Source organism: Dolichospermum sp. FACHB-1091, assembly GCF_014697585.1.
Lineage (GTDB): Bacteria > Cyanobacteriota > Cyanobacteriia > Cyanobacteriales > Nostocaceae > Dolichospermum.
In genome coordinates this window covers 57,672-115,342 of the sequence record NZ_JACJSB010000005.1, presented here as the reverse complement: position 1 = coordinate 115,342, position 57,671 = coordinate 57,672, and the positions used below count along the sequence as shown (strand labels likewise).

The following is a 57,671-nucleotide window of genomic DNA, read 5'->3' as shown; positions in this document are numbered from 1 at the left end:
CTGTTTTATCTCTAACTTGTAACCCTAGTTGCGATATATTTTCCATAATTAAGCCTAATAAATTAACTAGAATTAGGGCGTTATCTTGAATTAAATTCATCAAGATTTATTACTTACTGCTAAATAGCAATCTCAATAAATTGCTAAAAATATCTAACTGGTAATTTCCAGAGATTAGTGATTACAGAAATTGAGATAATCATCTTTGAGAAATTTAACAACAGAAAAGAGGTAGAAATAGGGATTTTTTAATGCTGAATATTAGCAAAAAATTTGCAATTTTAAAGTTAATTAGGTATTGACATTTTTGCTAACTAGTAAAACTCTCACTTTCCAATTAATACACAAGAGCAAGATGAATTTATATTATGAAACACCTGGCTGACAAAACTATAAATTTATCACCTATTTTGTCGCCAATTATTGTTGAATTTGCTCAATGTTATCAATGCTGGACAAGTTATCTGCATAATCAAAGATAGCTATGATTTATCATTGACACTTCCAAGAGATTACTCAGAAACTACTTGGAGAATTGTTCAATCTAACTATTTCCTCTATAATACCCTAAATATTGGCTATTTTCGTGCCAAATCGCCAGAAAATATCCACCAATTTTGTAATCTGCATGATAGCATTTACGGTCAAATAATGATTTAATAATGCCCATTATTTTTACTTTTGTTGCTTACATGATTTTCATCATAATTTAGGGTATCAATCGTTGCATTTACCCGCCATTAATTTGAAAATATTTAGGCGGTAATCATAGCTATATTTGCTACATTACAACCTAGATATAAACAAATTTTTCAACTTGCTCCTATAGTTAATAGGTAGTAAATGTAAAATTTTAATTGTCATTCTACTTACATCATTTATTAAAAGTCAAACCCCCTGGACTATAGGTGCTACATATTCCGTCTCTATCCGGAAAAAATTAGTTAGTAGCAAAATTATGAATAGAAAAAAATCCAATCACTTAGAATACTTTTCCGAGACAGTAGCAAGATTCACACTTAACTAATAAGTGCTAAAATAGTAAATTAGAATTATTAATGATACTCATTAATTTTTTAGCGCTAAGATTATTAAATATGGCATGACTGGAAAATAGAAATAATTAATTAATTCCAAAGTTTTTTGACGGTGAGGAGATTTCACGGTACGGTTATCAACATCAAAAATCCTCCTTAATTCGCCGCCTAACTAACATAACAAGCGTTAGATTAAGAGTAGTGCTATGGCTTGCACTGCTTTTCCCAGGGAAGCCAGCGTAAAAATACAGTTGTCGTCATCAATGAATTATGAATAAAAAATTACAAGGATTTCTCAAACCCCTATTTAAAACCGTCTTTATCCTTACCTTAGTCCTAACTTTAGCCTTTAGCCATGGCAGTGATGCCCTAGCAGCCCGTTCTGGTGGTAGAATTGGTGGTGGTTCTTTTAGAATGCCTTCTAGCCGTACCTATGCACCCCGTCCCAATATGCCTAGTAGTGGCGGTTACTACGCCCCCTATGGTGGTGGTTTTGGCTTTCCCTTTCTTTTACCCTTATGGGGTTTTGGAGGCGGTTTTGGTGGGTTGTTTGGGATTTTAATCTTTTTTGCTATGGCGAATTTTTTAGTCCAAACCTTCCGCCGTGTTACTGGTGGAGAAACGGAAGAAGTAAGTTACAATAGTAACCCTTCCGTGTCTGTAACTCGTTTACAAGTTGGGTTATTAGCTCAAGCCAGAGATTTACAAACCGAACTGAATCACATTGCGGAAACTGCTGATACTAATACCCCAGCAGGAAGAAGCGAAGTTTTACAAGAGGCTAGTTTAGCTTTACTGCGTCATCCTGAATACTGGGTATATGCGGGTGGTGGAACTCAACAAGCAAAGTTAAATGCCGCCGAATCCCAATTTAATCGTTTATCTTTAGCTGAACGCAGTAAGTTTAGCGAAGAAACCCTCTCTAATGTGAATAATCAACTAAAAGCTGTTTTGAGCAAAGAAGCTTTATCTGGGGAGGATAACCCCACCCGCTTAATTAGCCAAGGTCCTGGAGAATATATTATTGTCACCTTGTTAGCAGCGACTTTAGGTAAATGTCAAATTCCGGCTATTAATAGCGCTGATGATTTGCGTCAAGCTTTGCGTCAAATTGGTAGTCTTCCCAGTGAACAACTGTTAGCGATTGAAGTTTTGTGGACTCCCCAAGCACCAGGGGATACACTGACATCAGATGATTTGTTTGCGGAATATCCTGATTTGAAGTTGGTTTAATTAAGAGGGAACAGGGAACTCTTAACTGGGAACAGGGAACAGGTTTTGGGCAATTTTACTTTTCGTTACTTATGTCGGTTTTTTTCGTTCAGCTACTTATCTGTTCTGTTTTTATTCTTGTTTCCTTGTTTTTCATCAAGAATTTCCCCCCGTAACAGTTGGGGTACGGAATGTGGGTTTTAAGCTTTGGATTTGTAAATTAAATATTCACTAGCTTGCTATTTGCTGTATTTCCTTAAAGCTGTGATAATTTCCCCATTTGCTTCTGGAAAAGTGAAATCATCTAATTCATGCAAACTTACCCAGCGAATTTCATCACATTCTATGGTTTGGGGAATACCGGTTAAATATTGAGAATGATGTACTGTTAATGTCACCCGCAAATGACTATAGGTATGGTCAATAGTAATTAGGTGTTCTCCAACTGCAATTTCTATTCCCAACTCTTCCGAAATTTCTCGTTTAATACATTCTTGAATAGTTTCACCTATTTCCAGTTTTCCCCCCGGAAATTCCCATAAACCACCCATTTTACCTTGGGGAAGACGACGATCAATTAAAATCTGTTTTTGGTCATTCCAAATCACAGCAACACCAATAATTTTATGGGGAATAGAAGAAGAACTGATTTCATTCACATCTTTGGGTTAGAAACAATAGGGTAATTTTAACATACAGCAGATTGCAGGTAAATAAGGCAGAAATATTAATAGCAAAACTCTTGTGGGATGGGCATCTTGCCTCTAAAAGCTTACCTTTATAGTTTATTGTGAAATATGCTGTAGGTAGTCTAGAAGATTTAGGTAAATACAGGGGTTTCCGCTCGAGGTACATCCTAAGCACCCTCCTCGCACCCCCCTCAATCCCCCCTCAACCCCCCCGCAGCGGGGGGAAGAAAAGGATAAACTTTTGATATTGGAGGGGGTTGGGGGTGGGGTTCTTGTACCTCATAACATCGGTAAGTGCTGTAGTTTATTTGTTAATGTTTAATATCCCCTTTTCTCCGTCTAATGTTACCATCATTCCCACAGGTAAAGCAGCATTGGGGCTATCATGACCAAAGGGGAGATCAGAAACTATGGGAATACCCAAATCAGCCAAGCGTTCTTTCAAAACTTCCTCTATACCCAAACTGGGTACATTGGGTGGTGGGTCACATTTAGTAAAACCCCCTAAAGCAATACCGCGAACTTTAGACAGAATACCACTTAATCGCCATTGAGTCAACATTCTATCTATCCGATAAGGTGCTTCTGTCACATCTTCTAAGGCTAATATTACACCATCAAGGTTAGGAAAAATTGGTGTTGCTAAAAGATGAGTTGCTACCGTCAAATTACCAGGAAGCAAGATTCCCGTACTTGTACCACCACCCCAACCTTTACCCTTTAAGGGTGTAAGACAACGACCTTCTACTATGTCAAATAGCCTCTGTATTGACCATTCTGGCTCATTTGCTAGGGTGGTGAGGACGGGACCATGGACACTGACAATATCAGCGTTGTAGAGACTCCAAAGCAAGGCTGTGATGTCAGAAAAGCCGATTAACCATTTAGGTGGAATGATATTTTCTGGCCAATTCCAATCTTCTAAAATCCGGGTACAGCCAAAACCACCTCTCGCGCAGAGGATACCCCGACATTCTGGATCTTCCCATGCTGTGGCTAGTTGCTGACGACGGTGGATATCTGTACCAGCGAGATAACCATGTTTATCATCTATGTTAGACGGAATTTCAACGCGATAACCACGCGCTTTCCAAATTTCCACACTTTGATGAAACGCTTCCATTTCTCGTAATGCACCACTGGGAGCAATTACGCGCAGCAAATCACCTGGTTTGAGATATGGGGGTAAGATAGGGAGTGACATCAGTAGAAAATGTAAGTAATAGTTATATTTTTGTGATATTTTTGGTAGTTATCGGTGATTTAGCTCTGTTTAAGGGACTTTTTTCGGGGATAGTTCTAAAACTAATGATTCCTCTGTGGTATTTGTTTCTGTGATAGTAATTGTCTGATTTTTTACCCCAATATTTTCCCGCTGATTGATTAAATAAATACTGATTAATGTGAGAAAAACACCTAACCACTGGATAATGGTCAAGACCTCTGAGAGGAAAATATAACCGAATATTAAGGCAAAAACCGGTGTCAAAAAGGTGAGAGAACTTAAACTAGTGAGATTACCACTGGAAGCAAAATAGAAAAATAAACCATAAGCGATCGCACTACCAAATACAGTAGCATAACTTAATGCTATCCAATCTGATAGTACAATATTTTGCCATTGTTGACCTTCTAATACTGAAGAAATTCCCCACAAGGGCAAGCCTCCGATAATCATGTGCCATCCTGTAGCCATGACTGGATCTGCATATTGGCACACAAACCGAATCAACACCGTTCCCACAGCCATTGATAAAGCTGCCAGTAACATTAATAACTCACCACTATTAAATAAATCTTGCCAATTATCTGTGGTAATTGTCACTCCTGAATCAAGAAGATGAAAAATCCATTCTTCTGGTAAACCAATCAGACTAATTCCTGTGATTCCCAAACCTAACCCCAACCATCCCCATAAACCAATATGTTCTTTAAATAACCAGAGAGACAGTAAAGCTACTGCTAGAGGTTGGGAGTCTATCATTACCGAACCTAAACCAGCATTGGTTCTGACTAAACCTTCTGCTAAAAAGCCTTGAAATAAAGTACCATCAACTAAAGCAAATATAATAATCCATAACCATGCTAACCAACTTTTAGGTACAGGTTTACCCATGAATGCTGCTACCATGAGAATTAACACCCCAGCAGGTATTAATCTAACTCCAGCCATAAATAGGGGTGTGGTGTGAGAAATTACACCTTTCATGGCCACCATTGCTGTACCCCAAAGGAAAAAAGGAGCGATTAATAGTAGATACGCTAGGGGATTTTTAGATCCACTGAGTTGCACTTGCATGGGATGATCGTGGTTTTTAGTAAATAGATGAAAATATTACTTTACCTGATTTTGGGGTTTTTTGAATTGCCCGGATATTTCGCGGTTAGATATTCTTATAGAATGGGATTTTTCAAATCATGAACCGCGATGATCCTTGTATCAATTTACTATTAGGAGCATAAGATAAATGATCACAATTAAACCCAGGGTTGAAGATAGTTTTGGAATTACACTAGCACCATTGTCTGTAGAGGAAATCTATAGTAAGGTGGATAGTCCTGCTCATGGTGCGGTGGTAATCATGAGTGGGATGGTTCGTAATCAAACTGACGGTAAGTCTGTGGTGGCTTTGGAGTATCAAGCTTATGAACCAATGGCTTTACAGGTATTCTATCAAATTGCTGATCAGATTCGCCATCAATGGTCTGATGTCAGTCGAGTGGCAATATATCATCGCATTGGGAGATTGTCAATTGGGGAAATTAGTGTACTTGTAGCTATAGGTTGTCCACACCGTGGTCAGGCTTTTGCGGCTTGTGAATATGCTATTGATACGTTGAAACACAACGCACCTATTTGGAAAAAAGAACATTATTACAAGATTGAAGAAGATGGGTCTAAAATCGTAGATTCATCTTGGATTTCCATAAGCACTTGCAAGCATTAAAACTATTTAAAAAGATGAATGGTAAATTAATCGTATTTGAAGGCGTAGAAGGATGTGGTAAAACTACTCAGATGCACCTTTTTTCTCAGTGGTTAGAAAGTTTAAATATATCAGTGGTACTGACTCGTGAACCGGGGGGAACGGAGTTAGGAAAAGATTTGCGGAGGTTATTATTGTCAAAGTCACCAAGTAAGCCAATAGAGGAAATTACGGAACTGTTGTTGTATGCTGCGGATAGGGCGCAACATATTGAAGAGGAATTAAAACCAAATTTAGCTATGGGAAAATATATTTTATGCGATCGCTTTACTGATTCTACCATTGCTTATCAGGGTTATGGCAGGGGCTTAGATATGAGTCTAATTAATCATCTGAACCAGATTGCTACAGGGGGTTTAACAAGTGATATAACTATTTGGTTAGATGTAGATGTGGAGGTGGGTTTATCGCGTAAACGTGGACAAGCTAAATTAGATAGAATTGAACAGGAAACAATTGCTTTTCATCGTCGAGTACAAAGGGGATATACGGATTTATATGTATCCTATCCATCCCGAATTGTGCGAGTAGATGGCAGTCGCAGTCAAGAAAATGTGCAACAAACTATACAAAATATTTTACAGAAACGCCTGTTTTCATAATTATGTTTTCGTCATTAATAGGACAACAGCAAGCAGTAGAATTACTAACCCAGTCCGTTAAACAAAACCGAGTTGCACCTGCTTATATGTTTGTGGGTGCTGATGGTGTGGGTAGAAGTTTAGCAGCACGGTGTTTTATTGAATTACTTTTTTCTAGTTTTGTAAAACCTGATCAAATTCCGGTTTTACAACATCGAATTAAACAAAGAAATCATCCAGCTTTATTGTGGGTAGAACCAACTTATCAATATCAAGGACAAAGATTTACTCCACTCGAAGCAGCACAAAAGGGAGTTAAACGCAAAGCACCACCAGTAATTCGTTTAGAACAAATTCGAGAAATTACCCAATTTCTGGCTCGTCCACCCTTAGAAGCGGCGAGAAATGTGATAGTATTAGAACAAGCAGAAACAATGGCAGAATCTGCGGCCAATGCGTTATTAAAAACTTTAGAAGAACCGGGAAAAGCGACATTAATTTTAATTGCACCTTCCCCAGAATCTGTATTACCAACTTTAGTATCTCGTTGTCAGAAAATTCCTTTTTATCGTTTAGATAATGCTGCTATGAAACAGGTATTGACGCAAACAGGAAATACAGAGATTTTGCAACATCCAGAAGTTTTAAATATAGCCGCAGGTAGTCCAGGAAATGCGATTTCATCTTACCAGCAATTGCAAAATATTCCTAGCGAATTTATAGCACAGGTGAAAAAAAGACCAACATCTTATCGTCATGCTTTAGAATTAGGGAAGAAAATTGATCAGGAATTAGATACAGAAGCGCAATTATGGTTAATTGATTATTTACAACAATATTATTGGCAACAAATACATGAACCGAGAATTATTCAACAGCTAGAAAAAACCAGGAAAAACTTACTTTGTTATGCTCAACCTCGTTTAGTTTGGGAATGTACATTTTTAGCTTTTTTTCAGCTATCGCTAATGTAGTTAAGTGGTTGTTTTAAAAGTAATTAAATGTATAAATAAACCCCTCTAAACTTAAAATTACAATTACAATATAGGCTGTTCAAACAATAGTAACGCCAATATAAAATCCATAATAAAAATTGCCACCCAAGTAGTGACAACAGCCGTAGTTGCTGACTCTCCCACCTCCTTTGCTCCCCCTTGAGTTGTCAGTCCCCAACTACAGCCATTAACAGCAACTATAGCCCCAAAAATTAACCCTTTAAGTAAAATAATAAAAATATCTGATGGTACTAAAAACTCTCTCACTGATTCTAAAAATGTTTCGGGAACAACTTGATAAAACTGCATGGCCGCAAAAGTACCGCCCATAATACCTATAATTAAGGCAAAAATCATCATTATAGGCATCATTAAACAGCAAGCAATAACTCTAGGTAAAACTAAATAATCAATAGGGTCTGTTCTGAGTATATATAAAGCATCAATTTGTTCTGTAACCCGCATTGCTCCCAATTCTGCCGCAAAAGCTGAACCAACTTGTCCCGCGATAATACTAGCAGTTAAAATTGGTGCTAATTCCCGACAAAATGCCAAAGCAAACGCACCACCAACAGTGTTTACAGCCCCAAATCTCACTAATTCCCTAGCGGTTTGAATAGTGAAAATCATTCCAGCAAAACCGCTGACTAATAACACTGGAGGAAGAGAAGCAGGTCCGGCTGTTACTGTATGTTCTAATATCTTGCGATAATAGGTTTTTCCGCGCAGAAAATGTAATGAAATTTGACCTAACAACAGAAATGCTGACAAACACCGAATTAGCCAAGATTGCTCTGAATTTCTTTTTGGTTGCAAGTTTACGGCCACTAATTGAATTTTTTTATTTGGTAATTATGACAATTTAGTTTTCTATTTTAATTTTCTATAAATAAGGTATTCCAATCACTAATTGCATTTCTTTGGGCAATTAGTAATTGCTGTATACCTTGTTCAGAAAAATCTAACATTTGATTCAATTGTTGACGACTAAAACTTCCTGCTTCCGCTGTTCCCTGAACTTCAATAATTTGCATTTTATGATTCATAACTACATTAAAATCTACATCTGCGGCTACATCCTCAACGTAATTAAGATCTAAAAATGGTTCACCTTGTAATAAGCCTACAGAAACCGCTGCTATTTGTCTACATAAAGGCGATCGCTCTAACACTCCTTGCTGTAATAATTGAGATATAGCATGAGCTAAAGCTACAAAACCCCCTGTAATTGCCATTGTCCTCGTTCCCGCGTCGGCCTGTAATACGTCTGTGTCCACCATTAGCGTCCATTCTCCTAAAATCTCAAAATCTAAAGCAGCCCTTAAACTTCTGCCAATTAAACGTTGAATTTCCTGGGTTCTCCCGGATAATTTCATTAATTCCCGTTCCTGGCGTTTTTGAGTAGCTGATGGCAACATTCTATACTCCGCTGTCAACCAACCCTGACCACTACCAGTCAAAAATTTAGGTACTCCTTCAGCTACACTCACGGTACAAAGAACTTGAGTATCACCACACTTCGCTAAAACCGAACCTGGTGCAAAGCGGGTGAAATGGGGATAAAAACTATGGGGACGGAGTTCACTGGGTTTTCTGCCGTCAGGACGTTGCCAAACCATTAAAATTTCCTTTTGAATTTTTGCCTATTGTCTTATACATATTAACCGCATGAAGTCAGGATATTTTGCTGTGGGAATACTCAATAGTGCTGTATGATAATTATGTCTTTTGATTTGTAAATTATTAAATTTACTTTAGTGAATAAAAGCATAGATTTATCTCACGCAAAGGCGCAAAGAGTAAAAATTTGAGCAATGCAATTTTTGACTTTTATACCTCAATTTAGTAACACCATTAAATTTATAGCCAGGTTTTCAACTTTGTCCTATGGTTGCCCAATTAGAAATTCCAGCTTCAAATTCGAATCTCAGCTTACCATATTCCGTAGAGGGATTAGTGCAAGTTTTCACAAGTTCTCAACGTAGCTTTTTTACAAGCGTCATGGCACAAGTGCTGAGAATTGCCGGACAAGGTACACCAGTATTAATAGTTCAGTTTCTTAAAGGTGGTATCCGTCAAGGATTTGAACGACCTACCCAAATGGGAAAACATTTAGACTGGATTCGCTGTGATTTGCCTCGTTGTATTGATAATTCAGATTTAGATGAATCGGAAAATCAAGCTTTACAAGAACTTTGGCAATATACCCAAAAGGTAGTTAATGAAGGCAAGTATTCTTTACTGGTATTAGATGAGTTGAGTTTAGCGGTTAATTTCGGTTTAATTCCTGAAAGTGAGGTTTTAGATTTTCTTTCTCACCGTCCTCCTCATCTTGATATTATTCTTACAGGTTCTCAAATGCCCAAGTCTCTTTTAGAGATAGCAGATCAAATTACAGAAATTCGTCGCTCTCATCAACCTTGAACATTGTTACAACAGTAATAATCTTTACCAACAAAAAGAAACCCTATTGACATAGTCACGATTTTATCGGGTTGTACTGGGCTTTCTCCCAAGAGGAAAAAATCAGGGATTTTCCATGGGTAAAAGCCAAAAATTGTAAAATGTTGTTACAGGATTCATCAATTCTACAATCAAGTTTGATAGAGTAACTGAGAATCAGTACAAAAACACTCATGTCACAAAACCATGTCAGACATATATAATATTGCTGTCGTAGGAATGGGTTGCTGTTATCCTGGGGCTAAAACTTTATTAGAACTTTGGGAAAATATACTTACTCGCAAACAACAATTTCGTTCCAATCCAGATGTAAGATTACCTTTATCTGAATATTATGACCCAAATCCGCAAACACCGGATCACACTTATGGAAGTCGTATGGCTGTGATTGATGGTTTTGACTTTGATTGGCGCAAACATCGCATTCCTAAAAGTACCATAGATTCTACTGATATAGTGCAATGGTTGGCTCTTGATACAGCCATGAAAGCATTAGAAAATGCAGGTTATTCCCGTGAAACTGTACCTACTGAACTAACAGGAGTAATTTTAGGAAACACTTTAACCGGTGAACAAACCAGAAGTTCTGGACTGAGATTACGTTGGCCTTTTGTGAGAAAAACATTACGTGCGGCTGCTCAAGCTAAAGGTTTACCTCCTGCAACTATAGAAACACTTGTAGAAACTATGGAAAAATTTTACAAGTCTGTTTTTCCTCCCATTACCGAAGATTCCTTAGCAGGTGGACTTTCTAATACTATTGCTGGAAGAATATGTAATTTCTTTAACTTCGATGGTGGTGGTTACACTGTTGATGGTGCTTGCTCTTCATCATTAATTGCAGTAGCAGACGCTTGTACAAAGCTGATTAGTGGTGAATTGAGTCTTGTTTTGGCGGGGGGGTGGATGTAAGTTTAGATACATTTGAACTGATTGGTTTTGCAAAAACTGGTGCTTTAACTGCTAGTGATATGACAGTTTATGATAAACGTGCTAGTGGTTTTATACCGGGTGAAGGTTGTGGTTTTGTGGTGCTAAAACGTTTAGAAGATGCTCAACGTGATGGCAATTATATCTATGCTACTATTAACGGTTGGGGAATTTCTTCTGATGGTAAAGGTGGAATCACAGCACCTTCTAAAATTGGTCAATCAAAAGCACTATTAAGAGCTTATCAGAAAGCCGGTTATAGTCCTCATACTCTTAATTTTATAGAAGGACATGGAACTGGAACTGCGGTAGGTGATAGGACAGAATTAGAAGGTATTGCCTTAGCAATGAGTCAACATGGTGAAATTGTACCTCGTTCAGTAGGTATGACCTCGTTTAAATCCATAGTGGGACACACAAAAGCAGCTTCAGGAATAGGTGCTTTTATTAAATCAGTAATAGCAGTCAATCAAAGAATTTTACCACCCACCGCAGGTTGCAAAGAACCTAATCCAATATTTGATACATCTGCACAATGTCTTTATCCTGTTTTAACTGGTGAAATTCGCAACCCTAATGAAACATTAAAAGCCGGGATTTTTGGTGCAGGTTTTGGTGGTATTAATTGTCATGTAGCAATTTCCTCTGGAGATGCACCAGCTAATCATCTGAAATCTTCTGTTAGAGAAGCATCTTTATTAGTATCTAATCAGGATACCGAAATATTTATCATGAGTGCGTTTTTTGTAGAAGATTTGTTAGAACGCATTTTAATATTAATTGAGCTTGCTCAAGGGATGAGCATAGGGGAAATGGTAGATTTAGCTGCTAAACTTGCTCAAGAAAATCAAGATTCTTTACCTATACGAGCGGCAATTGTTGCCCATAATCCTACTCAATTATTGGATAGTCTTGTCAGAATTAAGCAAATACTGAATAATCATTCATTAACAAAAGGAGAAGTAATAATTTCCCCAGAAAAAGATATTTATATTGCCAATCAAATCAAACGTGATCGCATAGGGTTTTTATTTCCCGGACAAGGTTCACAAAAGTTAAATATGGCGCGTATTTTAGTACAACGCTATGATTGGGCAAAGCAATTAGTAAATCAAGCAGATGAATGGCTGAAAGAAATAGGAATTGCACCCATTAGTCAATTTATTTATTGTTCTTTAGAACGTGCTATCAATCAAGAAGAAATTAAAGAATGGTCACAATTATTAGCTCGTACAGAGTTTGCTCAACCTGCTTTATGTCTGACTTCTTTAATATGGATACGTTATTTGGAAAATTTAGGTATTCAACCAGTAGTAGTAGGAGGTCATAGTTTAGGAGAATTAATTGCTTTTTATAATGCAGGTGCTTATGATGAAAAAACCTTAATTTGTTTTGCAGCAATGCGCGGTCAAGCTATGTCTACATCCTCAGAAGATGCAGGTAGTATGGCTAGTTTAGCTTGTGATCAAGTAACAGCAAAAAGTATTTTATCACAAGTTCAAGGTTATGCAATTGTGGCTAATATTAATAGTCCAAATCAAACTATAATTTCAGGTGATCGCTCTGCTATAGACGCAGCAATTACAATTGCTAAACAACAAAATATTCAGACTCATTTATTACCAGTTTCCAACGCATTTCACTCGGAAAAAGTTAAAAATGCGGCTGAATATTTACAAAATAATGCACCAATTTCAGAAGAACTTACTAATCTTTCTGTACCTTTATTTTCTAGTATTAATGGATTAGAAATTAAAACAGGAATTAATTTGCCAGAACATTTTGCTAATCAAGTAATTTCCCAAGTTGATTTTATATCACTTGTAGAAAATATGACTGCTAAATGTGACTTGATGGTAGAAGTAGGATCAGGAAGGGTACTATCAGGATTAGTGAGTAATATTCCTAATAGTTGTCAGTGTTTTCCTGTAGAGTCAAAACCTGGAAATGATTCAGACTTAAACAGTTTTTTAGCCTATTATTTTGTTAATGGAGGTGATATTAAATGGGAAGAACTTTACAAAAATCGTCTGGTTCGTCCTTTCATTCCCGCAGCAGAAAAGATTTTTATTGACAATCCTTGTGAACGTAATTTTAATGTTTCCATTGATTATGAAAATCCAGAACAAATATTAGATAAAAAAGTGGGTTTTCAAACGATGCCATCACAACTTGCAATAAATAATGAAGAGTTAGAAACTTTACTCTCTAGTTATGTAAGAGAAAGAGGAGCTTTTTTAGCTGAATTGATTAAAGCCGATTTGGAATCTTTACCATTTTTCTAAAATACATAAACGAAACAATTATCAGGGAGAAAACCATGAAAAATTCAACTAATTTGGAAAACGAGTTTAATAAACAAGAACTACTAGGAGTTTTAACTCGGTTACTTACACAACGTAGTGGTTTTTATGCTAAAGTCATTCTTGCTGATTTGCAAAATTTAGGTTATTTGCAGGGAAGTTTAAACAACTCTCGCTCAGAACCAAAATTAAACATTATTTCATCTTCTGATCAAGATAAAAAAGAACCTCCACTATTACCAATTTCCGAATTACCAAGTATTCAAGTAGTTGAAAGTAAACCTGTTAAAATACAGGAACAAATACGGGAAAAAGTAGTAGAAATTGCGGCAGAAAAAACGGGATTAGCTAAAGAAGTAATTAAGTTAGAATACCGTCTTTTAGATGATCTAAATCTTGACAGCATCAAAGTTGGTTCTTTAATGGCTGAAATTGCTAAAATATATCACTTGGAAGGTGAATTTGAACCTTCAGAATTTGCCAATAGTACCTTAGGAGAAATTAGCGAAGCGATTATTTCTTATCTTCAGAAATTATCTATTCAAAAACCTAAAGTACCATCAGAACCTACTATTTCACAATCTTATGTGAGAAGTTTTACAGTTGAAATGCTAAGGGAGGAATTAACAACTGATGTTAGAGACACAGTTGAGAAAATAGCCATTGCTTGCATCAAATCTCATCATAAATTAGCTGAAAATATAGCCCAATTATGGGATGGTTTTAATATACCTGATCGCTTGTTAATTTTAATCCCAGAAACATGGGAAGATTTAACAGAAACTATAGAAATATTGACCAATGTAGCTCAAAAAACTGCTGGAAAAATTTGCGAATTAGGATTTATTCAATTTGGCAATGGTTATTTTTCTCGCTGCGAAAATAATGATCCACCTACTTCTGTTTTTAGTGTAGCTTCCTTTGCTGCAAGTTTACATTTAGAACGTCCTAAGCTGAAAATTCGGGTTGTAGAATTTGATCACAGACTGTCTTTGGAGATTATTAACCAGAAAATAAAAGCTGAATTTACCACAAGCGATAATTATAGTGTAGCTGGTTATAATTATGAAATGCAAAGAAGTCAAATGGTTTATGACTTAGCACAGAAAAAATCACAATCAAGAAATGTTAATCTCACATCAGAAGACGTAATTATCGTTACAGGTGGTGCTAAAGGAATTACGGCTGAATGTGCTATTGCTGTTGCTGAAAAATATCACTGTAAAATGGCTTTAGTTGGTAGTTCTCCTATCAATGACGAAGTACAAAATACTCTCAAAAAATACACAGATGCTCAATTAATAGCTAAATATTACTCTTGCAATATTACTGACTTAAATGCAGTCAATCAACTGATTCAAAAAGTAACAACTGAATTAGGAACTATCACAACAGTAATTCACGGAGCAGGTACTAATAAACCTCGCCGAACAGAACAAGTATCTTCTAGCGAAGCATATCAAGAAATAGCACCTAAATTAATTGGTGCGTGGAATTTGATTACAGCCTTAAAATACCATCAATTAAAATATTTTATTGCCTTTACTTCTATTATTGGAGTTACAGGAATGTTAGGGAATAGTTGGTATGCTTTTTCTAACGAAACGGTAGATTTATTATTAAGAAATCTCAAAAAACAAACAGGAACAGAGACAATAACTCTAGCCTATAGTGTTTGGAGTGAAGTAGGAATGGGTGCAAAAATGGGCAGCACTAAAACATTAGCTAATATGGGAATTGATGCTATACCTCCCCATCTTGGAGTAGCAGAATTTTTGCACTGGATAGAAAATTGTGCAGACGATCAACAAATTGTTATTGCGGCTAAATTAGGTGGTTTAGATACTTGGAGACGTAATACTTATAATTTACCCTTTGCTAATCGTTATCTAGAAAAAGTAGAGTATTTTGAACCAGGAATAGAGTTAATTGTGCGTTGTTCTCTTAATCGTCAAAATGACCTTTATGTTAATAATCATAACTTCAATGGTTCGCTATTATTTCCTACAGTATTTGGTTTAGAAGCAATGACACAAGCAGCGTCTTATGTCACAGGAATTACTAATATCAATTCTGTCAAATTAGAACATATTTCTCTTTTGCGTCCTATCGTAGTACCTGAAAATGGAGAAATCAAAATTCAGATTCACGCTAGAGTAGATAGAAATAAAGTTTTTGCAGCTATTTCTACCGAAGAATCTAATTATAAAACTCCTCATTTTTCAGCAGAAATTACCTTAAACCACAGCAATGAAAAGCCAACAAAAAATTTGAATATACCCAATAAATCTTTACATCTTGAGTCAAAAACAGATATCTATAGTTGGCTACTTTTTCAGGGTTCTACCTATCAAAATATTGACAAGGTTTATCTGCTTAATTCTGATCAAGTAATTTTGTCAACCAAGGGTTTTCATACTGATACTTCTGAAATTTGCTTTTCATCTAATAAATTAGCTCCTTTTAGTTTAGGTAGTCCACTTTTGCGTGATGTGCTGTTACAGTCTGGTCAACTTGTCCTCACACAAAATGTTTACCTACCTATCAGTATAGAGGAATGGCAGATTTTTAATATTCAAAATTTCTCCAGCAGAGGTTTTGTAGAAGCAACACTTGTTAAAGTAGAAGAGCAAACAGCAGTTAGCAATGTAGTCTTTGTTAATGATCAGAATGAAGTTATAGAAAAGATTTTTGGTTATCATATTAAATCGCTTAAACCAACTCCTGAATATCCACGTCCAAAAGATATTGGCGATCGCTCTTTCATTGAAAACAAAATTACACAAGGTTTCAAATCCTATGAACATTTATTGACAGATAAACCCCAGTTAATTGTTTACAAACATTCTGAATTATTCAATAGTTTGGACATCGAAACCCGTCATCAGATAGAACAACAAGTATTTACAGAAAAATATGCTTCTGTGAACGGAATTAATCAAGAACCAATAACTTGGTTAGACAGTGGAAAACCACAAATTCCTAACAGTAACTTACAGATTTCTATAGCTCATAGTCGCACCTTATTGTTAATGACTATTGGGCAAAATATTCAAGGTTGCGACTTAGAATTTGTGGAACAAAGAACACTAGACCACTGGTTAGAATTACTCGGAAATCAGTATCAATCTTTATTGCAGCAATTTAAAAAATATGATGATACTCTTTGCTCTTTTGCTACAAGATTATGGTGTGTCAAAGAGTCAACTTTCAAAGCTACGGGTACTTTTCCCCAATTAATTACAGTAGAAAGGAAACATGAAAGAGGAGTTATTTTTACTGTTCAAATAGAGGGTAATTCTTTTCATGTTTTAACATTTCCTGTGAATATTTGGCACAAAAACATGGTCATTGTAGCTAGTGTAGTTCATCTAAAGATAGCAGAAACGTCTGGTGAAATTGACACTGCAATACCTTCACTAGTTGAAGATTTGATAAGTGGTAAAACTATTTATAGATTCGCAACAACATTCAAAGATTGTAAAGCTATTTGTGGTAAAACATATTTTACTAACTTTCCAGTTTGGGTAGGACAACTAAGGGAACTTACATTAAACCCTGTCAGTCATAAATTGCTGCGAGACTTCCAAACTGGTGAATATGGTATAGTGACAAATGTTTCTAGCACAAGAATTTATAACGAAGCAGAAACACTGAATAATATGGTCGGCAAAATCTGGATGACTGATAAATCCAATTTAGAACAATCATTTATTGATCTAGAATTTGAATGGTTTAAAGAAAATATTGATGGAACTTTGATCAAAATCGCAGAAAGTAACCTATCTACTACATGGGTAAAAATTGCAGGACATGGTATTGTCAAACAAACACCACTACCACCTTATCTTTATGATTACTTGCAAAAAATGCTTAACAATAGTATTCCAGCAATTAGAACTGAAAATCAAATAGAATATGTTTCTATTCAAGATTTAGGAGAAATTAAATATAAATCACAGACAAAACCTCGTCCTGATCTAGTTCTGAGTAGTAAAACTTATCAAACAGGAATTTATGATAGCAATTCTGTAGGCAATCTTTATTACTCTAACTACTACGACTGGCAAGCAAAAACACTGGAGCAGTTCATTTATAAACTTATGCCTGATGTTTTTACCACAAGGAGTAAACGAGGTGAATATATTTGTCTTGAAGTTGTGGTTAATCACTTACAAGAAGCAATGCCTTTTGAAGAAATTGAGGTAAATATGTATTTAGAACGGTGGTTTACTAATGGTTTTAACCTGTACTTTGAATATTACAGCCTATCAGGAGGAAGACGTAAATTAGCTTACGGAAATAATACCTTAATTTGGGCTTTGCGTGATCATGAAAGTGCTAAACCAGTAGCTTGTGAATTACCAAAAATAATCCAGGATTATTTCCAGAAATTATTGTAATCAATGTGGAATAGGCATCTTGCCTGTCACAATTCAAAAATACAGGTAGGATGCCTGTACTACATTAAAAGTAACAGAGGTAATCAAAAATGAACCCACAAAATCAACAACAAATAGAACCTTCAATTAACAATAATTACGATGTTATTATCATCGGAGCAGGATTAGGAGGCTTAACTGCGGGTGCAAAACTTGCAAAAGAAGGGAGAAAAGTTTTGTTAGTCGAACAACATTATGTGGTCGGTGGATGTGCTACTATTTTTAAGCGCAAAGATTTCAGCTTTGAGGTAGGATTACATCAACTTGATGGGCTACATGACAAAGATCCCAAGAAAAAAATATTTGCAGAATTAGGAGTATTTGATCATGTTGAATTTATTAAAATAGATGAATTTTACCGCTTTAAAAATAATCGCCTTGATTTTACAATTCCTGCTGATGCAGAATTAGCAATTGCGAAATTATGCCAAAAATTTCCCCATGAAAAAAAAGGTATCAGAAAATTTTTTCAGAAAATAAATGCCATTGCTGAAGAAGTAACTAGATTACCAGAAGAACATTGGCAACAACTTTTATTAATGCCTGTCTTTCCTTTTATTTACCCTAATTTGACTTTGGCAATTAAGCAAACTTTGGGTAATTTTTTAGATTCAATTATCAAAGATCAAGAATTAAAATTATTACTTTGTGGAAATATGTATTATTACCATACCAATCCGTACACATTGTCTCTCGTATTTTACTCTCTTGCACAATCTAGTTATTTTCATGGATCTTGGTTTATCAAAGGTGGATCTCAAGTTTTATCTAATTATTTAGCTTCTGTAATTAAAGAGCATAACGGGGAGATATTATTATCTCATCTAGTAACCAAAATAATGACAAATAAAGGAAAAGTTATCGGGATTGAGTGCGAGAGTAAACCAAAGAAAAAGGTTAAACAATTTTTCGCTCAAACTATTATAGCTAATGCCGCTATTCCTAATATTGTAAATTTACTTCCTGATCCAGAAAATAATCTTTTACAAAAGCAGATTCAAAACTATGTCGCTGGTTGTACATTTATTGCTATTTACTTGGGTTTTAAAAGAGAAATATCTCAACTTGGCAACTTAAACTATTCTATATTTAGGTTTGATGATGATATTCATAGTTTAGATGATATGAATATTAATAATACAGCCGAATATGAGAAGCGAATCTTTACTTTTGTGGATTATAGTCAAATTGATTCAGGACTTGCTCCTTCTGGTAAAAGTACCGGATCTTTTTTATTAGTTGATCATTTATCAGATTGGGAAGGACTTAGCTTACAAGAATACAAGAAAAAGAAAGAATCAATTGCTCAAATAGCTTTAGAACGCTTAGAAAAAGAGATTCCGGGCATTAGTGGAGAGGTAGAACATTATGAAGTAGCAACATCAAAAACTATTCAAAGATATACATTAAATCCTCAAGGTACACCCTACGGATTTGCAGCTATACCTAGTCAGGTGGGATTATTTAGACTACCTAATAAATCTCCTATTCCGGGGCTTTATTTTGCCTCAGCTTGGACTTATCCAGGACATGGGTTTGGAGGAACTATTATAAGTGGTTATTTATGTGCTAGAGAAGTTCATAAATTTCTCAATATTAAAATACAACTTAAAGGTATATTAAGATAATAACGCAATTAAAAACGTGAGAAAATATGAATTTACAACTATTCAATTCTTTCAAAAAGAGCGGTACAACTACCTTAATTATGGCTATAGTTAGTTTAGGGTTTGTAACGGCGATCGCCTACTCTATAGTTAAAAAACAGTTACCGACTAAGACATCTTTACCAACTTCTTCACAAAATCAGAATCTTCCTCAAGCAATAGCAGCTTTAGGATATTTAGAACCCCAGGGAGAAGTCATTCAACTATCAGCCCCCGCTTTTATGGAAGGTGCAAGAGTTAAAAAACTTTTAGTTAACCGTGGACAACAAATAAACGCTGGACAAATCATTGCAATTCTTGATAATAGCGATCGCCTCACTGCAATTTTAGAAGAAGCTAAAACAAATGTTAAAGTTGCCAATGCCCGTTTACAACAAATAAAAGCTGGTGCAAAACAAGGTGAAATTACTGCTCAAAAATCCAAATTTCAAGCAACTCAAGCCGAATTACAAGGACAAATTGCCACCCAAAAAGCCACCATTGCTAGTTTAAAATACGATTTAGAAGGGCAAAAAAATACTCAAAAAGCTGTCATTCAGAGAATTGAATCTGAATTAAAAAATGCTCAAACAGAATGTAGTCGCTATGAAAATTTATATACAGATGGTGCTGTTTCCACTTCTCAAAAAGATAACATTTGTCTGCAAAAAGAAATCAAAGAAAATCAACTAAAAGAAGCAAAATCAACTTTAAATCAAGTTATTACCACTAAACAGGAACAAATTAATCAAGCTACCGCAAATCTTAATCGTACTATTAACACAGTTAGTCGTCAAATCAGTCAGGATCAAGCAACTTTAGCCGCAGTATCAGAAGTAAGACCTACAGATGTAATTTTAGCAAATACACAATTAGAAGCTGCACAAAAAGCCGTCAAAACTGCTCAAGCTAATTTAGATTTATCCTATGTTCGTTCCCCTCAAAATGGGCAAATTATTAAAATTCACACTTGGCCAGGTGAACTTATTAGTAATAAAGGCATTGTTGCGATTGGTAATACTCAACAAATGTATGTCACAACTGAAATATATGAAACCGATATTAATAAAGTGAAATTAGGGCAAATTGCCACCATAAAAGCTGATGGTATTGTTGAAGGATTAACGGGGATTGTGGATGAAATTGGCTTAGAAATTAGTAGCAAAAATGTATTAAGCACAGATCCAGTAGCAGACGCAGATGCTAGAGTTGTGGAAGTAAAAATTAAATTAAATCCCCAAGACAGTATCAAAGTTTCTCGGTTGACTAATTTACAAGTTAATGTCATTATTAATCCTGGAAAAACTGATAATTAATATCTTGTTTAATATCTCAATCATCACTCATAAAATCAATCATGTTTAACAAACTACCAACGGCTTGGCTACAACTAAGATATCAAAAAATTAGACTAATTGTCGCCCTTTCTGGCGTAATTTTCGCAGTAGTTATTGTTTTTATGCAGTTAGGTATTCGTGATGCTTTATTTGATAGTGCTGTTCATTTACATCAAGGATTAAATGGAGATTATTTTTTAATTAGTCCTCGTAGTACCGCTTTAATTGCTATGGAAAGTTTTCCTGAACGTCGTTTAACTCAAACTTTAGCTTTTCCAGAAGTAGATTTTGTTAACCCAATTTATTTGGGTTTTGGCCAATGGAAAAATCCTCAAACCAGAAATAATTGGCGTAATATTTTTATCATTGGTTTTGATATTAGACATCAAATTTTCGATTTACCAGGTGTTCATGAAAATATAGATAAATTAAAAATACCAGATAAAGTATTATTTGATCAAGGTTCAAGAAGTGAATTTGGTCCAGTTGTTGATGAATTTAAAAAACAAAAAACAGTAAATACTGAAATAACAGCTAGTGGAAATAATCGGAAAATCACAGTAGCTGGTTTATTTCAATTAGGTACATCTTTTGGTTCAGATGGTAATTTAATCACCAGTCATTTGAATTTTCAAAGGATTTTTTCTAACCGTAAAAAAGGGATAATAGATATTGGTTTTATTAAATTAAAACCTGATGCAAATTTAGAATATTTTGGTAAAAAAATTAAACAGTATTTACCCAAAGATGTGAAAATTTTAAGTAAACAAGAATTTATTAACTTTGAAAAAAATTACTGGCAAACTAGCACAGCAATTGGCTTTATTTTTAACTTAGGAGTTGCATTAGGAATTATTGTGGGAATTGTCGTTGTTTATCAAATTCTTTATTCTAATGTTTCTGAACATTTACCCCAATATGCTACATTAAAAGCCATTGGTTATCGTAATAAATACCTCCTATCAATGGTATTACAACAAGCTGTTTTAATTGCTATTTTAGGCTATATTCCCGGCTTTCTCATTGCCATAATTCAATACCATTTTACAAAAGCAGCTACTCTTTTACCTATAGTTATGACTTGGGAAAGAGGAATCTTTGTCTTCATCGCAACAATGTTAATGTGTTTTATTTCTGGTGCAACTGCCGTTGCTAAATTAAAATCTGCCGATCCTGCTGATATTTTTTAATAGTTTTTTAACAGTTTTGAGGAGTTTTAACTAGTTATGAACCCAAGTATAAAAATTGAGGATTTAAACCATTTTTATGGTGAAAAAGAATTAACAAAACAGGTATTATTTGATATTAATTTAGAAATTAAACCAGGAGAAATTGTAATTTTGACAGGTCCTTCTGGTTCAGGAAAAACAACTTTACTTTCCTTAATTGGTGCTTTACGCTCAGTACAAAATGGTAGTTTACAAGAATTAAATCAAGAATTATATGGAGCAAGTGAAGAGCAATTAGTACAAATACGTCGTCATATTGGTTATATTTTTCAGGCACATAATTTATTACCTTTTTTAACAGCAAGAGAAAATGTACAAATGTCCATAGAACTTCATGAAAATATTAGCAAAAAACAAGCGATCGCTAAATCAGAAGCTATATTAAAAGAAGTTGGTTTAGGTGAAAGAATAAACTATTATCCTGATAATTTATCTGGAGGACAAAAACAAAGAGTAGCGATCGCTCGTGCTTTAGTCAGTCATCCTAGCATAGTTTTAGCAGATGAACCTACAGCAGCATTAGATAAAAAAACAGGTAGAGATGTAGTTAATTTAATGCAAATTTTAGCCAAAGAGCAACATTGTACTATTTTACTTGTTACCCATGATGATCGAATTTTAGATATAGCTGATCGTGTTATTCACATGGAAGATGGAAGACTTGATACTACCACAAATTTTGCTGAATAGGAGTGTACAATCAAGAAAATATGGTTACACCACACGATCAAAATCTCAAACTTTCAGCTTTTGTGGGAAACATAATTCATACTGCTATTATGCAACGACTAAAATATACTAAAATAGAAAATTTATGCACTGATACACTAGGTCTAGTATTAAGATATCCTAATAACTTGGCTTCAACAAAAAAAATCAACCCGTGATTAAAAACGACATCTGGATTACCAAAATGGCTCAAAAAGGCATGATTTCGCCTTTTGAGTCTAGTTTAATTCGTCATTTTGAAAAACTACCCGTAATTTCATTTGGACTTAGTAGCTTTGGCTACGATATTCGACTATCGGCAGAAGATTTTCGTATTTTTAGACATATTCCCGGAACCGTTGTAGATCCTAAACATTTTAATCCTGAAAACTTGGAATCAACAAAACTTCATCAAGATCCTAATGGTAGCTACTTTATCCTTCCAGCACATTCCTATGGACTTGGGGTTGCACTTGAAAGGCTACAAATCCCGGATAACATAACAGTAATTTGCATAGGTAAAAGCACTTATGCTCGTTGTGGTATAATTGCCAATGTAACTCCTGCTGAAGCTGCTTGGCGCGGTTATTTGACTTTAGAATTATCTAATGCTTCAAGTGCTGACTGTCGTATTTATGCTAATGAGGGAATAGTGCAGTTGATGTTTTTGGAAGGTGAACCCTGTGCTGTGAATTACGAAGCACGTCAGGGTAAATATCAAGACCAATTATCTGTTGTAACTCTACCTAAGGTTTAAATTTAATGTAGAGAATAGGGGGATTAACAAATGTCAGTGCTTACAAATACCGATTTGAGAAGAATTTTATGTTATGATGAAAACCAGTGGCATGAAAAACCACTATTAATCGAGGATGGTTTAGATGATTGTATTACACCTATGGGCTATGATTTAAGGGTAGGTGGATTTTACAAAAGACTAATTGGCAAGCCAAACCTTGATACGTTAGATGAAGGAAAGTCAATTGAAATCAAGCCTGGAGATATAGCTTTAATTAGTACGTACGAAAAGCTGAAAATGCCAAAAGATGCTTCAATTTCAGCTTTGATATTATCAAGAGTATCACAAGTTTCACGTGGACTATCCAATATATCTACAAAAGTTGATCCAGGCTGGGGAGAAGGTGAACTATTAATACCAGTACAAAATTTTTCAAAAGATGTTATTACACTAAAATATAAGGAGAAATTTTGTACTATAGTATTTTTTAATAATGAATCACCAGCTTCTCCTGCATACAAACCAAGTTCAAGCAGGGCAAATTTTTTTAAATTACTTTCTCAGACAAATAGAGCATCTTTAGTAAAAGATTTTCAGCTAGGCCTAGTATCTATCTTGATAATAGGAATAGCAGTTACTATGGGCTATTCCTATTTTGGTAATTCCCCCGGTTTTGGAGTTACAGTAACAGCAGGTATAGCAATAGAAAGATTGGCCTCAGTTATAGCTTCGAGATTGATAGGTAGAAGATAATTAGAATATGATGACTGAAGCCGTTTTAGATCATCAAGAAGTGACAAAAAGAAACATTAGTCAATTATTGTCGCAATTGACTAATACCTATCAAAACACACGTAGCAAAAGAAAGGAAATTGTTACTCAGTTTAAGAGTTAAAAATTTAGTTAGATTCTTTTTTAAGCCACATTTCGCACCCGCACTGTTACGTTGTTGGAACGGATATTATGAGTCGCTCCCGAATTATTCAGCCTGGTCAAAGTTACACTTTTAGTAAATACTTTGAATTACCATTTTCTCCAGAAGATATTTTGGCAGAACTTGGTTGTGTTTATCAACGTGAAAGGCTGAAATTACCAACGACAGAATCCACACCTCGCTATATTAAGGAATTGCAACGAGTAATTGAACGTAACTTACAACGAGTTAAATTACTAAGTGAAGATGCTCGCAAACAAGCAATTATAGCGCCGATTCTTTTAGAAGTTTGTGAAATCACAGAAACTCAATTGAATATTGAATATCCTATTAGCGTTAGCGACCAATTAAAAGGTAGTTTAGACTATTACATTAATAAAGGTGAGGGTTTATTAGTTATTGAAGCTAAACAAGCTGATTTGAGTAGAGGATTTACACAATTAGCTATTGAATTAATTGCTCTTGACCAATGGATAAATTCACAAAAACCAATACTTTATGGAGCAGTAACTACTGGTGAAGATTGGCGATTTGCTATTTATAAATGTCAGCAAAAAGAAATAATTGAAGATATAAAATTATATCGAGTTCCTGAAGAATTAACTGAATTAGTTAGAATTTTAGTGGCTATAGTTAGCAATTAGTAAAGTTATTGTTAATCCTAATTTAATTTTTCACGCAGAGGCGCGGAGAGGAATAAAAATACATTTTATGGGTTTAAAATTGTATTTTTTTCAGTGGTTTATCCTGTTCATAAATCAACTGTTCTTTCATTAATAAAGCCATTTCGGCTTTTTGCAATTCTACACCTAAATACATTGCATGAGATACTTGTAAACCAGGACAATCTGTAAATATTTGCTGGGAAAGTTTATGTGCAGATTTACCAGAATAACAATTAACTACTTCTCCAGATCCAGGAGTTGTATGTTCGACAATAATTTGATTATCCTGGATAGTAATAATAAAACTACCCGCAGGATCAAAATAGTCTTTTCTTTGAGCAATTTTACTATATTGAGATGAAATTACGTTGGCGACATTTTCAAAACAATCATCATAAATATGGGCACTTTGACTAATGGTAATTAATGCCCCCATTTTTAATATATGATCGGTTTTATTAATTAAAGCATCATAAATATACTTTTGTAAAGCTCTTAATCCCATCGCATTTGCTGGCCAAGCTGAAAACATATCATTACTACGAAAAGTCGCAGTTAAAGATAGTTCATTATCCACTATTCTCACCCAAATATGATTTAAACAAGGTGGATTATCGTTATGATCTTGACTAGCATCCCATAAAGACATTACAGCCCTTGCAGAATTAATATCATGAGCTAATTTTTCAATTACCTGTTCAATTTGATCTCTCCCAAACCAAGAACGCAACCGTTGTCCATAGGTGTATTTTACCCCCTCTTGATTAATTGCATCATCTAATATTTGCGAAATATATTCTTCTAAAAAACTTCTATCTATTGGTAAATAATTAGGTTCAGGAAAATAAAAATCATCAGGTTCTTCGGTGACAACTGCCATTAAATCTATCAATTCTTGCCATTTTCCATCATAACCAGTCGGTCTAATTGTCCCCGTTGTTTTAATTCTGTGGATGATTTTTACCCAAGTTTCAGCAATGGTTTTTCCCTCAATTCTATGTCCATAGCGTGTTCCTGGAAAAACATTTGATTCAACTACATTCATGGGAAATTGTAATGGTATTCCCCAGGATGTAACTATTTTTTTATTTCCATAAAATTTGATTTTTTCAACAGCATCAGAAATTGATATTGCGTCTTGAATTTCTACAGAATGGCGTAATTTTTCTAAAGCATTGATATCAATATCAATATCAATATAACCCGGAATTAAAGAACGAATTACCCAAGATTTTCGCCCGGTATCACTAATACTTGCTTCTACACCATAACGGAAAAAATCACCTAAACATTGACAAGCACCTGCGTTTTTATCTTCTTTGGTAGCATTTAGAATAACTAAGTATCTAACATGAGGATTTAACAATAAATTACGAATTAATAAATTTATACCCCTTGTTGGTGAGTATAATTGTCCAATGACAGCATATTCAGTTTCTTTTAAATGTTTATACACAGTTTCTTTTACAGTCCATCCCGTAATTACCGCAGTTTGCCCACTTCCGTAAATTAATTGATTGGGTTTATGTTGGGCTGTATAATAAAATTGAGTAATTTGCTTGCTCACTTGACTTACCAGATTTTTATTACTAATGATTGATTATTTAGGATACAATAATTGATCTAGATTAATAAATTGTGTGATAATCATAACCTAAGTAATAAATTGATAATGGTATAATTAAGCATGGATTATCGGGATGCAGGCGTTGATGTTGAAGCAGGTAGAGCCTTTGTAGACCAAATTCGTAATTTGGTTCACAGCACCTTTAGAAAAGAGGTTTTGGGGGGACTGGGTGGCTTTGGTGGCTGCTTTCAACTCCCCACAGGTTACAAAGAACCTGTTTTAGTTTCGGGAACAGATGGTGTCGGCACAAAATTGAAAATAGCTCAAATTCTCAACCGTCATGATACTGTGGGTATAGATTTGGTGGCGATGTGCGTTAATGATGTGTTGACATCAGGTGCAGAACCCTTGTTCTTTCTTGATTATGTAGCTACGGGTAAATTAGACAAAGAACAATTAACTCAGGTAGTCGCAGGAATAGCTACAGGTTGTAAATTAGCCGGTTCAGCCTTATTAGGGGGAGAAACGGCGGAAATGCCCGGTTTTTACCAAGTTGGTGAATATGACTTGGCGGGTTTTTGTGTGGGAATTGTCGAAAAAAGCCGAATGTTAGACGGTTCTCAGGTGCAAATAGGAGATGTAGCTATAGGTTTAGCTAGTACAGGTGTCCATAGTAATGGGTTGAGTTTAGTCCGTAAAATTGTTAGTGATGGCGGGTTTGCATGGACTGATACACCAGATATACTACATGGAAAATCTATTGGTGAGACTTTCCTCACGCCCACACGCATTTATGTTAAATCTGTTTTAGCCGCTTTGCAATCAGGTTTAGAAATTCATGGTATGGCTCACATTACTGGTGGAGGTTTACCAGAAAATTTACCTAGATGTTTAAGCAAGGATCAAGCGATTAAAATGATACCCGATAGCTGGACTATTCCTCCCGTCTTTCGTTGGTTAGCTGCTGCTGGTTCTGTTGGCACTGAAGCTATGTATAATACATTTAACATGGGTATTGGTTTTGTATTATTAGTTCCACCCCAACAAGTAGAACAAATAATTACTCATTTTCAGTCTCAGGATATTCCCGCTTATGTAATTGGCGAAGTTATAACTGGAACAGGTCAATTAGTCGCTTTATTGTAAAGTAAAAAGTCTAACTTATTACCTATATTGGACTATATACACAAAACCCATCTTCATGGGTTTCAAAACCTGAATTTTTCCTTATTCCACATAGATTGACTTTGTTTGTGTAGTAGGGATCTATAATCTTTTTATACTTTGAAAACAACTGTGGTTAATTCCTTTTTCATCTGTAGCAGGATGACAAGTTATCATTATCAATATATATACAAAATATATACAAACTTTAGATTTCCTGATGGAAGTAATCAAAAATACTCATATTTATCAGCGTTAATATTTGCTAAGATAGTATTGACATATTGCAAAAATCCATTGGTGTAGTTAAAGAAGTACCTGTAATTACCATTTAGCGGTATTCGTTATATCTCACTTATTAAGTATGACCTGTTGGTGTTTTGAGAAAAATGTAATTTTTGTGTAGAGGGGTTATGGTTGCAAATTTTGCCCGGACTACTGTTTCCAAGGAACTACTAAAGCAAGTATTCCAACATATTGATGCTCAAAGTTGTCCCCAATTATTTAATTTTCATATGCACACGGTTCACTCCGATGGTAGACTAGAACCGAGTGAATTGATGAGTCAAGCGATCGCAATTGGCTTAAAAGGTCTAGCAATCACTGATCATCATAGTATTGATGGTTACAAAGTAGCCCAAGCTTGGTTAGAAAATTGGAAATGCAGTCATCCAGATACACATACTCCATACCTGTGGAGTGGTGCGGAAATTAGCGCCAATTTACTAGATACTGATGTCCACATTTTGGCTTATGCTTTTGAGTCAGAACACCCCAGCATGAAACCTTATTTACAAAAAATACCTGTGGTGGGTAAGGCTTATCAAGCAAATAACGTGATTACAGCCATTCAAGAAGCGGGGGGATTAGCCGTACTTGCTCACCCAGCCCGGTATAAGCGATCGCATTTTGATCTAATTCCTGCGGCTGTAGATAACGGAATTGATGGTGTGGAGACTTTCTACGCTTACAGTAATCCTAAACCCTGGAAACCAAGTATTGTGGAAACAGAGGAAGTACAACAGTTAGCGGAGAAATTCAATTTATTTAACACCTGTGGTACTGATACACATGGTGTAAATTTACTGCAAAGGTTGTAAATATGTATTAAAATATCTATCTAAATCTCCTCATATCTACTCAATAAGTATGCTATACTTCAGATATGAGTAAATTAACTAGATCAGAGGCGGCAAAGCTAAAAAGTGTCAGTGTTTACACTCCCAGTTGGTGAGAGTTAGAAGGCAAATTAGTACCTAAAAGAACTCCCAAAAGCTCAAAGTAGATTTGAGCTTTATTTTATACAATCGTCTGAAGAGTCCGCATTTTCCCTCTGAGCCATGGTAAAAATTTTATCAGTAGACTCAACAAAATGTTAAATCTTTCTATAATAGGAAAATTAAATATATTAGTTAACAAAACTTCAGAAATAACTTATTGAATTTTGATCCATTGTGGGGTAAGCTACAAATTCAGTGATGTGCAGTTTTTTCTCCCTTGCTCATCCCATGACTAAATCGGTCTTCCGAGAAAATGCTTCATGACCAATCTTTACCCCCTTGAGGTAGATAGATCAGGAAAAAAGAGAATTGCAGCAAACCAGGTTAATATCTGGAATGTAGTTTTCCGGTAAAGTTCCGCAGAAGACCAATAAAGGCCAGTTAATCTTAATCAAATCGGTTGAGTGGGATATGCTTTCCTCAAGATGAAAAGATTTTGTATTGCTGGGACGAAAAACAACAGCGTCAAAAGAGTACGTCTGGATCATGGTAAAAAATAAGTTATGGTAATTCTAACCATAGCTTAATTCGTGCAGCCGCACTGCCACCATAGAAACTAATCGCCCCAAAATATAAGCAAAACTTATGATCTTATTAAGAATGAATAAAGAGTAAGAATGAGAAGAAGTTGCACATAACGTGATTTGATAGTAATAAAGAAAGACTTCTTGGAAGAAAAATATGTCTTACGCGCAAACTAAGACTCAGGCTAAGTCTGGGTATCAAGCTGGGGTTAAAGATTACAGACTAACTTATTACACACCGGATTACACACCCAAAGATACAGATTTACTAGCAGCATTTCGGATGACTCCCCAACCTGGAGTTCCCCCCGAAGAAGCTGGTGCGGCTGTAGCTGCTGAGTCTTCCACTGGTACTTGGACAACAGTTTGGACAGACTTACTCACCGACCTAGATCGCTACAAAGGTCGTTGTTATGATATCGAACCAGTTCCCGGTGAAGATAACCAATACATCTGTTACGTTGCTTATCCTTTAGACTTGTTTGAAGAAGGTTCTATCACCAACGTATTGACATCTATTGTCGGTAACGTATTTGGTTTTAAAGCTTTGCGGGCTTTACGTTTGGAAGACATTCGTTTTCCAGTAGCTTACATCAAGACCTTCCAAGGACCTCCTCACGGTATTCAAGTTGAGCGCGACAAATTGAACAAATATGGTCGTCCTCTGTTGGGTTGTACAATTAAGCCCAAATTAGGTCTTTCCGCGAAGAACTACGGACGTGCTGTATACGAATGTTTACGTGGTGGTTTGGACTTCACCAAAGACGACGAAAACATCAACTCAGCACCATTCCAAAGATGGCGCGATCGCTTCTTGTTCGTAGCTGAAGCTATCAACAAAGCCCAAGCAGAAACCGGCGAAATCAAAGGTCACTACCTGAACGTTACCGCTCCTACCTGCGAAGAAATGTTGAAACGGGCTGAGTACGCTAAAGAACTCAAACAGCCCATCATCATGCACGACTACCTAACCGCAGGTTTCACCGCTAACACCACCTTGGCTCGTTGGTGTCGTGATAACGGTATTCTGTTGCACATTCACCGTGCTATGCACGCTGTAATTGACCGTCAGAAAAACCACGGTATCCACTTCCGCGTATTAGCTAAAGCTCTCCGCTTGTCTGGTGGTGATCACATCCACACCGGTACAGTTGTTGGTAAATTAGAAGGTGAACGCGGTATCACCATGGGCTTCGTTGACCTATTACGTGAAAACTACGTTGAGCAAGACAAGTCTCGCGGTATTTACTTTACCCAAGATTGGGCTTCTCTACCTGGTGTAATGGCCGTTGCTTCCGGTGGTATCCACGTATGGCACATGCCCGCGTTGGTTGAGATCTTCGGTGATGACTCCGTACTACAATTCGGTGGTGGTACTCTTGGACACCCCTGGGGTAACGCTCCCGGTGCTACAGCTAACCGCGTAGCTCTAGAAGCTTGTATCCAAGCTCGTAACGAAGGACGTAACATGGCTCGTGAAGGTAACGACATTATCCGCGAAGCTGCTAAGTGGTCTCCTGAGTTGGCTGTTGCTTGCGAACTGTGGAAAGAAATTAAGTTCGAGTTTGAAGCAATGGATACCGTCTGATCATTTAAGATTTGGGATTTTGGATTCATAAACAATCCAAAATCTAACAATCTAAAGGGCTGGGTCAAGCATGGATTTAAAGCAAATTGCGAAAGAAACAGCCAAAACTCTCCAAAGTTACCTGACTTATCAGGCATTAAGGACTGTATTGGCGCAGCTAGGCGAAACAAATCCACCTTTAGCACATTGGTTGCAAAACTTTTCCGCCGGCAAAATCCAGGATGGAGAGGCTTATATTGAGGAACTGTTTCTAGAAAAGTCAGATTTAGCCTTGCGGATTATGACTGTCAGGGAACACATAGCGGCGGAAGTGACAGAGTTTTTACCAGAAATGGTGATAACTGGTATTCAGCAGGCCAATATGGAACAGCGTCGCCAGCATCTCGAACGTATTACGCAATTAAATTTATCAAGTCCCAGCCTCGAAACTGAAAGACAAACAATATCTGATTCTGATTTAGATAATTTATCTAATTAGTCACTGGATTTTGGATTTACGATTTTGGATTTTGGATTGACCTCACCCTCAAGTTTAGAAGCTCAAAAATTTTAGATTTGGGAGTTACAATTTTTCCATCCTCAAGGATGGGGACTTGTGCCAATTTTTTGAATCTAAAATCTAAAATCTAAAATCTAAAATTCTCAATCAGTCAACCAAGTAATAAAAAATCTCCCCCACTTATCAAAAACTATGCAAACTTTACCTAAAGAGCGTCGTTACGAAACCCTTTCTTACCTTCCCCCTCTGTCTGACGCGCAAATTGCCAAGCAAGTTCAATATATTTTGAACCAAGGCTACATCCCCGCAATTGAATTTAACGAAACTTCTGAACCTACAGAACTTTACTGGACAATGTGGAAGTTACCTTTGTTCGGCGCTAAATCTACTCAAGAAGTATTGAGCGAAGTTCAAGGTTGCCGTTCTCAGTATAGCAACTGCTACATCCGTGTTGTTGGTTTTGACAACATTAAGCAGTGTCAAGTTCTTAGCTTCATTGTTCACAAACCCAGCAGATACTAAAATCTGATTTGGTTTAATTAAGCTTATTTACACCCTGTGAGAGATAGAGTTTTCTATCTCTTTTTTTTAGTTTTTAGTACAGAATATCCTTGCAGAATCGCCATAGCTAGACTAGACTTAGTTCACAAACCTAGTCCATTAAAATCATGGCAACTGTAAATATTCATCAGGCTAAGACAAACCTTTCTCGACTACTTTCCCGTGTGGAGCTTGGAGAGGAAATTATTATTTCCAACCGAGGCGTTCCAGTTGCTAAACTAGTTCCATTTCGGACATCGTTAGATCGTCGTTCTAGCTTAGGTCAAGATCGAGGAAAATTTATTGTTCCAGATGATTTTAATGCTCCTCTACCCGAAGATATTTTAGTTGCATTTGAAGGCGGTGCAGAGTGAGGCTTTTATTAGATACTCAATGCTGGTTATGGTGGTTTTCTCAACCAGAAAAGTTGAATCAGAAGGTAATTGAGCAAATTGCGGATGAAACCAATGAAGTATGGTTCTCAGTTGCTAGTGTTTGGGAGATAGGAATTAAGGTTTCCATCGGTAAGTTGCCACTACCGGAACAAATAGAAGATTATATTTCCACTCGCATGAACCAACTAGGAGCTAGATCTTTAGAGATTACTACTTCTCATGCTTTGCGGGTAGCTGCACTACCTTTACATCATCGTGATCCTTTTGACAGAATGCTGATTGCACAAGCTCAAGTAGAAGAAATGACGCTTGTAAGTCCAGATTCAACATTTAATCAATATGAAGTCTCCTTAATCTGGGCATCTAGTGAAACCTGAATTTAATAACTGGATAACTTTTGATAGCGATCGCATTCCGTCCACCGGAGGCGATCGCTCATAATATCTTAGGAAACTGCTGTATTTGGGTGAAAATCAATTACAAAAGGATAGCTTAGGCACTTAGATAAAGAAGCTACTAACAGCAATAGTACCCAAAGCTGGTAATGTACCACTGTATCCTGTGATATTCACCAATAGGTCATTACTAGATTGGAAGCCAGCCACACCATCATTAATAACTAAATAAGTTCCGGCAATACCAGAAGTGGTGACACTGACTAAAGCTGCACTATTTACACCTAAAGCCTGATTACCAGTTAACGCTCCATCAGCATCAGTAAATACACTATTGACCACATTTGTTAAGGTAGTGTCTGTACTATTAGCAGCGCGAGTGAAAGCAGTGGGAGCATTCATAGCTACACCCAGGGAAGTCAACAGGTCAATTTTATCAGTGCCAATGGCAAAGTCGGTAATTCGGTCTGCTCCTGATACTGGGGATTGTCCAAATTGGAAAACCAAGATATCGCTTCCTGTTCCACCTGTGAGGGTGTCTGCACCAGCACCACCGTTAAGAAGATCGTTACCAGTACCACCGTTAAGAAGATCGTTACCAGCATTTCCTGTGAGGGTATTATTGCCAATATTACCTGTTAATGAATTGTCACCTGCATTCCCAGTACCATTAATAACAGCTGTTCCTGTTAAGGTCAGATTTTCGATGTTGGGGAAAACCGTTAAATCAAAGGTAACAGAAGATTGAATGATATCTGTTCCTTCTCCTGAGTTTTCAGTAAGGGTATCAGTAGTGCTATCTACGACATAAATATCATCACCTAAACCACCAATTAAGGTATCAATGCCAGCGCCACCGTTAAGAGTATCGTTACCAGCATTTCCTGTGAGGATATTATTGCCTGTGTTGCCAGTGAGGCTATTGTTGAGGTTATTGCCTGTACCATTGAGGTTAGCACTTCCCGTAAGGGTAAGATTTTCAAAGTTATCGGTCAGGGTGTAGGAAATAGATGCGTTAACTAAATCAGTTCCCTCACTGGGGTTTTCTACTACCACATCACCCGCATTATTCACAGTATAGGTGTCGTTGCCCGCTAAACCTATAAGACAATCAACATTTATAGTACCACTGAGAGTATCATTACCAGAAGTGCCGAACACTGGGAGAATCGGTTGACTACCATCATCATTTAAAATGATGCCTGTGGCACTGCGAGTACCGATAGTAGCTCGGGAGGGAGTAGACAAATAAACCGTAAAGGTTTCGTTGGATTCAATGGTGCTGTCTCCTCTGACCCGCACTCTTATTTCCTTGCTGGTTTCTCCTGGTAAAAAGGTGAGGCTTTCTCCTGGTGGCATTGCTCCACCAAAAAAATCGGTGGAGTTAACGGGGTTATTACCAGACGGGGTAATAAACCAATCTACTGTGCTTGTACCACTAGTGTCTCCTGACCGAGTGACAGTAAACACAAATGGCTTCTGATCTGAGTTGCCCTCCGTTTGTATGCTAGATGTACCAGTGATGTTTAGGACAGCATTACTGGCGATATAATTGAAATAGCTACCAGTGAGGTTAAATTGCAATGAGTTGATTAAACCCTGGGTATTTTCTAAAACAGCAATCAGTTCATCAGGTTCGCTATCAGGTTTATTGATGTAGAGGTTAATGTTATTACCTGAAACTGTGGTCGTATAATCACTACTGGAACCCAAAAGCTGAATGATATCTTCCAGGGGATTAAAGTCTTTGATGATCAGGTAGTCACTTGTACCAGCAGTGGTACGATTATAGTCATCATAACCAATCCATGTGACATCGCCCAGAATAAAAGTGTCCTCTCCTGTTCCCCCAGTGACTGTATCTACAGTCCCTAACCCTGGTTTGGCGACATTGGTATTTACTGGTATGATAGTATCACTTCCATCTCCACCCGCGATATCATCATTCCCCTCACCCCCGATGAGCTTGTCATCTCCACCGTAGCCTCTGAGGTAGTCTGCATAAGCTGTCCCGGTAATCTCAAATGTTTCTATATTGCTAAAGGACAATAGTGGGATATTTGCAGACCACGGCTGGGACGAAAATTGACGACTTCCTCTATAATCATGAAAGGCAATAGTTGACCAATATCCATTGGACACTCCCAATCCATTTGTACCTAATCCACTAAAGGTTGCACTGCTATAATCCACAACTAGTTTATCAGTGCCACCCCCAGCGTTAATGCTGCCATTGCTGACCAATAAATTACCAGTGGCAATAGTGGTGTCATAACCACTGCCTAAAGTCACAGAGGAAATATTCTCAAAATTGTTAATGCGGGTATTATTATCCCCACTTACCTGTTCTGTAACTCTTAAATTCAGAACTAAATCTACATCTAAACTGCTCAGGTCTAGGCTTTGTAGCGTATCTGTTCCTTCTCCCCCGTCAATGCTGTCTCCAGCTTTAGCACTGACTACTGTGTCATTCCCTGTTCCTCCACGGATAACATGACGACCTGTGCCACCATCAATGATATCATTGCCATTACCACCCTCAATTTCGTCATTTCCACCTTCCCCTTTCAGGGTGTCGTTGCCATCTCCTCCTTTGATCAGGTCATTGCCATCTCCTCCCGCGATATCATCATTCCCCTCACCCCCGATGAGCTTGTCATCTCCACTGTAGCCTCTGAGGTAGTCTGCATAAGCTGTCCCGGTAATCTCAAATGTTTCTATATTGCTAAAGGACAATAGTGGGATATTTGCAGACCACGGCTGGGACGAAAATTGACGACTTCCTCTATAATCATGAAAGGCAATAGTTGACCAATATCCATTGGACACTCCCAATCCATTTGTACCTAATCCGCTAAAGGTTGCACTGCTATAATTCACAATCAGTTTGTCAGTGCCACCCCCAGCGTTAATCCTGCCATTGCTGACCAGTAAATTACCAGTGGCAATAGTGGTGTCATAACCACTGCCTAAAGTCACTGAGGAAATATTCTCAAAATTGTTAATGCGGGTATTATTATCCCCACTTACCTGTTCTGTAACTCTTAAATTCAGAACTAAATCTACATCTAAACTGCTCAGGTCTAGGCTTTGTAGGGTATCTGTTCCTTCTCCCCCGTCAATGCTGTCTCCAGCTTTAGCACTGACTACTGTGTCATCCCCTGTTCCTCCACGGATAACATGACGACCTGTGCCACCATCAATGGTATCATTGCCATCACCACCCTCAATTTCGTCATTTCCACCTCCTCCCGCGATATCATCATTCCCCTCACCCCCGATGAGCTTGTCATCCCCACTGTAGCCTCTGAGGTAGTCTGCGTAAGCTGTCCCGGTAATCTCAAATGTTTCTATATTGCTAAAGGACAATAGTGGGATATTTGCAGACCACGGCTGGGACGAAAATTGACGACTTCCTCTATAATCATGAAAGGCAATAGTTGACCAATATCCATTGGACACTCCTAATCCATTTGTACCTAATCCACTAAAGGTTGCACTGCTATAATTCACAATCAGTTTGTCAGTGCCACCCCCAGCGTTAATGCTGCCATTGCTAACCAATAAATTACCAGTGGCAATCATGGTGTCATGACCACTGCCTAGGGTGACAGAGGAAATATTCTCAAAATTGTTAATACGGGTATTATTATCCCCACTTACCTGTTCTGTAGCTCTTAAATCCAGCACTAAATTTACACCTAAACTGCTCAGGTCTAGGCTTTGTAGGGTGTCGTTGCCTTCTCCCCCGTCAATGCTGTCTCCAGCTTTGGCATCATCAATGGTATCATTGCCATTACCACCCTCAATTTCGTCATTTCCACCTTCCCCCTTCAGGGTGTCGTTGCCATCTCCTCCTTTGATCAGGTCATTGCCATCTCCTCCCGCGATATCATCATTCCCCTCACCCCCGATGAGCTTGTCATCTCCACTGTAACCTCTGAGGTAGTCTGCATAAGCTGTCCCGGTAATCTCAAATGTTTCTATATTGCTAAAGGACAATAGTGGGATATTTGCAGACCACGGCTGGGACGAAAATTGACGACTTCCTCTATAATCATGAAAGGCACTATTTGACCAATATCCATTGGACACTCCCAATCCATTTGTACCTAATCCACTAAAGGTTGCACTGCTATAATTCACAATCAGGGTGTCAGTGCCACCCCCACCGTCATATATCTTGTTGCTGACTAGATTACTGCCTGTTGCTTCCAACTGATCATTCCCGTTGGTAATCGTTCCAGTCAATTCTGTGGTCGTGCCAATGATATAATCTGTCGCTGTTGCCAGGGTTAAGATGATAGTCTCGTCATTTTCTTGAATGTTGTCCTCAAGAGGAGAAATTGTTAGGGTAACTGTATCCGCTCCAGCCGCAAAGGAAACTGTTCCGGTAGTGGCAGTATGGGATGTGGCACCAGTCTGACTATAGTCTGTGTTGAATATAGCTGAACCTGATACGGTGTAATTGACGGTTAACGCACTGGTGATATTGCCTATTCGGGTGAAGGTGTAGAGAATATTCGCTCCACTATGTTCTGCTACTTTTTTCGTAGAAGTAGCTAATGTGACTATTGGTTTTGTCGTTACCTCGGTAGTATCAATAGCTATTGACCATCCGCCCGCGATGTTACCAATATCTACCCCTGTATCGTCCACTACATATATATTCCATGCACCATTGGGGATGGTGTTGTTAAATACGGAAAAATCTATTCCATAGTTACCACTGGGAGCAGGAGAATTATTAAATCTGTCACCTGTTTCATAGTCTGTGGCTCGATAACTACCACTGCTGATCTGACTTTGATCCGGCAGAAAATCTCTGGCATTGGGGTCAAAGGTTAAGGTGACATTGTTTAAGTCCCAAGACCAACCTGCGTCTGACATTAACAAGACCTTGGCACCTGTAGGACCTATCAGTAGAACATCAAGGTCATCGGGATAAGTATGAGTAATATTGCTTAGGGTTACTTTCAAACTCGTAATTGTGCCATTTAACCCGGAGACGTTGATACTTGAGGGGTAGGTTGTTGCTGCTCCACCATTAGGAATGGTAATTTCATTGGGATTAGTGAAAACTAGATTTTGCTGACTCATTTTAATTACTCCTGGTTTAGTTAGCACGCAGAAATGTTGCGTATATAAAAAAACGACTGTTATGTAATATTCTGAGTGTAGTAGCTTCTTCCTAGAATGAGTAAGGGAAGCATAACACATCACTTTTAAATGTAATTTTGATCAAACAAACAGCCTACAGGCGATCGCTCTTAACTCACTAGAGTCACCAGTTACGACATTTCAGCGTAATTACCTCAAACAAAATTTTTACTGATCCTAGTATAAATCCAAATATATCAAATCCTGTCTAAGTAATGATTATTTTCTGTTTAACTTTTAATGAAAATTAATGAAAAGAAACTGCTGTGACTAAATAATTCAAACACTGGACACAAAAGGATATGGTGCTATAATGATTATATTTACAAGTAGTACAATTTATGATAAATATGTATCAGCTTATTACTGTATAGTTATAAGCTATAATATGGGAATTAGGTGCGTTACGCTGTCGCTAACACACCCTACTCAATAAACTACTACATAATTAAATTAATTAAGTTATTAATAAGAATTAGTTTCTTATTTTTTAAAACTCATAACCCATGATATAATCATCCAACACAAAACCATTGCCAAAATCTATTACCTGACTATCAATAATTCTAAAACCAAATCGAGAATAAGCTTTAATCCCTTTTTCATTCTTTTTATTGACATTAAGAATTATTTTTTTCAATTTCATTGCTTGCGCTTTTTGGTAAATATGAAATAACATCTTTTGACCATATCCAAAACCATGTAATGACGGTAATAAATAACATTTATGTAATTTTAAATAACTGATATTATCCATCATTTCTGACCCATAAGATAAATAACCGACTAATTGGGAATTATGTAATACCTGATCATAAAATATCCCTTGATTATAAATTTCATTTTCAATTACTCCTATTCCATACATTTTATCTAGCATATACTCGATTTGTTCATTGCTGATAATTGTAGGATAATAAGTAAACCAAATTTCTCGACTGATTTTTCTGAGTGTTTCCAAATCTGTATCTAATAACTGAGTAATGGTAATTGATGAATCATTCATAGCGAGAATTAGAACCTACGGAAATATTGAGAATATATAAACAACAGCAATCAACAGAGAGAGGATTTAGATTTATCAAAGACCCATTGTTTTTTGCCAATAGTCTATTTTTGAAAAATCCAGAAAGAGTAGAGACAATGATGATGTTAATGGCATTGTGTCTTTTAGTTTATAATCTAGGACAAAGACAAATAAGAATCTCATTAAAGACCCAAAAGTCTACCGTTAAAAATCAAATGAATAAACCCACAGAACCTCCCACATTAAGGTGGATATTTCAATGTTTTCAGGGGAGTTATATTTTAATTACACAAGGATTTCAGAGGATTCTTAAGAGGATTCTTAACTTAACGGATGAACATTATAGGATATTACAATTCCTACCTGATTCTTGTCAAAAATATTATTTATTATCTTGGTTTTAAAATCTAGAATTTCTTCTGACATAGTCTGGTTTTTTATCACTAGTTTAAAAATTCAAAGAGAACAGTTATAATTTATGAGTCTCTAAAATATATCCTACAGTAGTCAATGAGTTACTGTGTCAATCCTAACTGTTCACAACCGCAAAACAGCAGACATCCCTTATACGTAAGTTGGCACTATAAAATCAATATATATTCTTTTGTAAAAACCCTGAAATAACCTGTTTATAAGGTATTTGTTGAATTTACATTTCGTTACATATGTTGATTGTTTAACGCCAACTTACTTAGGAAACTAGTTAAGGTTAATGATGAAATTTTCATCATTTTTTATATCTTCTGCATAGGTCTACAGCCTCATCTATAGATAGTTTGTCAAATACTTTTAGATTACCATTGATAGTAGCATCGTAAATATTTCTATTATCCTTCTCAAAAGTTTCCCGTGCAATTTGAAAGGCTAGTTCAGATGCTTTAAGGTCCGGCAACTGCCATTTGATTCCAGGTCCAAAATATGCAGGATCAAAGTGGTTACTATCGGCACTTTTACTAGTAATTAGTTTGTGAGGTTTTCCTTGAGTTTCAAATTTGTGATCCAATCCTACAATAATTACAGGATCTGCACCAGCATGATAAGCAAATTGGAGAGCAGCGTAGGTTACTGTTGCGCCAGCATCTAAGCCAGAGGAGATATCATCTCCGAAATGTCCCAAGAGTCGGTGAAGAAAGTAAGTAAACTTGTTTCTATTTTCTTGTCTAACTTTGTGACGCGTTTTCCAGACCAGACCAGTAGGAATTCCTGATGAAATAAAGGTGTCTTGCCAATTTTCAACAACAAAGGGATTCGTGCAGAGAACTAAGTCGGGACGCCAGGTGGTTTTGTCAAAAATTAAGTGGATTTTATTTAGTCCAATTGATTGTAAAAAATTAAACCTCTCAAGAGGAGTATTATTTAAGCTTGGACCATTGCAGACAATTAATAATGGTTCTGGCTTTAAACACTTTAAGAGATTCTTTACACGACCCGGCTGATCACTATTAATATACATATATTTATCAGCGGAGTAATAACAGTGCCGAAAGAAAGATTTAATACTCAGCATTAATCCATTTCCCTTGAAATAAAGTAACATATTAGATTACGGTGTATGGCTTCAAAAACCATTTGCATGAGAAACAAATTCTTTTAAATCAACTCTTGGAAGCAAATTTAATGAACCGCCTTCTGTCGCATTTAGTAATTTACGCCCAAATGCATTATACACTTCGTATGCCAAACTGTAAGCAGCCTCGCTCATGGGTAAATCAGGAAGATTCCATTTAACTCCACCGGCAAAATAATTTTGGTCAAAATGATTGACATCCTTATCCTCCGCAATAGCGGTTGCATGAGCTGTACCCTTCGTAGCAAAATTATGATCACAGCCAATGAGCGCAACTTCTTGAAAGCCAAAATGAAAAGCTAGTTGCATGGCGACAAAGGTTACAGTTCCTCCCTGGGAAACACTGAGGGAACAATCTCTAGCAAAACTAAGTTCTCGACTTCCGAAGGAATGTAAAAAGACTACATTCTCTTTGGGCTTAACAAAGTTTAGTGCACAGCTGTCAAGGAATAATGGAGTATCTGTTGTGTTGTAAAACATACTATTTTGTTCAACAACAAAAGAATTAACAGCAATAATACATGAGGGTCGGAAGTCCGATTTATCAAAAAGTAAGTTGATCTTATTAAGACCGAAAGTGAAAATTCCGTTCGAGACCAAACAAGACAAGTCACTCTTAAGCAAGCTTGGTCCATTGCATATAATAACCGCTTTTCTACCTTGATATTGATCTTTCAGTTTTATAAGTTTGCGGCGGGATATCCAAGACTCTGGATTTAAATCCCAAAGCAATCTTCTCTTCAAGAGAGAACCGGCATTGTAATAAGGATTTATGGTCTGCCGCGAATTTAAGAGTGGATTTTTAGTAATTACCATTGTCGTAAATGATGTAAATTAATAGAATAGAGGAATTTTTTTCTGAAAATTGAATTTCAATTGAAGGAAAATCTTAAACCTTGTTTATAAAGAGTAGGTTGCGATAATTCTCAAATATCAAATATAGCTACCTTGAGTTACGACTGCGTCAAAGTTTCCAACAATCGCTAAGTATAAAATACAAGCTAAATTTGGTATTGCATATGTATGATTAACATCAAGTTTATCTCGACTAATCTTAATTAAGTTGACTAGAGATATTACAGAGAGAAGAGTTAAACTTAAATAGATAAACAAACCTAAATAGCCAATATCAATCATTTGCTGAAAAATAGTAGAATGTAAAGAAAAAAACCTAACTCGTTGATTAAAATAGTTACTAAACACCGAGCTTTCATAGGCTGCATTAAGTCCGCTCTTGTATTGTCCCCACATTCTATAACCAATTATATGTTCTGGATCAAAAGCCGAAAAAAATGTTAATACAGAATCCCATATTATCTCTCTCTCTGTAAAAGAAGAAGTACTACTACTACGATTCATACCATATTCTTGAAGAAGAGGTTGCAAAAAATCACTGACAAAATGAAAAATAAAAGAGAATGAATAATTAGCAATAAATATCAAGGGTGTATAACTTATATTAAGTTTAAAATGTGATTTTTTTAAGTTGATTACGAAGAAAAAAGCTAATACTAGTATCACTGAAATCAGCGCTGCTCTTGTATCGAGAATTAACAACGCAAAGAAACAAAGAATAGCAGAAATATAGTTAGACAGTGTATTGAAAAAAGAAAGGTTAGGGGTATTTCTACGATATATAATCCTAATAGAAGATTCAACTACAACTATACCAACTATTGAGGCAAGATGTGTAATACCATAAGATGCAGAAAGGGGAAAAATTGTGCGCTTTAATTCTAAGCCTAACAATGCGCCAATTACACCTTCTCCAAGCTGATTTTGCCCCAGACGGTTTTCTACCACAAAGGGCGATTGTATCTGAAGAATATACAATATAAATAAATTGAGAATCATGTAGAAAGCAATTCCCAAACAAAGAACTGAAAATGTAGTGTCTTTTCTGACTACTTCATTTTCACTACCTACTGAAGCCAGTAATCCAACAAAATAGAAAAATGTTAACATTGTAACATAAAAAACTAAGGCATTTGCATTGATAAAATTACTAAAATAACCCCTGATAAGAGATACTATATTTAGTAGTAAAAAAACAATTATCAAAAGATATATTTTTTTAGAAAGCTGAGAAAAATATATCTTCCTTGATTTATATTTTAGAGTTGTTAGGAAACGATAAATTATCCAGACAGTTAAAATTATTTGAATTAAAATAGCAGATCTGGTTATCCAAGGAAAAAAAACATAAGCTGTTGTTAAAGTTGGATATAAAAAGATAAAAACTAACAAAAAAATATTCATAAAAGTTCCCTAAATCACATTAATAATTAAATTATTTTAAATATAGCCGTAGCTCACTGGTGACAATTTAAGGCTGTAAGTCTTTTGTCAAGAGGATTTCAGAGAATTGTTGAAAAAAAATTTATCAGCCCCACGCTCATGATCGGGAAATGGATCAACAATTAACTTAACTAAAAGCATCTTCAATTCGCTATCTTCGCTATACAAGATCAAACATGGATAAAAATCCCAAAAAACCGATTGTGACACGAGGCTTGCGGAATGTGGTATAAAACCACCACCAATATAGCCTTATCTAACAAAATTTGTCAATGTATATTCTATCCAAATATTTTTGTTATTATTTTACAATTTGTTTGTGGCTAGGAAGCGTGACTAGAAGGAGTTTTAGCTCTAAATTGCTATAGCTGTAACCATTTCCGGCACTAAATTGGTGGATACTGAACCAAAATATAACACCATAATTTGCGCTGGAAGCAACCCAACTGATTCATAAGTTTGTCCATTACTATTGCTAAATTCTACTTCCAAATCAGTACCATCAGCTAATAATTGAGCAGAAAATCTTTTAAACTCTCATTCCCTCCTAACCTCCCTGTCCTCTGTGTCCTCTGTGGTTCATTATTTAATTTTCATAATTTAATTTTCATAATCAAAACAGGTAACTTTTAGATCAAATCATAATAAACTACCACCATTGCCCCACATAAACCCCATGATTACCACTAAAACCACATTTACCTCCTGGATAACTTGCCCTAAACCCAATATCGAGGCAAAATTACGCCTATTTTGCCTCCCCTATGCTGGTGGTAGTGCGACGGTTTTTCGTACCTGGACTGATGATTTACCGAAAAATATTGAATTATGTCCTATAGAAATTCCCGGTAGAGGAAGACAAATCAAATCACCTCCATACACAGAAATTCAACCTTTAGTGCGAGAAATAGCCACCAATATCATCCCCTATCTAGATAAACCTTATGCTTTTTTCGGTTACAGTATGGGTGCATTAATTAGTTTTGAGTTAATCAGGTTACTACGTTCTGAATATAATTTTCAACCTTTACATCTTTTTGTTGCTGCCCGTCCCGCTCCCCAATTACCATCGGAAAAACCGCCGATTTCTCAATTATCAGATGCGGATTTTTTAGCGGAAATATATCGCTTAAATGGGACTCCCAAGGAAGTGCTAGAAAATGCCGAACTCATGCAGCTTTTTATGCCTGTTATTCGCGCTGATTTTGCCCTGATAGAATCCTATATTTACGATCCTCAACCAGCTTTAGATTGTCCTATTGATACCTTTGGCGGTTTACAAGACCGAGAAGTTAGTTATAATTCCCTGGCAGCATGGCAAGAACAAACTACTGCTGATTTTTCATTACAAATGATGGACGGTGATCACTTTTTTATCAATACAGCTAAAACCACTTTACTTAATAGTGTGATTCAATGTTTACAGTCGCATATCTAAGATATTTTTGTCCAAAAAAATAGCGGAAATTCCTATATTTATCTTTTAGATTCCGAATTTAGAGTTACTATTTAAATAGTACGGTAATTACGATAACAATATCTATAAAACCGAACTGTAATCAATTTATTTTCCAGTGTTACTATTTAGTTGGGAGGCTAAAGCTTAGGCTTTTTGGAAGTTAAAGGTTAGAAGTTTTGCCAGTCATATTATTGTTTACCAAGTCAAGAGCTTAAAATTCAGTCTCGCCAAGTCAAGAAGTCAAATAGTGAGTTTTAAGGAGATAGCTATGACACTTGTACGTTGGGATCCGTTACGAGAAATGGAACGCTGGGACCCATTCCCTGAAATGGGCGCTCTCCAGCGGCAAATGAATCGCTTGTTTGAACAATTATTGCCAACAGACGGTGGTGAAAGGACAGGATTGACTTTCATTCCTGCGGCTGAGATTGCCGAAACTGATGGCGATTTGAGGTTGAAAATAGAAATACCAGGTGTTGACCCGAAGGATCTTAATGTTGAGGTCACTCCTGAATCGGTTTCTATTAGCGGTGAGCGTAAGTCAGAAACTACAACGGAAGAGGGCGGTATGACTCGCTCAGAATTTCGTTATGGCAAGTTCAAACGGGTAATCGCTTTACCTGCTGTCGTAGACAATGAAAGAGTGGGAGCGGAATACAAGGATGGTATTCTCCGTCTTACCATTCCTAAGGCCGAATCAGAACGACAAAAGGCTGTAAAGGTTCGTCTTGGTTAATTGCCTCAAGGTAAGTTAAATTAGGAAGGGTGAAAGGATTATAGAATCCTTTCATCCTTCATTTTTTTTGTAGGGATGATCGCAGATATTTTTTTAAAGTATGTCTGAAAGTATGTTTTTAGTTCTATAATTAATTCTTAGGATAGATGCTACAAAGCACTCTTGCATCTACTAGTTATGAATGAATACAACCAGTTGATACTAGATTATTTTTTATATTGTTTTTTATATTATTAGGTGCAAGATGAGTAAATATATCTCTCTCGCTGTTAATATATCAGAAATTGTAGTTTGTGTTCCTGTTTGGATAGGATTGACTAATTTTTTGGCAAACTTCTATAAAAACACACACTGATACAGTTTTATTTGCTTGAATAGCTTTATAAAGAGGATTTGAATTGGTAATTACTAATTATGGCAACAAAAGTAGTTAATGTTAGAGAGTATACTGTCAGAGCGCACAAAAGAGTGATTCATACACGAGTTTTTAACTTTGTTTGTAAAGAATGTAATCAGGCTACAAAGAGGGAAACTTTCGGAACACGCCCTTTATATTGCGAAAGTTGTCGTCCTCCCCAACCACCTAAAAAATCAGTCCAGGTATCTGAACCGAGTAAACCGCGCCCCATGTCTTACACCAGCGATACAAATTTAGATTGAGTAAATTGCTATGAATTCTCCAGGACAATTACAACCACCATCCAATTTATTTATTACGCCATTGTTGGAATTGAGAGATTACTATGGGAGTCTCGCACAAAAGTACCAACGTCTGTTCATAGAGGCGCGATCGCAATTAGAACATGTAGAATCTTTATTATCTACTTGGTCCTATACTAATGGCAATCAACCAATTGAGGCTATTAAGAAAGACGATTCATTGTTATTGCTTTCTTCTAATCGCGCTTCTGATGTAGAATCTTTGGAGTCTCTAGAGTCAGAAATTGCTCAATTAGACTCTTTAAAAGCAGATAATTCCCTTTCTCAATTTAGGAACTCAGACAATTTTGCTTCTGAGCGTCGTTACTATGTCAGTAAAGGGGAAGAAGTTCCCATGCTTCCCCACTATGGAAATATGACTCGCATGGAAGCACTAAAAAAGCTGTTGCGAGAATATATTGGAACTGTGTGCCACATAGATTTTATTGTGCGATCGCTTTATGGTGATTTAGAGTCTACCATCTTCAAGGTAGTTAAAGGTAGAGTCCAATCATCTCTAACTCAAGGGAGAGAAAGTGGTTATTGGTCAGCGATTCCTAATGAACCTGGTTGTTATACCCTAGATTTAAATTCACTAGGTCCGATTCATGCTAGGGGAATATCTAAAGGGATTAAATCCACCAAAACCAACAAAAATTTTGCAAAACCCCAGTCCAAAACAGTAGCAATGCTACCGCAATTTGATGGTCAATTTTTAATTGATGCTCTTACCCTGTTGCTAGAACAAAATGCCGGACGAATTTTCAATGTTAATGAGATAATCAATGGAATTTATGGACATCTGGATGCAGAGGAAGTCAGAGAGGTCAAAAATAAGGTTCTTAATGAACTATCTAGGGGGCATCGTACAGGCCGGTTTATGAGAGTTCCCAACCAAATCGGTTTGTATACCTGGGATATGAATGTAATCGCTTAAACTTAACATATAAATGGTGCGTTACAGCTTGTTAACGCACCTTATAAAAAATTACTTATAGCATAACTGGCCATAGCCCCACCCAATATTAACGCGTTTAAAAAATGGAACTACCTGGAGCGTCTGTGGGTGAGACAAATTCCTATCTTCGTACACGAACGCATTAAAATTTATACAAGCTCATTTAGAAAAACAAATTTTTAGTTTATGCAATAAAAGCAATTATGATATCCTGTTTTTGCAAAATTACTCAAATTTAGTAACCTAGTATACGAATTGTTATAAAAAATCGCACTAAGTTATCAATATCGCAACTGTTATACCACCAATAAAGAAATCACTATCAGTTATTTCCTCAAAGTGGCAAATACAGAAGCGATGAAAGGGTACACAGTCAATTTAGCCCTGTTCCCCATAAAACAGACCATGACAGAAACAGCAACTACCACAGACAAACTGAATAAATTCGAGAAATTCAAAGCCGAAAAAGACGGACTCGCAGTTAAAAACGAAATCGAGAATTTTGCCCAAATCGGCTGGGAAGCAATGGACGAAAATGACCTTAACCATCGCCTAAAATGGTTAGGTGTGTTTTTCCGTCCAGTGACCCCCGGTAAATTCATGATGCGAATGCGGATACCTAATGGTATTCTCACTAGCAATCAATTATCGGTTTTAGCAGAGGTAGTACAGCGTTACGGTGACGACGGCAGCGCTGACATTACCACTAGACAGAATATACAACTACGCGGGATCAATTTTTCAGATATTCCAGATATCTTTAATAAATTTAACAAAGTCGGATTGACTACTATCCAATCTGGGATGGATAACATCCGTAATATTACAGGTGATTCTGTAGCTGGTTTAGATGTAAATGAATTATATGATACCAGACAATTAGTCCAGCAAATCCAGGATATGCTGACTAACAATGGTGAAGGTAATCCAGAATTTAGCAATCTTCCCCGGAAATTTAACATTGCAATTACTGGGGGAAGAGATAATTCAGTTCACGCAGAAATTAACGATTTAGCCTTTATTCCCGCTTTTTTGACAAATCAAGAGCAAATCCCAGTCTTTGGCTTTAACGTCATTGTCGGTGGTTTATTTTCTGCTAAACGTTGCGAAACGGCCATTCCTTTAAATGTTTGGGTATTACCGGCTGATGTTGTATCATTATCCAAAGTCATTGTCGAGATATTCCGAGATCATGGTTTACGCGCAAACAGACAAAAAGCCCGGTTGATTTGGCTACTTGATGAGTGGGGTATAGAAAAATTCCGCGCTGAAGTAGAAAAGCGTTTTGGTAAATCATTATTACCCGCAGCAGCAAAAGATGAAATTGATTGGGACAAACGGAATCATTTAGGAATACATAAGCAAAAACAAGCGGGATTTAACTACGCAGGTTTAAATATTCCCGTAGGGAGATTATCTGCTCATGATATGTTGGAAATTGCGCGGTTAGCAGAAGTTTATGGAAGTGGAGAAATCCGGTTTACCGTCGAACAAAATATCATTATTCCTAATATTCCCGATAGTAGTTTAACAACATTTTTCACAGAAGGGATATTAGAGAAATTTGCAGTTAATCCTGGTTTATTAATGGGATCATTGGTATCATGTACCGGCGCACAATTTTGTAATTTTGCCTTAATAGAAACCAAAAATCGCGCCTTAGAAATGATTAAATCATTGGAATCTGAATTAACTTTATCACGTCCGGTGCGAATTCATTGGACAGGATGCCCAAATTCCTGTGGACAACCCCAAGTAGCAGATATTGGACTCATGGGAACTAAAACGCGTAAAAATGGACAAATGTTAGAAGGTGTGGATATTTATATGGGTGGAACAGTGGGGAAAGATGCACATTTAGGAACTTGTGTGAAAAAGGGTATTCCTTGCGAAGACTTACAACCCATATTAAGAGATTTACTTATTCACAACTTTGGTGCAAAATTACGAGAACCAGCAATAGCTTAACCTCATAAACTAGATATCAAATCATCCGCGTTTATCTGCGTTTATCCGCGTTTGATAAATCATTAATTTTGGCAATTTAATCATTGTCAGTGGATTTTCATAACCAATTTTTCAATTATTTTGTGAGCAAAGAAAATGCTAAAAGGACTATTTTCGCTTCAGGGACGTTATCGAATTTTACATCAGACATGGTTTGCATTTTTCTTAACATTTGTTTGTTGGTTTAACTTTGCACCCTTCGCAACCACAATTGGTAAAGAATTACATTTAGCGCCAGAACAAATTAAAACCTTAGGAATTTGTAACCTAGCATTAACAATTCCCGCGCGGATTATTATTGGGATGTTATTGGATAAATTCGGTCCAAGAATCACCTATTCCCTATTATTAATGTTTGCGGTTATTCCCTGTTTAGCCACAGCATTAGCCCAAGACTTCAACCAATTAGTAATTAGTCGTTTATTAATGGGAATAGTTGGTTGTGGGTTTGTTGTTGGTATTCGCATGGTAGCCGAGTGGTTTCCTCCGAAAGAAATGGGAATTGCTCAAGGTATTTATGGTGGTTGGGGTAACTTTGGAGCATTTGGAGCAGAATTTGCATTACCAACAATTGCAATTGCAACTAGTTTTTTAGATGGTGGTTTATCAAATTGGCGTTTAACGATAGCATTAACAGGAATTATTACCGCAACTTACGGATTATTCTATTATCAAAGCGTGCAAGATACACCCCATGGTAAAGTTTATCAGAAACCCAAGAAACATGGCTCATTAGAAGTAACTTCCATCAAAAGTTTTTGGGCAATGATTGTTTCTAATTTTGGTTTAATATTCGCCTTGGGTTTATTAGCTTGGCGCTTAGAACACAAGAAAATTCATTTTCTCACACTCAGCCAAATGTATATAGTTTGGATTTTCTTAGCAGGATTATTTGCTTATCAAACTTACCAAGCATATCAAGTCAATCAAGAATTATTAACAGGAAAAAAAACCTACCCAGCAAATCAACGTTATCAATTTGGACAAGTAGCATTATTAGAATTTACCTACATTACCAACTTTGGTTCAGAACTAGCAGCGGTTTCTATGCTACCTGCATTCTTTGAAAAAACCTTTGGCTTAGAACACGTTCTCGCTGCAATGATTGCATCTATTTATCCGTTTCTTAACTTATTTTCCCGTCCCAGTGGCGGTTTAATTTCTGATAAATTAGGTTCGCGTAAATGGACAATGACCATTATTTCTGCTGGGATTGCAATTGGTTACTTAATGACACATTTTATTAACAAAGATTGGCCTATTCCCCTCGCAATTGCAGTCACAATGTTTGCTGCTTACTTTGCTCAAGCTGGTTGTGGTGCAACTTACGGAATAGTCCCATTAATCAAAAAAGAAGCAACAGGACAAATAGCCGGAAATGTTGGTGCTTACGGTAACTTTGGTGGCGTAGTTTATCTAACAATCTACAGTTTAACAGACCCATCAACCCTATTTGCCACAATGGGAATAGCCGCCATGATTTGCGCCTTTATGTGTGGATTCTTCCTGAAAGAGCCAAAAGATTCATTTGCATCAGATAATGAAAATGAAGCAGAAATAATTAATCACCAATCTGTTTTAATAGAAGAATAATTATCTCACACAGAGGCGCAAAAGTAAGAAGATAAAAACTAGAAATTAACAATATTTCTCCTCTTATGAAATTATCTCTGTGTCCTCTGTGGTTCGTTTATCATAACTTTGCGCCTTTGCTCCTTAGCGTCTACCCTGCGGGATCTCTAAGAGAGATTGCGCGAAATAACTTTTTAAACCTGCAAATATTATGACAGAATTTACTAAAACACTTTGTCCTTATTGCGGTGTTGGTTGCGGTTTAGAAGTTTCTCCACCAGCCCAACATGGAAAGGCTACAAATCGAGATCATCAAGGAATTCCGATTTGGCGAGTTAGAGGTGATAAAACCCATCCTTCTAGTCAAGGAATGGTATGTGTTAAAGGTGCAACTATTGCTGAATCCTTGGATAAAAATAGATTGTATCATCCTATGGTACGCGATTCTTTAAATGAAGAATTTCGGCGTGTAAGTTGGAATGAAGCTTTTGATATTATTACCCAACGGATTCAAGTATTACGATTAAATCAAGCTACAGATTCTATCTGTATGTACGGTTCTGGACAATTTCAAACTGAAGATTATTATATTGCTCAAAAGTTACTTAAAGGTTGTTTAGGAACTAATAATTTCGATGCTAATTCCCGGTTGTGTATGTCTAGTGCGGTATCTGGGTACATTCAAAGTTTTGGCTCTGATGGTCCTCCTTGTTGTTACGATGATTTGGAATTAACTGATTGTGCTTTTTTAATTGGCACAAATACGGCGGAATGTCATCCAATTATTTTTAATCGCTTGGAAAAATATCATAAAAAAAATCGTCGTGTTAAAATAATTGTGGTTGATCCTCGGCGCACTCCTACCGCAGAAGCAGCCGATTTACATTTAGCTATTCGTCCAGGTACAGATATTGATTTATTAAATGGTATTGCCCATTTATTAATGAAATGGAATTATATAGATCCGGTTTTTATTGATGATTATACTAGCAATTTTCCGGCTTATACGGAAGTAATTCGCCATTATTCACCGGAGGTTGTCGCTAGTCGTTGTGGTATTAGTGTTGAAGATGTAGAAACTGCTGCTAAATATTGGGGAAAATCAAAATCTGTACTTTCTTTATGGTCAATGGGTGTTAATCAATCTTCAGAAGGTACGGCTAAAGTTAGAACTATTATTAATTTACATTTGATGACCAAACAAATCGGTAAACCTGGTGCTGGTCCTTTTTCTTTAACTGGTCAACCTAATGCTATGGGTGGTAGAGAAGCGGGAGGTTTATCACATTTATTACCAGGTTATCGGTTAGTAAAAAATCCACAGCACCGCGCAGAAGTTGAGGCTTTTTGGGGTTTAGAAACAGGTCAAATTTCCCCTGTTCCGGGTTTGACTGCTTGGGAAATGATCACTGGTTTAGAAACTGGAAATGTGGGTTTATTGTGGATTGCTGCGACTAATCCGGCTGTGAGTATGCCAGATTTAGAACGCACTAAAAAAGCTTTATTAAAATCTCCTTTTACTATCTATCAAGATGCTTATTACCCAACAGAAACATCAGCTTATGCTCATGTTTTATTACCTGCGTCCCAGTGGGGTGAAAAAACTGGAGTTATGACTAATTCGGAAAGAAGGGTAACTCTATGTTCGGCTTTTCGTGAACCACCCAGACAAGCAAAGCCTGACTGGGAAATTTTTGCAGAAGTGGGAAAAAGATTAGGTTTTGCTGATAAGTTTAATTTCCAAAATTCGGCGGAAGTTTATCAAGAATTTGTCCAGTTAACTCGTCAGCGTCCTTGTGATATGTCCGGTTTAAGTCATGGGTTTTTAGCTGCACAAGGTCCAACTCATTGGCCTTATTCACGGGGTAGTAATTCAGAAACTAAACGTCTATATACTAATTTACGTTTTCATACTCCTGACGGACGCGCTAGGTTTGGTGCGTATTATTCTCAAGGACTCGCTGAACCACCTGATCCTAACTATCCTTTTATATTAACTACTGGTAGATTATACGGTCATTGGCACACACAAACACGCACTGGCAGAATTGAGAAAATTCGCAAACTACACCCCCAACCATTTATCGAAATTCATCCCCGTGATGCTGCTGGTTTAGGTATTATTGATAATCAGTGGTTAGAAGTGCGATCGCGTCGTGGTACAACTAAGTTCCCTGCTAAAATTACAAAAGCTATTTCTCCGGGTACTGTCTTTGTCCATATCCACTGGGGTAAACTATGGGCTGATGACGCTGAAGCTAATACGCTTACTCATTCAGAAGCTTGTCCTGATTCTCTGCAACCAGAATTAAAGGCCTGTGCTGTGCAATTAATCCCCATTGCTGTAAAATCTAATGTTAAAAGTTATCAACTTCAATCGTCCCCATGGTAAGCTGTTGCTCATACACTAATTTAACTGATAACTAATTCAAGTCATAGGCGATTATCAATCGTTATGATTATGTTTTTAAATATTCTGGAAAACAGAAAAGTTTCCCACTAGTTTAAAATTAAGAAACTTCAAAAACTTTTAATTGGTGAATTTTTAATTTTTAGTTGTTTATCCCCTAGATTTATCTATGGGATTTTTGTTTGTTTATTCCTAATTTTTAAAAAGGAGCGCCCCATGAGAAAGTTAATTAAGGATTTTCTAGGACTTGCCAGCGATAAAAATTTCATGCACATAATTGAAATTGTCGAGGTAATAGTTTCAAAAATCCTATCTTTATTGATGATAATAGTAATATTTGCTACACTTTTTGACTTGGGAATCTTTATTTTTAAGGAAATATTTTCTTTAGGAGAAAATCATTTTAGTCAAACATTATTTAAGATTTTTGGCTTATTCCTGAATGTCTTAATCGCTTTAGAAATATTAGAAAATATCACGGCTTATCTGAAAAAGCAGGTTTTACAAGTCGAGTTAGTGATTGTTACTTCTTTAATTGCTATTGCTCGAAAAATTATTATTCTTGATTTGAAAGCTACTGAGGGTATAGAAATTATTGGCTTAGGTATTGCTATTCTTTCCTTATCAATTAGTTATTTGATAATTCGGAGTAGTAATTCTAGAAATGAAAATTAAATCAGGACTATTCTAGAATACTCCTTAGGCTAGTAGTTGGGGATCTGACATCCTGGCTTATGCAGTTTTTTAATATCACCTATTTGCATATTCTTGTGTAAATTCTGTTTTGATTTTGTATTTTGAGTGGAAACAAAGGGAAGGTTAGTGAAGCTATAGTATATTTATTTAGCAATGGTGCAGCTGTAGAGCTAAAGTACAAAATAGAAATCGCCTAGCATTGCTTTAGCCCTCAGCCACGCTCCCATAAAGCTAGAGAATTTGTTTAGATATACTCACTAACTCGATGACAGGCAAAAAAGCAAGACAGAATGCGTTTCTGCGGCTGGTGACGACAATGGCTAGGCCGCGCGAGCTATCGGTCGAAGTTTCAGAACCAGTATCCCGCTACCGGTTACTTCCTGGTAAAGAAATGGTAATTGGACGTGACCCTAGCTGCCAAATTGTCTTGGATGCCATGATCTATCGGATGGTATCTCGTCGTCATGCGGTAGTTTCCAATATTCAGGAAAAAGATGGCCGTTACAACTGGGTAATTTGTGATTTGAATAGCGCCAATGGCACTTTTTTAAATGGACAACATTTACAGGGGTGTCAAGAATTACATTCAGGTGATCGCATTTCCCTTGGTACTGATGGACCACAATTTGTCTTCGAGTATGAGATTATTCCTCCACCAAAGATGATAGACCTCAATAAAGCTACAGTATTATCCTCTGTTAATAAACACAATTCCTCTTCTAAGCAAGATTCTGTCAGCTTTACACAATTATTTCCGATTATTTCCACTGGTAAGGATTTAACCCGGAAAGCTTACTTAATACCAGGAATCTTGACGGTAGTTTTTGTTGTGCTGATGTTTGCTACCGTAGGTCGTCCCCAAGCCAATCAAGTAATTGTAGGATCTTATATCGCTTTTGCGGCCTACTACTTTGTTTATCAACTTTGTGGTAAACCTAAACCTTGGTGGGTACTCATGGCTGTAGCATTGAGTACAATGTTAATTTTACTCAGTCCTCTGTTAGATTTATTCATTAAAGTGTTCCGGGATATCTTACCTGGCTCTTTGAACCCTGGATCTCAAAATGAGATTACCTTTACCGAATTACTAGTGCGGATGTTTTTTGGTGCGGGATTAATGGAAGAGTTGCTAAAAATATTACCAGTATTGGCAGCATATCTGATGGGAAATTTATTACCGTCACCCTGGCGAGAACGAATTGGGGTTTGGGAACCTCTAGATGGTATCCTTTTAGGTACGGCTTCCGCTGTGGGTTTTACTTTACTGGAAACTCTTGGTCAATATGTACCCTTAATTTCTGAAAATTCTGGTCAATTGGTGGGTTTACAGCTACTAATTCCCCGCATTTTAGGCTCTGTAGCTGGACACATGGCTTACAGCGGCTATTTAGGCTATTTTATTGGTTTGGCTGTGTTAAAACCCCTGAGAGGAAAGCAAATTCTCTCAGTAGGTTATTTGAGTGCCTCTGCACTTCACGCTTTATGGAATGCGACAGGTTCTATTAATGCTTTTTTGTTGGTAGTAGTTGGTGTTTTATCTTATGCTTTTTTAATGGCAGCTATTCTCAAAGCACGAGCCTTATCACCAACCAGATCACAAAATTTTGCTACCCGCTTTCTTGACCCAAAATAAACTCCAAAATCAACTATGGCAACAGAGTAAAATTAGGGTTGAGAGTTAGATTTTGAAAGATATTCTAAGGCATAATTTGCGATCGCTAAACTCGTTTTAGCCTGTTCTATTTCTGATAAACTAGACCAATCTCGATTTTCCCAGTCTTTAATTACAGATGTCAATTTATCTGGTTCACTACTTCGCATATAATAAGCAAAAGGACGGGCTAAAACTAATAGATCATCTCTATCCCAATTGGGTAATAAAGTTTGTACACATTCCACTAGTTTTTCACCAGTTGATTTTTCCAGCATCAAGACTTCAGTGGCTTTTTGTGCTATGGCTGCCAGTAAAACTTCGGGGATAAACGAGAAAGCATTTGACAAAGCTTTTTGGAGATAATTAACCTTATTGTCCCTAGTATTTTCAGCTTCAACAACGACTTGCTCCCAAATTCTATCTAGATTTTGATAAAAATTATTTGCACTTGCAATCAGTTCTGTTTCTAGGAAATCCTGCCAGTCAAATTGTTGTTCTAAGTCCTCAAAATAAGCTGCTGAGGCTTCATCAGCAGGATTCCAGGGGTAAACAGCATCAACAGATTCCAGCAATGCTTTTACTAGTTCCAAATCAATGGGAGATGAGACGGTATTCAAAGTATTTAAGTTGTTAATTTGATTGTTCATTTTCCTGCCACTATTAATTCACTTGTCTTCTTCACAGCTACAACCCCAAGAATTAGATTTTCGTAAAATAAATGAACAAAAATATGGGATTACATGATCGCGGTATAAATCATAGCAGTTATCCCTCGATAAACATATTCGTCCAGCCTTTGCCACGCTATCATGCTTTAGCCAAATGCGATAAAATTATAAGCAGCTTCTAGAATATCCTTGGGCTTTTGTAAATCAATACCCAGCAAAAGGTAATCTCCTGATTGTAAAGTTCAGGAAACTTGATTTAAGAAAATATCACAATTATTCGCAAATAAATTCCCAAATTTCACCTTTAGCACTGCCGAACATTAACTGCATTCCCGATGTTAAAGCCACTTCCTGCCGAAGAATCTGTTGCCAACCGTGGGGACTTAAATACCAGGTAGTTCCGTAAGTAGATAAATCTTGCAGGTAATACGTTGTACTTGATGTATTTTCATTCAGAGTATTTCTGCATAAAATTTCCGCGTGGCGTTTGGAAATGTATATTTCCGGGATCACAATATCATTATCCTTCGTGCGGCCAATACGAGTGACTCCAGAACGCAATAACCAAATTTTACCCCCTGATGAAAGAGATCGCACATAAGCTGTGTTTACAGGCGAATATATGCGATCATCGGGAATTTCTGTAATTCCTTCATCTACGCTTTTAATTAGTTCCCCATCAAAATCAGGATGAAGGTATAGAACTGGTAATGTCCAAGCTGGTTGATTGAATTTATACAGTGTTAACAGTTCTTGTCTTGCGGCCGCTACTGCTTCATCAATGGATTTGCCCCATCGCAATGCTTCTGCAAAAGCTTTGATAAAACTATGACTTTCTGCGTCAGTAATTTCATCACGCATTCCCAATACAGCTGGTACACCATAACGAATCAGCACTTCTGCCAAACTACTGCTAGGTATAGCTTGATGGTTGATTGCTGCTGGTTGCGCCCCCCAGCAGGCGTTAAAAACTCCCAGTTTTACACCTGTACGAGTTAAGACCTGAGCTAATTCTATGCCATTAATGTTGTGTCCAGTTGCCAAAAATAATAAGCCCCCGTCCGGGTCTTGCTCCCCGTGTCCAGCATAAAATAAAACATTGTAAGCTTTGGTTTCTAACTCCTCAATTAACTCTGTCCTGGTAGGTTGTACCAGTGTTTTAACTTTACAAGCTGCATATTCTGGGGCGGATTTTCCCACAGGACGACCTTCTAACAATATCTTTTTCAGCAAGGATGCTTCTTGCTCTAGTTGTAATTTATGATCATGTCCTAACACCAGGAGAATATTTAAAGCCCTGTCAGTTCGCAACTGCGATAAAGGTTCAACTTCATTGCTGGTGCGACTAAATAAAATATCCTGAGTCAGAGATATGGCTGCTTGTCCGGCTTTCTGCTGCATAATTTCCCAAGGTAAGGCAATTAGATCGGGATCACGAATTTCCAAACGAAAGCGTAATTGCCTTTTTTGACCCGTAGCCATACCCCGACTACGTTCCCAACTACCAAGAATCACTCCATCAAATACCCATTGCCATAAATTGATGCCCAAGGATTGCATCAGCCGAATACTGTAAGGAGATACACTTGTACTTTGACCTTCAAACGGCGAAATTTCAGCTAATTGTTTTTTGGGAGGTAAGGTGACAGATGGAGAAACAGATGGATAAGTTGAAGGGGAAGTAATATCTAAGGGATTCTTACTGGCAAACATTTGTTGCCATTCTTGCCAAACTTGATTAAGTTCAGCGGAAAAAACACAATCACGGAGAACATAGCCACTGGGATAGGGGGCCTTGACTACCCAAATGACGAAGTTATCTGTACCAGTATTGACTAGACGGGCGATCGCTAAATTCAGGCAAGACATGGATTTTGGTAATTGGTAAGTAATTGGGTAATTGGTAATTGG

General features: G+C 36.8%; 45 protein-coding genes and 3 pseudogenes (1 of these 48 only partly in view). 32 read left to right on the top strand and 16 right to left on the bottom strand.

Going from position 1 to position 57,671, the window contains the following annotated elements; translation table 11 throughout:
- Positions 1-46, bottom strand: partial view of a glycosyltransferase family 4 protein gene (locus H6G25_RS04950; RefSeq protein WP_190391564.1) — the start only. Its footprint begins 1,190 nt before the window's first position; only the first 46 of its 1,236 coding nucleotides appear in the window; its start codon is at positions 44-46; its stop codon lies off the left edge, out of view.
- Positions 47-1,307: 1,261 nt separating this feature from the next.
- On the opposite strand from H6G25_RS04950, the gene H6G25_RS04945 reads away from it, so the two are divergent.
- Complete coding sequence (locus tag H6G25_RS04945; protein ID WP_190391512.1) at positions 1,308-2,270, top strand: DUF1517 domain-containing protein; 963 nt, start codon at positions 1,308-1,310, stop codon at positions 2,268-2,270.
- A 218-nt stretch (positions 2,271-2,488) separates the two neighbouring features.
- Here H6G25_RS04945 and mutT read toward each other — a convergent pair whose 3' ends face one another.
- The 3 genes from mutT to H6G25_RS04930 all read right to left on the bottom strand — a co-directional run bounded on the left by mutT (position 2,489) and on the right by H6G25_RS04930 (position 5,237).
- Entirely contained in the window at positions 2,489-2,908 is a 420-nt protein-coding gene (mutT, locus tag H6G25_RS04940) for an 8-oxo-dGTP diphosphatase MutT (RefSeq protein WP_190391511.1), read from the bottom strand.
- A 334-nt stretch (positions 2,909-3,242) separates the two neighbouring features.
- Positions 3,243-4,142 carry an LD-carboxypeptidase gene (locus H6G25_RS04935; RefSeq protein WP_190391510.1) on the bottom strand — a complete coding sequence of 300 codons (900 nt, stop codon included), beginning with the start codon at positions 4,140-4,142 and terminating at the stop codon, positions 3,243-3,245.
- 69 nt (positions 4,143-4,211) lie between these two features.
- The gene (locus tag H6G25_RS04930; protein ID WP_190391509.1) at positions 4,212-5,237 is read right to left on the bottom strand and encodes a DMT family transporter; all 1,026 of its coding nucleotides are present in this window, start codon (positions 5,235-5,237) and stop codon (positions 4,212-4,214) included.
- Between the two features lie 169 nt (positions 5,238-5,406).
- Here H6G25_RS04930 and H6G25_RS04925 point away from each other — a divergent pair, with 169 nt between their 5' ends.
- From H6G25_RS04925 to holB, 3 genes are read left to right on the top strand one after another with little or no spacing between them, the layout of a single operon-like run.
- A complete protein-coding gene (locus H6G25_RS04925; RefSeq protein WP_190391508.1) occupies positions 5,407-5,886 on the top strand; it encodes a molybdenum cofactor biosynthesis protein MoaE in 480 nt (159 codons plus the stop codon).
- Positions 5,887-5,900: 14 nt separating this feature from the next.
- On the top strand, positions 5,901-6,527 hold the full coding sequence (gene tmk / locus H6G25_RS04920; RefSeq protein WP_190391507.1) for a dTMP kinase: 627 nt from the start codon (positions 5,901-5,903) through the stop codon (positions 6,525-6,527).
- Between the two features lie 2 nt (positions 6,528-6,529).
- Positions 6,530-7,480 carry a DNA polymerase III subunit delta' gene (holB, locus tag H6G25_RS04915; protein WP_190391506.1) on the top strand — a complete coding sequence of 317 codons (951 nt, stop codon included), beginning with the start codon at positions 6,530-6,532 and terminating at the stop codon, positions 7,478-7,480.
- Between the two features lie 63 nt (positions 7,481-7,543).
- Here holB and H6G25_RS04910 read toward each other — a convergent pair whose 3' ends face one another.
- Both H6G25_RS04910 and rph read right to left on the bottom strand, forming a co-directional pair.
- On the bottom strand, positions 7,544-8,317 hold the full coding sequence (locus H6G25_RS04910) for an MlaE family lipid ABC transporter permease subunit (RefSeq protein ID WP_190391505.1): 774 nt from the start codon (positions 8,315-8,317) through the stop codon (positions 7,544-7,546).
- Between the two features lie 59 nt (positions 8,318-8,376).
- A complete protein-coding gene (rph, locus tag H6G25_RS04905) occupies positions 8,377-9,120 on the bottom strand; it encodes a ribonuclease PH (protein WP_190391504.1) in 744 nt (247 codons plus the stop codon).
- 268 nt (positions 9,121-9,388) lie between these two features.
- On the opposite strand from rph, the gene H6G25_RS04900 reads away from it, so the two are divergent.
- The 11 genes from H6G25_RS04900 to H6G25_RS04855 all read left to right on the top strand — a co-directional run bounded on the left by H6G25_RS04900 (position 9,389) and on the right by H6G25_RS04855 (position 24,876).
- Positions 9,389-9,925: a P-loop NTPase family protein gene (locus H6G25_RS04900; RefSeq protein ID WP_190391503.1), complete on the top strand. Its 537-nt coding sequence runs from the start codon at positions 9,389-9,391 to the stop codon at positions 9,923-9,925.
- A 225-nt stretch (positions 9,926-10,150) separates the two neighbouring features.
- Positions 10,151-10,876, top strand: coding sequence for a beta-ketoacyl synthase N-terminal-like domain-containing protein (locus tag H6G25_RS21050; protein ID WP_242034885.1), 726 nt, complete (start codon positions 10,151-10,153; stop codon positions 10,874-10,876).
- Entirely contained in the window at positions 10,867-13,179 is a 2,313-nt protein-coding gene (locus H6G25_RS04895; RefSeq protein ID WP_347239145.1) for an acyltransferase domain-containing protein, read from the top strand. Before H6G25_RS21050 ends, H6G25_RS04895 begins: the two co-directional genes overlap by 10 nt.
- Positions 13,180-13,214: 35 nt before the next feature.
- Positions 13,215-17,600, top strand: coding sequence for an SDR family NAD(P)-dependent oxidoreductase (locus H6G25_RS04890; RefSeq protein ID WP_190391502.1), 4,386 nt, complete (start codon positions 13,215-13,217; stop codon positions 17,598-17,600).
- Positions 17,601-17,689: 89 nt separating this feature from the next.
- Positions 17,690-19,267 carry an NAD(P)/FAD-dependent oxidoreductase gene (locus H6G25_RS04885; protein WP_190391501.1) on the top strand — a complete coding sequence of 526 codons (1,578 nt, stop codon included), beginning with the start codon at positions 17,690-17,692 and terminating at the stop codon, positions 19,265-19,267.
- Positions 19,268-19,293: 26 nt separating this feature from the next.
- On the top strand, positions 19,294-20,601 hold the full coding sequence (locus H6G25_RS04880) for an ABC exporter membrane fusion protein (RefSeq protein WP_190391500.1): 1,308 nt from the start codon (positions 19,294-19,296) through the stop codon (positions 20,599-20,601).
- A gap of 41 nt (positions 20,602-20,642) precedes the next feature.
- On the top strand, positions 20,643-21,812 hold the full coding sequence (gene devC, locus H6G25_RS04875) for an ABC transporter permease DevC (protein ID WP_190391499.1): 1,170 nt from the start codon (positions 20,643-20,645) through the stop codon (positions 21,810-21,812).
- 36 nt (positions 21,813-21,848) lie between these two features.
- The gene (locus H6G25_RS04870) at positions 21,849-22,541 is read left to right on the top strand and encodes a DevA family ABC transporter ATP-binding protein (protein WP_190391498.1); all 693 of its coding nucleotides are present in this window, start codon (positions 21,849-21,851) and stop codon (positions 22,539-22,541) included.
- Positions 22,542-22,764: 223 nt separating this feature from the next.
- Positions 22,765-23,316: a dCTP deaminase gene (dcd, locus tag H6G25_RS04865; protein ID WP_199319665.1), complete on the top strand. Its 552-nt coding sequence runs from the start codon at positions 22,765-22,767 to the stop codon at positions 23,314-23,316.
- A 30-nt stretch (positions 23,317-23,346) separates the two neighbouring features.
- Positions 23,347-24,051 carry a hypothetical protein gene (locus H6G25_RS04860; RefSeq protein ID WP_190391496.1) on the top strand — a complete coding sequence of 235 codons (705 nt, stop codon included), beginning with the start codon at positions 23,347-23,349 and terminating at the stop codon, positions 24,049-24,051.
- Between the two features lie 210 nt (positions 24,052-24,261).
- Entirely contained in the window at positions 24,262-24,876 is a 615-nt protein-coding gene (locus H6G25_RS04855; protein WP_190391495.1) for a hypothetical protein, read from the top strand.
- A gap of 73 nt (positions 24,877-24,949) precedes the next feature.
- Here H6G25_RS04855 and H6G25_RS04850 read toward each other — a convergent pair whose 3' ends face one another.
- On the bottom strand, positions 24,950-26,464 hold the full coding sequence (locus tag H6G25_RS04850) for a thymidylate synthase (RefSeq protein ID WP_190391494.1): 1,515 nt from the start codon (positions 26,462-26,464) through the stop codon (positions 24,950-24,952).
- Positions 26,465-26,584: 120 nt separating this feature from the next.
- Here H6G25_RS04850 and purM point away from each other — a divergent pair, with 120 nt between their 5' ends.
- The 7 genes from purM (at position 26,585) to H6G25_RS04815 (ending at position 32,831) form a co-directional block, all read left to right on the top strand.
- The gene (gene purM / locus H6G25_RS04845; protein WP_190391493.1) at positions 26,585-27,610 is read left to right on the top strand and encodes a phosphoribosylformylglycinamidine cyclo-ligase; all 1,026 of its coding nucleotides are present in this window, start codon (positions 26,585-26,587) and stop codon (positions 27,608-27,610) included.
- A 431-nt stretch (positions 27,611-28,041) separates the two neighbouring features.
- Positions 28,042-28,728: a PHP domain-containing protein gene (locus H6G25_RS04840; RefSeq protein ID WP_190391492.1), complete on the top strand. Its 687-nt coding sequence runs from the start codon at positions 28,042-28,044 to the stop codon at positions 28,726-28,728.
- An 861-nt stretch (positions 28,729-29,589) separates the two neighbouring features.
- Positions 29,590-31,020, top strand: coding sequence for a form I ribulose bisphosphate carboxylase large subunit (locus H6G25_RS04835; RefSeq protein WP_028090545.1), 1,431 nt, complete (start codon positions 29,590-29,592; stop codon positions 31,018-31,020).
- A gap of 70 nt (positions 31,021-31,090) precedes the next feature.
- Positions 31,091-31,498, top strand: a complete 408-nt coding sequence (locus H6G25_RS04830; protein WP_137908328.1) for a chaperonin family protein RbcX — start codon at positions 31,091-31,093, stop codon at positions 31,496-31,498.
- 213 nt (positions 31,499-31,711) lie between these two features.
- Complete coding sequence (locus tag H6G25_RS04825) at positions 31,712-32,041, top strand: ribulose bisphosphate carboxylase small subunit (protein ID WP_028082366.1); 330 nt, start codon at positions 31,712-31,714, stop codon at positions 32,039-32,041.
- 146 nt (positions 32,042-32,187) lie between these two features.
- Positions 32,188-32,433, top strand: a complete 246-nt coding sequence (locus H6G25_RS04820) for a type II toxin-antitoxin system Phd/YefM family antitoxin (protein WP_137908329.1) — start codon at positions 32,188-32,190, stop codon at positions 32,431-32,433.
- Positions 32,430-32,831, top strand: a complete 402-nt coding sequence (locus tag H6G25_RS04815) for a PIN domain-containing protein (protein ID WP_190391491.1) — start codon at positions 32,430-32,432, stop codon at positions 32,829-32,831. Before H6G25_RS04820 ends, H6G25_RS04815 begins: the two co-directional genes overlap by 4 nt.
- 123 nt (positions 32,832-32,954) lie before the next feature.
- Here the strand turns inward: H6G25_RS04815 and H6G25_RS04810 are convergent, their stop codons facing one another.
- A complete protein-coding gene (locus H6G25_RS04810; RefSeq protein ID WP_190391490.1) occupies positions 32,955-37,949 on the bottom strand; it encodes a bluetail domain-containing putative surface protein in 4,995 nt (1,664 codons plus the stop codon).
- Positions 37,950-38,499: 550 nt separating this feature from the next.
- Positions 38,500-39,015 carry a GNAT family N-acetyltransferase gene (locus tag H6G25_RS04805; protein ID WP_190391489.1) on the bottom strand — a complete coding sequence of 172 codons (516 nt, stop codon included), beginning with the start codon at positions 39,013-39,015 and terminating at the stop codon, positions 38,500-38,502.
- Between the two features lie 5 nt (positions 39,016-39,020).
- Here H6G25_RS04805 and H6G25_RS04800 point away from each other — a divergent pair.
- Positions 39,021-39,440 (top strand): annotated as a pseudogene (locus H6G25_RS04800) (IS1634 family transposase); the annotation flags it as partial.
- A 323-nt stretch (positions 39,441-39,763) separates the two neighbouring features.
- On the opposite strand, the gene H6G25_RS04795 reads toward H6G25_RS04800, so the two are convergent.
- The 4 genes and pseudogenes from H6G25_RS04795 to H6G25_RS04780 all read right to left on the bottom strand — a co-directional run.
- Complete coding sequence (locus tag H6G25_RS04795; protein ID WP_190391488.1) at positions 39,764-40,489, bottom strand: hypothetical protein; 726 nt, start codon at positions 40,487-40,489, stop codon at positions 39,764-39,766.
- 105 nt (positions 40,490-40,594) lie between these two features.
- Positions 40,595-41,419, bottom strand: a complete 825-nt coding sequence (locus tag H6G25_RS04790) for a 6-hydroxymethylpterin diphosphokinase MptE-like protein (protein ID WP_190391487.1) — start codon at positions 41,417-41,419, stop codon at positions 40,595-40,597.
- Positions 41,420-41,536: 117 nt separating this feature from the next.
- Positions 41,537-42,862 (bottom strand): O-antigen ligase family protein, encoded by a 1,326-nt coding sequence (locus H6G25_RS04785; protein ID WP_190391486.1) that lies wholly within the window; start codon positions 42,860-42,862, stop codon positions 41,537-41,539.
- A gap of 393 nt (positions 42,863-43,255) precedes the next feature.
- Positions 43,256-43,396 (bottom strand): annotated as a pseudogene (locus H6G25_RS04780) (hypothetical protein); the annotation flags it as partial.
- 184 nt (positions 43,397-43,580) lie between these two features.
- Between H6G25_RS04780 and H6G25_RS04775 the strand changes: the two are divergent.
- From H6G25_RS04775 to H6G25_RS04735, 9 genes are all read left to right on the top strand, one after another.
- Entirely contained in the window at positions 43,581-44,339 is a 759-nt protein-coding gene (locus H6G25_RS04775; RefSeq protein ID WP_190391563.1) for a thioesterase, read from the top strand.
- A gap of 289 nt (positions 44,340-44,628) precedes the next feature.
- Entirely contained in the window at positions 44,629-45,096 is a 468-nt protein-coding gene (locus H6G25_RS04770; protein ID WP_190391484.1) for an Hsp20/alpha crystallin family protein, read from the top strand.
- Positions 45,097-45,510: 414 nt separating this feature from the next.
- The gene (locus tag H6G25_RS04765) at positions 45,511-45,756 is read left to right on the top strand and encodes a hypothetical protein (protein ID WP_190391483.1); all 246 of its coding nucleotides are present in this window, start codon (positions 45,511-45,513) and stop codon (positions 45,754-45,756) included.
- Positions 45,757-45,766: 10 nt separating this feature from the next.
- The gene (locus tag H6G25_RS04760; protein ID WP_190391482.1) at positions 45,767-46,732 is read left to right on the top strand and encodes a hypothetical protein; all 966 of its coding nucleotides are present in this window, start codon (positions 45,767-45,769) and stop codon (positions 46,730-46,732) included.
- A gap of 426 nt (positions 46,733-47,158) precedes the next feature.
- Positions 47,159-48,721 carry a ferredoxin--nitrite reductase gene (locus H6G25_RS04755; RefSeq protein WP_190391481.1) on the top strand — a complete coding sequence of 521 codons (1,563 nt, stop codon included), beginning with the start codon at positions 47,159-47,161 and terminating at the stop codon, positions 48,719-48,721.
- Positions 48,722-48,856: 135 nt separating this feature from the next.
- Positions 48,857-50,353 carry a NarK family nitrate/nitrite MFS transporter gene (locus H6G25_RS04750; RefSeq protein ID WP_190391480.1) on the top strand — a complete coding sequence of 499 codons (1,497 nt, stop codon included), beginning with the start codon at positions 48,857-48,859 and terminating at the stop codon, positions 50,351-50,353.
- A 190-nt stretch (positions 50,354-50,543) separates the two neighbouring features.
- Positions 50,544-52,724, top strand: a complete 2,181-nt coding sequence (locus H6G25_RS04745) for a nitrate reductase (protein WP_190391479.1) — start codon at positions 50,544-50,546, stop codon at positions 52,722-52,724.
- A gap of 234 nt (positions 52,725-52,958) precedes the next feature.
- Positions 52,959-53,417 carry a phosphate-starvation-inducible PsiE family protein gene (locus H6G25_RS04740; RefSeq protein WP_190391478.1) on the top strand — a complete coding sequence of 153 codons (459 nt, stop codon included), beginning with the start codon at positions 52,959-52,961 and terminating at the stop codon, positions 53,415-53,417.
- Positions 53,418-53,703: 286 nt separating this feature from the next.
- Positions 53,704-55,071, top strand: a complete 1,368-nt coding sequence (locus H6G25_RS04735) for a PrsW family glutamic-type intramembrane protease (RefSeq protein ID WP_190391477.1) — start codon at positions 53,704-53,706, stop codon at positions 55,069-55,071.
- 32 nt (positions 55,072-55,103) lie between these two features.
- Here H6G25_RS04735 and H6G25_RS04730 read toward each other — a convergent pair whose 3' ends face one another.
- The 3 genes and pseudogenes from H6G25_RS04730 to H6G25_RS04720 all read right to left on the bottom strand — a co-directional run bounded on the left by H6G25_RS04730 (position 55,104) and on the right by H6G25_RS04720 (position 57,629).
- Positions 55,104-55,739 (bottom strand): hypothetical protein, encoded by a 636-nt coding sequence (locus H6G25_RS04730; RefSeq protein WP_190391476.1) that lies wholly within the window; start codon positions 55,737-55,739, stop codon positions 55,104-55,106.
- 185 nt (positions 55,740-55,924) lie between these two features.
- Positions 55,925-56,032: pseudogene (locus H6G25_RS04725) on the bottom strand (L-histidine N(alpha)-methyltransferase); the annotation flags it as partial.
- 1 nt (position 56,033) lies between these two features.
- Positions 56,034-57,629: a CHAT domain-containing protein gene (locus H6G25_RS04720; RefSeq protein ID WP_190391475.1), complete on the bottom strand. Its 1,596-nt coding sequence runs from the start codon at positions 57,627-57,629 to the stop codon at positions 56,034-56,036.
- Positions 57,630-57,671: the final 42 nt, after the last annotated feature.

Excerpts from the sequence above, each read along its gene's own strand:
- H6G25_RS04785 (WP_190391486.1), bottom strand. The coding sequence starts at position 42,862 with ATGAATATTTTTTTGTTAGTTTTTATCTTTTTATATCCAACTTTAACA.
- dcd (WP_199319665.1), top strand. The coding sequence starts at position 22,765 with ATGGCTCAAAAAGGCATGATTTCGCCTTTTGAGTCTAGTTTAATTCGT.
- holB (WP_190391506.1), top strand. The coding sequence starts at position 6,530 with ATGTTTTCGTCATTAATAGGACAACAGCAAGCAGTAGAATTACTAACC.
- H6G25_RS04730 (WP_190391476.1), bottom strand. The coding sequence starts at position 55,739 with ATGAACAATCAAATTAACAACTTAAATACTTTGAATACCGTCTCATCT.
- H6G25_RS04835 (WP_028090545.1), top strand. The coding sequence starts at position 29,590 with ATGTCTTACGCGCAAACTAAGACTCAGGCTAAGTCTGGGTATCAAGCT.
- H6G25_RS04855 (WP_190391495.1), top strand. The coding sequence starts at position 24,262 with ATGAGTCGCTCCCGAATTATTCAGCCTGGTCAAAGTTACACTTTTAGT.
- H6G25_RS04740 (WP_190391478.1), top strand. The coding sequence starts at position 52,959 with ATGAGAAAGTTAATTAAGGATTTTCTAGGACTTGCCAGCGATAAAAAT.
- H6G25_RS04830 (WP_137908328.1), top strand. The coding sequence starts at position 31,091 with ATGGATTTAAAGCAAATTGCGAAAGAAACAGCCAAAACTCTCCAAAGT.
- H6G25_RS04900 (WP_190391503.1), top strand. The coding sequence starts at position 9,389 with ATGGTTGCCCAATTAGAAATTCCAGCTTCAAATTCGAATCTCAGCTTA.
- H6G25_RS04880 (WP_190391500.1), top strand. The coding sequence starts at position 19,294 with ATGAATTTACAACTATTCAATTCTTTCAAAAAGAGCGGTACAACTACC.
- H6G25_RS04860 (WP_190391496.1), top strand. The coding sequence starts at position 23,347 with ATGTCAGTGCTTACAAATACCGATTTGAGAAGAATTTTATGTTATGAT.
- rph (WP_190391504.1), bottom strand. The coding sequence starts at position 9,120 with ATGGTTTGGCAACGTCCTGACGGCAGAAAACCCAGTGAACTCCGTCCC.
- H6G25_RS04925 (WP_190391508.1), top strand. The coding sequence starts at position 5,407 with ATGATCACAATTAAACCCAGGGTTGAAGATAGTTTTGGAATTACACTA.
- H6G25_RS04840 (WP_190391492.1), top strand. The coding sequence starts at position 28,042 with ATGGTTGCAAATTTTGCCCGGACTACTGTTTCCAAGGAACTACTAAAG.
- H6G25_RS04825 (WP_028082366.1), top strand. The coding sequence starts at position 31,712 with ATGCAAACTTTACCTAAAGAGCGTCGTTACGAAACCCTTTCTTACCTT.
- H6G25_RS04755 (WP_190391481.1), top strand. The coding sequence starts at position 47,159 with ATGACAGAAACAGCAACTACCACAGACAAACTGAATAAATTCGAGAAA.
- H6G25_RS04805 (WP_190391489.1), bottom strand. The coding sequence starts at position 39,015 with ATGAATGATTCATCAATTACCATTACTCAGTTATTAGATACAGATTTG.
- H6G25_RS04930 (WP_190391509.1), bottom strand. The coding sequence starts at position 5,237 with ATGCAAGTGCAACTCAGTGGATCTAAAAATCCCCTAGCGTATCTACTA.
- H6G25_RS04885 (WP_190391501.1), top strand. The coding sequence starts at position 17,690 with ATGAACCCACAAAATCAACAACAAATAGAACCTTCAATTAACAATAAT.
- H6G25_RS04765 (WP_190391483.1), top strand. The coding sequence starts at position 45,511 with ATGGCAACAAAAGTAGTTAATGTTAGAGAGTATACTGTCAGAGCGCAC.
- H6G25_RS04870 (WP_190391498.1), top strand. The coding sequence starts at position 21,849 with ATGAACCCAAGTATAAAAATTGAGGATTTAAACCATTTTTATGGTGAA.
- tmk (WP_190391507.1), top strand. The coding sequence starts at position 5,901 with ATGAATGGTAAATTAATCGTATTTGAAGGCGTAGAAGGATGTGGTAAA.
- H6G25_RS04750 (WP_190391480.1), top strand. The coding sequence starts at position 48,857 with ATGCTAAAAGGACTATTTTCGCTTCAGGGACGTTATCGAATTTTACAT.
- H6G25_RS04770 (WP_190391484.1), top strand. The coding sequence starts at position 44,629 with ATGACACTTGTACGTTGGGATCCGTTACGAGAAATGGAACGCTGGGAC.
- H6G25_RS04935 (WP_190391510.1), bottom strand. The coding sequence starts at position 4,142 with ATGTCACTCCCTATCTTACCCCCATATCTCAAACCAGGTGATTTGCTG.
- H6G25_RS04945 (WP_190391512.1), top strand. The coding sequence starts at position 1,308 with ATGAATAAAAAATTACAAGGATTTCTCAAACCCCTATTTAAAACCGTC.
- H6G25_RS04720 (WP_190391475.1), bottom strand. The coding sequence starts at position 57,629 with ATGTCTTGCCTGAATTTAGCGATCGCCCGTCTAGTCAATACTGGTACA.
- H6G25_RS04760 (WP_190391482.1), top strand. The coding sequence starts at position 45,767 with ATGAATTCTCCAGGACAATTACAACCACCATCCAATTTATTTATTACG.
- H6G25_RS04795 (WP_190391488.1), bottom strand. The coding sequence starts at position 40,489 with ATGTATATTAATAGTGATCAGCCGGGTCGTGTAAAGAATCTCTTAAAG.
- H6G25_RS21050 (WP_242034885.1), top strand. The coding sequence starts at position 10,151 with ATGTCAGACATATATAATATTGCTGTCGTAGGAATGGGTTGCTGTTAT.
- H6G25_RS04790 (WP_190391487.1), bottom strand. The coding sequence starts at position 41,419 with ATGGTAATTACTAAAAATCCACTCTTAAATTCGCGGCAGACCATAAAT.
- H6G25_RS04745 (WP_190391479.1), top strand. The coding sequence starts at position 50,544 with ATGACAGAATTTACTAAAACACTTTGTCCTTATTGCGGTGTTGGTTGC.
- H6G25_RS04820 (WP_137908329.1), top strand. The coding sequence starts at position 32,188 with ATGGCAACTGTAAATATTCATCAGGCTAAGACAAACCTTTCTCGACTA.
- H6G25_RS04735 (WP_190391477.1), top strand. The coding sequence starts at position 53,704 with ATGACAGGCAAAAAAGCAAGACAGAATGCGTTTCTGCGGCTGGTGACG.
- purM (WP_190391493.1), top strand. The coding sequence starts at position 26,585 with ATGGATTATCGGGATGCAGGCGTTGATGTTGAAGCAGGTAGAGCCTTT.
- devC (WP_190391499.1), top strand. The coding sequence starts at position 20,643 with ATGTTTAACAAACTACCAACGGCTTGGCTACAACTAAGATATCAAAAA.
- H6G25_RS04890 (WP_190391502.1), top strand. The coding sequence starts at position 13,215 with ATGAAAAATTCAACTAATTTGGAAAACGAGTTTAATAAACAAGAACTA.
- H6G25_RS04810 (WP_190391490.1), bottom strand. The coding sequence starts at position 37,949 with ATGAGTCAGCAAAATCTAGTTTTCACTAATCCCAATGAAATTACCATT.